51 protein-coding genes and 1 pseudogene (1 of these 52 cut by a window edge) are annotated in these 56,287 nt (G+C 59.1%); 37 read left to right on the top strand and 15 right to left on the bottom strand.

From position 1 onward, the window contains the following. The first annotated feature begins 128 nt into the window (after nucleotides 1-128). Together ACVWXZ_RS01620 and ACVWXZ_RS01625 are read left to right on the top strand one after the other, a co-directional pair. Nucleotides 129-2,060, top strand: a complete 1,932-nt coding sequence (locus ACVWXZ_RS01620) for a BamA/TamA family outer membrane protein (RefSeq protein ID WP_457482062.1) — start codon at nucleotides 129-131, stop codon at nucleotides 2,058-2,060. Between the two features lie 65 nt (nucleotides 2,061-2,125). Next, nucleotides 2,126-2,494: a hypothetical protein gene (locus ACVWXZ_RS01625; RefSeq protein ID WP_457402393.1), complete on the top strand. Its 369-nt coding sequence runs from the start codon at nucleotides 2,126-2,128 to the stop codon at nucleotides 2,492-2,494. Here the strand turns inward: ACVWXZ_RS01625 and ACVWXZ_RS01630 are convergent. Then, nucleotides 2,491-3,573 (bottom strand): Mrp/NBP35 family ATP-binding protein, encoded by a 1,083-nt coding sequence (locus ACVWXZ_RS01630; protein WP_011432409.1) that lies wholly within the window; start codon nucleotides 3,571-3,573, stop codon nucleotides 2,491-2,493. The two genes, ACVWXZ_RS01625 and ACVWXZ_RS01630, sit on opposite strands and share 4 nt — an antisense overlap. 296 nt (nucleotides 3,574-3,869) lie before the next feature. On the opposite strand from ACVWXZ_RS01630, the gene ACVWXZ_RS01635 reads away from it, so the two are divergent. From ACVWXZ_RS01635 to ACVWXZ_RS01675, 9 genes are all read left to right on the top strand, one after another. Next, nucleotides 3,870-4,034 carry a DUF6464 family protein gene (locus ACVWXZ_RS01635; protein WP_238376969.1) on the top strand — a complete coding sequence of 55 codons (165 nt, stop codon included), beginning with the start codon at nucleotides 3,870-3,872 and terminating at the stop codon, nucleotides 4,032-4,034. A 68-nt stretch (nucleotides 4,035-4,102) separates the two neighbouring features. Beyond that, nucleotides 4,103-4,597: a GNAT family N-acetyltransferase gene (locus tag ACVWXZ_RS01640; protein ID WP_041436262.1), complete on the top strand. Its 495-nt coding sequence runs from the start codon at nucleotides 4,103-4,105 to the stop codon at nucleotides 4,595-4,597. A gap of 349 nt (nucleotides 4,598-4,946) precedes the next feature. Next, nucleotides 4,947-7,712 carry a cation-transporting P-type ATPase gene (locus ACVWXZ_RS01645; RefSeq protein ID WP_457482063.1) on the top strand — a complete coding sequence of 922 codons (2,766 nt, stop codon included), beginning with the start codon at nucleotides 4,947-4,949 and terminating at the stop codon, nucleotides 7,710-7,712. 565 nt (nucleotides 7,713-8,277) lie between these two features. Further along, entirely contained in the window at nucleotides 8,278-8,730 is a 453-nt protein-coding gene (locus ACVWXZ_RS01650; RefSeq protein ID WP_011432404.1) for an AbrB family transcriptional regulator, read from the top strand. Nucleotides 8,731-8,870: 140 nt separating this feature from the next. Next, on the top strand, nucleotides 8,871-10,274 hold the full coding sequence (locus ACVWXZ_RS01655; RefSeq protein WP_457402389.1) for a 1-acyl-sn-glycerol-3-phosphate acyltransferase: 1,404 nt from the start codon (nucleotides 8,871-8,873) through the stop codon (nucleotides 10,272-10,274). 178 nt (nucleotides 10,275-10,452) lie between these two features. Beyond that, nucleotides 10,453-10,656, top strand: coding sequence for a hypothetical protein (locus tag ACVWXZ_RS01660; protein ID WP_041436260.1), 204 nt, complete (start codon nucleotides 10,453-10,455; stop codon nucleotides 10,654-10,656). A gap of 116 nt (nucleotides 10,657-10,772) precedes the next feature. Beyond that, complete coding sequence (locus ACVWXZ_RS01665) at nucleotides 10,773-11,168, top strand: OmpA family protein (RefSeq protein ID WP_457402387.1); 396 nt, start codon at nucleotides 10,773-10,775, stop codon at nucleotides 11,166-11,168. 119 nt (nucleotides 11,169-11,287) lie between these two features. Next, nucleotides 11,288-12,400 carry a hypothetical protein gene (locus ACVWXZ_RS01670; protein WP_457441383.1) on the top strand — a complete coding sequence of 371 codons (1,113 nt, stop codon included), beginning with the start codon at nucleotides 11,288-11,290 and terminating at the stop codon, nucleotides 12,398-12,400. 168 nt (nucleotides 12,401-12,568) lie between these two features. Next, nucleotides 12,569-13,822, top strand: coding sequence for an AI-2E family transporter (locus ACVWXZ_RS01675; protein WP_457441418.1), 1,254 nt, complete (start codon nucleotides 12,569-12,571; stop codon nucleotides 13,820-13,822). Between the two features lie 72 nt (nucleotides 13,823-13,894). Here the strand turns inward: ACVWXZ_RS01675 and ACVWXZ_RS01680 are convergent, their stop codons facing one another. Both ACVWXZ_RS01680 and rnc read right to left on the bottom strand, forming a co-directional pair. Then, the gene (locus tag ACVWXZ_RS01680; RefSeq protein ID WP_457441385.1) at nucleotides 13,895-14,122 is read right to left on the bottom strand and encodes a hypothetical protein; all 228 of its coding nucleotides are present in this window, start codon (nucleotides 14,120-14,122) and stop codon (nucleotides 13,895-13,897) included. Beyond that, complete coding sequence (gene rnc, locus ACVWXZ_RS01685; RefSeq protein ID WP_011432396.1) at nucleotides 14,119-14,841, bottom strand: ribonuclease III; 723 nt, start codon at nucleotides 14,839-14,841, stop codon at nucleotides 14,119-14,121. Before rnc ends, ACVWXZ_RS01680 begins: the two co-directional genes overlap by 4 nt. 153 nt (nucleotides 14,842-14,994) lie before the next feature. Between rnc and ACVWXZ_RS01690 the strand changes: the two genes are divergently transcribed. Beyond that, the gene (locus ACVWXZ_RS01690) at nucleotides 14,995-15,327 is read left to right on the top strand and encodes a ribbon-helix-helix domain-containing protein (protein WP_011432395.1); all 333 of its coding nucleotides are present in this window, start codon (nucleotides 14,995-14,997) and stop codon (nucleotides 15,325-15,327) included. 63 nt (nucleotides 15,328-15,390) lie between these two features. Here the strand turns inward: ACVWXZ_RS01690 and ACVWXZ_RS01695 are convergent, their stop codons facing one another. The 5 genes from ACVWXZ_RS01695 to lpdA all read right to left on the bottom strand — a co-directional run bounded on the left by ACVWXZ_RS01695 (nucleotide 15,391) and on the right by lpdA (nucleotide 20,171). After that, nucleotides 15,391-15,666 carry a hypothetical protein gene (locus ACVWXZ_RS01695; protein ID WP_011432394.1) on the bottom strand — a complete coding sequence of 92 codons (276 nt, stop codon included), beginning with the start codon at nucleotides 15,664-15,666 and terminating at the stop codon, nucleotides 15,391-15,393. A 100-nt stretch (nucleotides 15,667-15,766) separates the two neighbouring features. Then, complete coding sequence (mutY, locus tag ACVWXZ_RS01700; RefSeq protein WP_457482064.1) at nucleotides 15,767-16,831, bottom strand: A/G-specific adenine glycosylase; 1,065 nt, start codon at nucleotides 16,829-16,831, stop codon at nucleotides 15,767-15,769. 94 nt (nucleotides 16,832-16,925) lie between these two features. Next, on the bottom strand, nucleotides 16,926-17,063 hold the full coding sequence (locus ACVWXZ_RS01705; protein WP_011432392.1) for a hypothetical protein: 138 nt from the start codon (nucleotides 17,061-17,063) through the stop codon (nucleotides 16,926-16,928). A 233-nt stretch (nucleotides 17,064-17,296) separates the two neighbouring features. After that, nucleotides 17,297-18,625 (bottom strand): class I SAM-dependent methyltransferase, encoded by a 1,329-nt coding sequence (locus ACVWXZ_RS01710; RefSeq protein ID WP_457482065.1) that lies wholly within the window; start codon nucleotides 18,623-18,625, stop codon nucleotides 17,297-17,299. A 163-nt stretch (nucleotides 18,626-18,788) separates the two neighbouring features. Then, nucleotides 18,789-20,171, bottom strand: coding sequence for a dihydrolipoyl dehydrogenase (gene lpdA, locus ACVWXZ_RS01715; protein ID WP_457402466.1), 1,383 nt, complete (start codon nucleotides 20,169-20,171; stop codon nucleotides 18,789-18,791). Nucleotides 20,172-20,290: 119 nt separating this feature from the next. On the opposite strand from lpdA, the gene ACVWXZ_RS01720 reads away from it, so the two are divergent. The 14 genes and pseudogenes from ACVWXZ_RS01720 (at nucleotide 20,291) to ACVWXZ_RS01785 (ending at nucleotide 32,267) form a co-directional block, all read left to right on the top strand. After that, the gene (locus tag ACVWXZ_RS01720; RefSeq protein ID WP_414399981.1) at nucleotides 20,291-21,073 is read left to right on the top strand and encodes an HAD family hydrolase; all 783 of its coding nucleotides are present in this window, start codon (nucleotides 20,291-20,293) and stop codon (nucleotides 21,071-21,073) included. After that, complete coding sequence (locus ACVWXZ_RS01725) at nucleotides 21,070-21,924, top strand: M28 family peptidase (RefSeq protein ID WP_457402379.1); 855 nt, start codon at nucleotides 21,070-21,072, stop codon at nucleotides 21,922-21,924. Before ACVWXZ_RS01720 ends, ACVWXZ_RS01725 begins: the two co-directional genes overlap by 4 nt. A 258-nt stretch (nucleotides 21,925-22,182) precedes the next feature. Then, on the top strand, nucleotides 22,183-22,944 hold the full coding sequence (locus ACVWXZ_RS01730; protein ID WP_457411046.1) for a ChaB family protein: 762 nt from the start codon (nucleotides 22,183-22,185) through the stop codon (nucleotides 22,942-22,944). 153 nt (nucleotides 22,945-23,097) lie between these two features. Continuing rightward, entirely contained in the window at nucleotides 23,098-24,033 is a 936-nt protein-coding gene (locus ACVWXZ_RS01735; protein WP_457444316.1) for a DnaJ C-terminal domain-containing protein, read from the top strand. Then, nucleotides 24,030-24,311, top strand: a complete 282-nt coding sequence (locus tag ACVWXZ_RS01740) for a chaperone modulator CbpM (RefSeq protein ID WP_011432385.1) — start codon at nucleotides 24,030-24,032, stop codon at nucleotides 24,309-24,311. Before ACVWXZ_RS01735 ends, ACVWXZ_RS01740 begins: the two co-directional genes overlap by 4 nt. Before the next feature lie 45 nt (nucleotides 24,312-24,356). Continuing rightward, nucleotides 24,357-25,106 (top strand): PRC-barrel domain-containing protein, encoded by a 750-nt coding sequence (locus tag ACVWXZ_RS01745; protein WP_457384160.1) that lies wholly within the window; start codon nucleotides 24,357-24,359, stop codon nucleotides 25,104-25,106. A 285-nt stretch (nucleotides 25,107-25,391) separates the two neighbouring features. Further along, complete coding sequence (rplU, locus tag ACVWXZ_RS01750; protein WP_011432383.1) at nucleotides 25,392-25,817, top strand: 50S ribosomal protein L21; 426 nt, start codon at nucleotides 25,392-25,394, stop codon at nucleotides 25,815-25,817. 76 nt (nucleotides 25,818-25,893) lie between these two features. Next, nucleotides 25,894-26,163 (top strand): 50S ribosomal protein L27, encoded by a 270-nt coding sequence (gene rpmA, locus ACVWXZ_RS01755; RefSeq protein WP_011432382.1) that lies wholly within the window; start codon nucleotides 25,894-25,896, stop codon nucleotides 26,161-26,163. Between the two features lie 86 nt (nucleotides 26,164-26,249). After that, nucleotides 26,250-26,433 (top strand): annotated as a pseudogene (locus tag ACVWXZ_RS01760) (hypothetical protein); the annotation flags it as partial. Between the two features lie 235 nt (nucleotides 26,434-26,668). Next, nucleotides 26,669-28,159, top strand: a complete 1,491-nt coding sequence (locus ACVWXZ_RS01765; RefSeq protein WP_457482066.1) for a cellulose synthase — start codon at nucleotides 26,669-26,671, stop codon at nucleotides 28,157-28,159. Nucleotides 28,160-28,415: 256 nt separating this feature from the next. Beyond that, nucleotides 28,416-30,191 carry an MBL fold metallo-hydrolase gene (locus tag ACVWXZ_RS01770; RefSeq protein WP_457444310.1) on the top strand — a complete coding sequence of 592 codons (1,776 nt, stop codon included), beginning with the start codon at nucleotides 28,416-28,418 and terminating at the stop codon, nucleotides 30,189-30,191. A gap of 54 nt (nucleotides 30,192-30,245) precedes the next feature. Further along, on the top strand, nucleotides 30,246-31,001 hold the full coding sequence (locus tag ACVWXZ_RS01775) for an ABC transporter ATP-binding protein (RefSeq protein ID WP_011432379.1): 756 nt from the start codon (nucleotides 30,246-30,248) through the stop codon (nucleotides 30,999-31,001). A 202-nt stretch (nucleotides 31,002-31,203) separates the two neighbouring features. After that, nucleotides 31,204-31,779, top strand: a complete 576-nt coding sequence (locus ACVWXZ_RS01780) for a TIGR04376 family protein (protein WP_457482067.1) — start codon at nucleotides 31,204-31,206, stop codon at nucleotides 31,777-31,779. Nucleotides 31,780-31,970: 191 nt separating this feature from the next. After that, complete coding sequence (locus ACVWXZ_RS01785) at nucleotides 31,971-32,267, top strand: PipX family protein (protein WP_011432377.1); 297 nt, start codon at nucleotides 31,971-31,973, stop codon at nucleotides 32,265-32,267. A gap of 67 nt (nucleotides 32,268-32,334) precedes the next feature. Here the strand turns inward: ACVWXZ_RS01785 and pheS are convergent, their stop codons facing one another. Continuing rightward, entirely contained in the window at nucleotides 32,335-33,336 is a 1,002-nt protein-coding gene (gene pheS / locus ACVWXZ_RS01790; protein WP_457402369.1) for a phenylalanine--tRNA ligase subunit alpha, read from the bottom strand. 133 nt (nucleotides 33,337-33,469) lie between these two features. Next, nucleotides 33,470-36,943, bottom strand: coding sequence for a ribonucleoside-triphosphate reductase, adenosylcobalamin-dependent (gene nrdJ / locus ACVWXZ_RS01795; protein ID WP_457482068.1), 3,474 nt, complete (start codon nucleotides 36,941-36,943; stop codon nucleotides 33,470-33,472). Nucleotides 36,944-37,265: 322 nt separating this feature from the next. Here nrdJ and ACVWXZ_RS01800 point away from each other — a divergent pair, with 322 nt between their 5' ends. From ACVWXZ_RS01800 to ACVWXZ_RS01815, 4 genes are all read left to right on the top strand, one after another. Further along, the gene (locus tag ACVWXZ_RS01800; protein WP_457482069.1) at nucleotides 37,266-38,480 is read left to right on the top strand and encodes a site-2 protease family protein; all 1,215 of its coding nucleotides are present in this window, start codon (nucleotides 37,266-37,268) and stop codon (nucleotides 38,478-38,480) included. A 170-nt stretch (nucleotides 38,481-38,650) separates the two neighbouring features. Further along, complete coding sequence (locus ACVWXZ_RS01805; protein ID WP_457482070.1) at nucleotides 38,651-39,955, top strand: M16 family metallopeptidase; 1,305 nt, start codon at nucleotides 38,651-38,653, stop codon at nucleotides 39,953-39,955. Nucleotides 39,956-40,015: 60 nt separating this feature from the next. Beyond that, a complete protein-coding gene (locus tag ACVWXZ_RS01810; RefSeq protein ID WP_414418682.1) occupies nucleotides 40,016-41,305 on the top strand; it encodes a M16 family metallopeptidase in 1,290 nt (429 codons plus the stop codon). Nucleotides 41,306-41,615: 310 nt separating this feature from the next. Further along, nucleotides 41,616-42,734, top strand: coding sequence for an o-succinylbenzoate synthase (locus ACVWXZ_RS01815; protein ID WP_457482071.1), 1,119 nt, complete (start codon nucleotides 41,616-41,618; stop codon nucleotides 42,732-42,734). Here the strand turns inward: ACVWXZ_RS01815 and prfB are convergent. After that, a protein-coding gene (gene prfB, locus ACVWXZ_RS01820; protein ID WP_457482072.1) for a peptide chain release factor 2 occupies nucleotides 42,731-43,859 on the bottom strand; the annotation gives its coding sequence in 2 pieces (ribosomal slippage) (nucleotides 42,731-43,786 and nucleotides 43,788-43,859; 1,128 coding nt in all). The genes ACVWXZ_RS01815 and prfB overlap by 4 nt on opposite strands. Nucleotides 43,860-44,181: 322 nt before the next feature. Here prfB and ACVWXZ_RS01825 point away from each other — a divergent pair. Continuing rightward, nucleotides 44,182-44,583 carry a DUF4359 domain-containing protein gene (locus ACVWXZ_RS01825; RefSeq protein ID WP_414406723.1) on the top strand — a complete coding sequence of 134 codons (402 nt, stop codon included), beginning with the start codon at nucleotides 44,182-44,184 and terminating at the stop codon, nucleotides 44,581-44,583. Between the two features lie 60 nt (nucleotides 44,584-44,643). Here ACVWXZ_RS01825 and ACVWXZ_RS01830 read toward each other — a convergent pair whose 3' ends face one another. Both ACVWXZ_RS01830 and ACVWXZ_RS01835 read right to left on the bottom strand, forming a co-directional pair. Continuing rightward, entirely contained in the window at nucleotides 44,644-45,765 is a 1,122-nt protein-coding gene (locus ACVWXZ_RS01830) for a methyl-accepting chemotaxis protein (RefSeq protein WP_457482073.1), read from the bottom strand. A gap of 237 nt (nucleotides 45,766-46,002) precedes the next feature. Continuing rightward, complete coding sequence (locus ACVWXZ_RS01835) at nucleotides 46,003-47,220, bottom strand: HD domain-containing phosphohydrolase (RefSeq protein ID WP_457482074.1); 1,218 nt, start codon at nucleotides 47,218-47,220, stop codon at nucleotides 46,003-46,005. Between the two features lie 187 nt (nucleotides 47,221-47,407). On the opposite strand from ACVWXZ_RS01835, the gene pth reads away from it, so the two are divergent. Continuing rightward, the gene (gene pth, locus ACVWXZ_RS01840) at nucleotides 47,408-48,082 is read left to right on the top strand and encodes an aminoacyl-tRNA hydrolase (protein ID WP_457482075.1); all 675 of its coding nucleotides are present in this window, start codon (nucleotides 47,408-47,410) and stop codon (nucleotides 48,080-48,082) included. 302 nt (nucleotides 48,083-48,384) lie between these two features. Next, nucleotides 48,385-49,854, top strand: a complete 1,470-nt coding sequence (locus ACVWXZ_RS01845; RefSeq protein WP_457482076.1) for a cation:proton antiporter — start codon at nucleotides 48,385-48,387, stop codon at nucleotides 49,852-49,854. A gap of 1 nt (nucleotide 49,855) precedes the next feature. Here the strand turns inward: ACVWXZ_RS01845 and ACVWXZ_RS01850 are convergent, their stop codons facing one another. Next, on the bottom strand, nucleotides 49,856-50,443 hold the full coding sequence (locus ACVWXZ_RS01850; RefSeq protein ID WP_414350303.1) for an FHA domain-containing protein: 588 nt from the start codon (nucleotides 50,441-50,443) through the stop codon (nucleotides 49,856-49,858). A gap of 213 nt (nucleotides 50,444-50,656) precedes the next feature. Here ACVWXZ_RS01850 and ACVWXZ_RS01855 point away from each other — a divergent pair, with 213 nt between their 5' ends. From ACVWXZ_RS01855 to ACVWXZ_RS01870, 4 genes are all read left to right on the top strand, one after another. After that, nucleotides 50,657-50,881 (top strand): NAD(P)H dehydrogenase subunit NdhS, encoded by a 225-nt coding sequence (locus ACVWXZ_RS01855; protein ID WP_011432364.1) that lies wholly within the window; start codon nucleotides 50,657-50,659, stop codon nucleotides 50,879-50,881. A 34-nt stretch (nucleotides 50,882-50,915) separates the two neighbouring features. Beyond that, nucleotides 50,916-51,659, top strand: coding sequence for a low-complexity tail membrane protein (locus ACVWXZ_RS01860; protein WP_457402350.1), 744 nt, complete (start codon nucleotides 50,916-50,918; stop codon nucleotides 51,657-51,659). Between the two features lie 128 nt (nucleotides 51,660-51,787). After that, nucleotides 51,788-52,582 carry a hypothetical protein gene (locus ACVWXZ_RS01865; protein WP_457402349.1) on the top strand — a complete coding sequence of 265 codons (795 nt, stop codon included), beginning with the start codon at nucleotides 51,788-51,790 and terminating at the stop codon, nucleotides 52,580-52,582. 190 nt (nucleotides 52,583-52,772) lie between these two features. After that, on the top strand, nucleotides 52,773-53,030 hold the full coding sequence (locus ACVWXZ_RS01870; protein ID WP_011432361.1) for a DUF2949 domain-containing protein: 258 nt from the start codon (nucleotides 52,773-52,775) through the stop codon (nucleotides 53,028-53,030). A 63-nt stretch (nucleotides 53,031-53,093) separates the two neighbouring features. Here the strand turns inward: ACVWXZ_RS01870 and ACVWXZ_RS01875 are convergent, their stop codons facing one another. After that, nucleotides 53,094-56,287, bottom strand: partial view of an efflux RND transporter permease subunit gene (locus tag ACVWXZ_RS01875; RefSeq protein ID WP_457402346.1) — the 3' portion only. The gene runs 16 nt beyond the window's last position; 3,194 of the gene's 3,210 nt are visible here — the last part of the coding sequence; the start codon falls outside the window, past its right edge — the gene reads right to left on this strand; its stop codon occupies nucleotides 53,094-53,096.

Here is a 56,287-nt window from a genome sequence, read left to right on the forward strand (position 1 = left end):
GTAAACAGAAAGATCAACTGGTAGTAATCCGTACTGAACATATTATACATTATTTTCAGTATAGTTGAGCTTATTATTGACTAGAGTCATGCTCTGCAATCTTGCTTTTTGGTGTGCGAGGGATCCCCATGAATCGTTCCAGGCAACTTCGCCCTTGGCTAACTTCAGCGCTCACCCGCGGGATGGTGCTCAGCACCGCTTTTGCGTTTGCTGAAGCGTCCCGTAGCGCTCTGCTGATGGGATCCCCGGCTTGGGCGCAATCGGTTCCTCAGCCCGGCACCCTCGACCTGCGCACCGGTGGCGACACCCCCGCCCAGCCCTCCCCCACCCCACCCCCCACTGCCGGCGAGCCAGAAGTGTTGGTAGCGGAGGTAGTGGTTGAGGGCACTGAAGATCCGGAGCTGATCAACCGGGTTTACAGCGTCATCCGCACCCGCGCCGGCGAGGTTTCCACCCGATCCCAGTTGCGGGAAGACATCAATGCCGTGTTTGCCACCGGATTGTTTGCCGATGTGCGGGCAGTGCCTTCCGATACACCCTTGGGAGTGCGGGTCACCTTTGAGGTCAAGCCCAACCCAATCCTGAAAGCCGTGCGCACGGAAGGGGCGAAAGTTCTGGATCCGGAAGTGCTGCGGGCCGCCTTTGCCGACCAGGAAGGGCGGGTGCTCAACTTCGGCGAGCTGCAATCGGCGGTGGCCGAGATCGAGCAGTGGTACGCCGATAAGGGTTACGTGCTGGCCAAGGTTACGGATGTGCGCTCCTCCGAAGATGGCACCATCGTCCTGGAAATTGCCGAGGGGGTGATCGAGGATATTCGCGTTCAGGGCAACACCAAAACCCGTGACTTCATCATCACCCGCGAGTTGAAGTCCAAGCCGGGGGATGTGTTTAACCGCAACCAAATCCAGGAAGACCTGCAGGCGGTTTTTAATCTCAACCTGTTTCAAGATGTGAATGTGGGGCTCAACCCCGGCCAGGATCCCGACAAGGTGGTGGTGGTGGTGAACGTGGAAGAACGTCGCACCGGTACCTTGGGCGGCACCATCGGCGTTAGCTCCGCCACAGGGGTCTTCGCCGGCCTCAACGTCTCCGAACAAAACTTGGGCGGCAACAACCAGAGTGCCAGCTTCAACGTGCAGGTGGGCACCAACGAAACCCTCTTCGACTTAAACTTCACCGACCCGCGGATTGCCACGCTGGACATTCCCACCTCCTACAACGTCAACATCTCCAACCAGCAAAGTTCTAGCTTTGTCTTCAATGAGGGATTCACCCTGCCCAATGGGGATCCCGTGCGCATCAACCGTCTTGGTGGCGGGGTGACTTTCTCTCGCCCGATTGGGGGCAATTGGCGGGCTAGCTTGGGCACCCGCATCCAATTTGTAGAAGCTCGCAACAGCAACGGGGAGCAGCAGCGCTTCGATGTGCTGGGCAACCCGATTACCTTCAGCGAGAGCGGCCAAGACAGCTACACCACCCTGCGCCTCGGCCTTGTCAACGACGCCCGCGACAACCCCAACAGCCCCAGCCAGGGCTCGGTCTTTCGCATCTCCACAGAACAGTCGGTACGTCTGTTTCAAAATGGCTTGAATGCCAACCGCCTCGAGGCCGGCTACAGCCAGTTCATTCCCGTCAACCTGTTTGAAACCCGCAGCGAGCGACCGCAGGTATTGGCCTTTGATGTGCGAGCAGGCACGACCATCGGCGACTTGGCTCCCTACGATGCTTTCCCCATCGGTGGGGGCAGCTCGGTGCGGGGCTTTTTTGAGGGGGGTATCGGTTCCGGTCGCAGCTTTGCTACGGCAACCGCCGAGTTGCGTTTCCCCCTTTTTGACCCGGTGGGAGCCGTGGTTTTCGCCGACTACGGCACTGATCTGGGCAGTGGAGCTGCCGTGGCCGGCAATCCCGCAGCGGTGCGCAACAAGCCGGGCAGTGGTTTGGGGCTGGGGGTCGGCATTCGCATCCAATCTCCCTTGGGGCCGTTGCGCATCGACTACGCGGTTGGGCAAGGCGGAGCCGGCCAAGGCCAACTGCACTTCGGCATTGGCGAGAAGTTCTGACTTGGCCGTGGATTTCCCTGCCGGCTTGCTATCTTGGGAGCAGGTGCTCGTAATGGAAGCAACCCATGAAACAGCGACTCGGCCTACCTTTCCCCAAGGGATCCCTGGTGTTCTTGCTGTGTTTGAGCCTGGCCCTAGCTGGGTGTGGGCCACTGGCGCGTCTGGGCATCGGCACAACTCCCATCGCCACCGTAGAGCAAAATCCCTCCCGCTACACCGATGTGTATGTCCGCGGTCGCGTGGTGAACCAGATAGGGGTGTTCGGCCAGGGCGTGTATGAGATCCAAGACAACAGCGGCTCCCTCTGGGTCATCACCGACAAGGGGCTGCCGGCCATGAACAGCACAGTGACCGTGCGCGGTAAAGCCCAAGAGGGGATTGTGGTGGGGGGACGCAGCTTCGGGGTCTCGTTGGTGGAAGCCGAGCGCTTCTAGCCTGCCCCCAAAGCCAGCATCGAAACACGGCCTGCCAAGGTTTTGGCAATTTGCCGCAGCGCCTGGGCCGAGGCTGACTCAGGCTGGCTGATGACGATGGGCTGGCCCGCATCCCCCCCTTGGCGCAGGGCAATCTCCAACGGGATCCGCCCCAGCAGCGGGACACCAAGCTCGCGGGCCGTGGTCTCTCCCCCTTCCGAGCCGAAAATATCGTACTGGCGATCCGGCAGGTCGGGCGGGATGAAGTAGCTCATGTTTTCCACAATACCCAGGATGGGCACCCCCAACTGCCGAAACATGTTCAAGCCCTTGCGACTGTCCAGCAGGGCCACCGATTGGGGCGTGGTGACGATCACAGCTCCTGCAAGCGGCACTGCCTGCACTAGGGTCAATTGGGCATCGCCGGTGCCGGGGGGCATATCTACAATCAAGTAGTCCAACTCTCCCCACTGCACCTGATAGAGGAATTGCCGGATCACCCCGTTCAACATCGGCCCCCGCCAGATCACCGGCTGATCCCGCCCCACCAAAAGGCCCATCGACACCATCTTGACGCCGTAATTTTCCAAGGGGAAGATGTCTTCGCCGCCATCTTCCCGTTTTTGCACAACCAGAGACCGATCCTGCAGGCCCAGCATCAGCGGCACATTGGGGCCGTAAATGTCGGCATCCAGTAGCCCCACCCGGGCCCCGCTTTGGGCCAGCGCCACGGCCACATTTACCGACACCGAAGTTTTGCCCACTCCCCCCTTGCCGCTGGAAATGGCGATGATGTTGCGCACACCGGGGATGGACTGGCGATTCGGCAGGGAAGGGGAACGGGGGGTTTCTGCCGTTACCGTAACATCAATGGCTTCGATGGGGGCCAGCTGGCGGATGGCAGCTTTGCACTCCTCGACAATGAATTCTCGCAAAGGGCAGGCCGGCGTGGTCAGCACCAGGGTAAAGGCCACTCGCCCAGGCTCGACGCGAATATCCCGGATCATGTTCAGTTCCACCAGGCTGCGGCGCAGCTCCGGATCTTGAACAGGGCGCAACGCTTCAAGGATGGCAGCAGCATCAAGGGTGGAGGTGGTCATGGAATCGGAAGGCTCAGCGGGTCAGTCCATATTTCACTCTAATCGGTTTTTCTCGGGTTCTTGCCGGCAGGGAAGGACAGCTCCAAAACGGGCTGCCACGCTAGTCCTGGGCAAGCAGGCTGGCCGAGGCTGATTCTGGTTGGAAGACAACGCTGTTGGCCGACGGGGGAGGGCAATTGTGCAAGCGCTGAGTGGGAGTTGGCTTGTGGTTGGGGCTAACGTTCTGGGCTCAGTTGATCCCTCTGCTGGAAAAGAGGGGATCCCGCCGCCTCTCAATCGGGGACGAGCGCCGGGCCATGCCAACTCTCTTTTCTGACTCGGCCTGGGATCCCTTCTGCCGTTACTTTTCTCGGTCACCCTACCTGCCTTGTGCGGTGAGTCCTCTGGGCCCCTGCCGCTGCCCCCACCACGCTGCGCGTCCAAAAGATGCTGCCTGGGCGTTCTGTCCACAACAAGAATAAACTGTGGTCTGTTCTCGTGCCGGTATCTCAGGAAATTCAAGGAATTGGTTGTGAAGCCAGGCAAAAGTATGGAAATCCGTCCTGCCACCGCCTTAGATGTGCCCGTTTTGTTTGACCTCATCTGCGCCTTGGCCGAGTACGAGAAGCTGAGCCACCTGGTAACGGGATCCGCTGATCTGTTGCGCCACTATTTGTTTGGCCCAGAGGCTTTGGCCTCGGCGTTGTTGGCAGAAGTGGAGGGGCAAGCGGTGGGATTTGCCCTCTACTTCCGCAATTTTTCCACGTTCCTGACCCGACCAGGGATTTACCTTGAGGATCTGTTCGTGTTGCCGGAGTTTCGCGGCAGAGGCATTGGCAAAGCGCTCTTGGCGCGGGTGGCTCAGGAGGCGGTGGCCAAAGGATATGGGCGGCTGGAGTGGATGGTTTTGGATTGGAATCAGCCGGCGATAGAGTTCTATCGACGCATGGGTGCCCAGCAACATCCCGAATGGATTCTCAACCGCGTGGTGGGTGCTGATTTGGAGGCTCTGGCTCGGCTGGCCAAGGATCCCTGTCGATCTTGAGCAAGCTCCCCTCTGTTACAGACCCTAGCATTCGTGACATCCTCCCGGCGCTCGTCCTACGGACAGAGCGCGGGCTTCCCTTGGCGTCAGCGGGATGGAGTCTTTACCTCGCGGTTGGGTATTCCTACCCCACGCCACTTGTCTAGGTCTACGACCCCCGACAGAACAACTGGACAGGTGGTTTCCCTTCCCCAGCATTCCTGGGTACTAGGCTTTGTTGACGCTGGGGGGAACAGCGGCACTTTTGGGGGGTAGGCGGCGTCGGCTAGGCTGTGGACTGTACGAGGGATTTGCCGTTGAATTCACGGCTGGCTTTCAAGTTCTGTTGCGATTCAACTAGAGACCTGCGATGGCAAAATCCGTCTCCCCTGACTCATTGCCGGCAGCTCCCTGGCACGCCCTGCCCGAAGAGGAAGTTGCCCGCCAAATCGTTGCAGTGGATCTGCTTCTGGCGGCGCTTCTGGAACGGGGTCTGTCTCAAGCTGAGGTGATCCAGCGGCAGAAGCAATATGGCCCCAACGAGCTAAAGGCCAAGGCGGCTACCCCGGCCTGGGTGAAGTTTCTGCAGCAGTTCAACCAATCCTTGCTCTACATCTTGATGGTTGCCGGGGCGGTCAAGGCGTTTTTGGGATCCTGGCGCAATGCCATCGTGATCTGGGCGGTGGTGGTAATCAACGCTCTCATCGGCTACATCCAAGAGTCCAAAGCGGAGGAAGCGATCGCCGCCCTGGCCCAGTCGGTGGTGACGGAGGTCACGGTCATCCGGGATGGGCAAAAACTGCGGTTGCCCTCGCGGGAGCTGGTGCCGGGGGATGTGGTGCTGCTGAGTTCGGGAGATAAGGTGCCCGCCGACCTGCGCTTGCTGAGCGTGCGCAACTTGCAGGCGGATGAATCGGCCCTGACCGGAGAGTCGGTGCCGGTGGAAAAACGGCTGGGATCCCTGGCGGAAGACACACCCCTAGCCGACCGCCAGAACATGGCCTATGCCGGCAGCTTTGTTACCTTCGGCCAAGGAGCAGGGGTGGTGGTGGCCATCGGTAACCAGACCCAAACAGGCCGCATCTCCAAGCTGATCGAGGAAGGGGGATCCCTGCAAACTCCCCTGACACGTAAGTTTGAGGCGTTCAGCCTGACTTTGCTGAAAATTATCCTCACCTTGGCTGCGCTTACTTTTCTGGTGGGGCTGGTGCAGGGCCAAGCGGCAGCGACTGTCTTTGAGGCGGCAGTGGCGCTGGCGGTGAGTGCTATCCCCGAAGGCTTGCCGACGGTAGTCACTGTAACCTTGGCGATTGGGGTTTCCCGCATGGCAAAACGCCACGCCATTATCCGCAAGCTGCCGGCGGTGGAGACCCTGGGCAGCGCTACGGTAATTTGCTCTGACAAAACCGGCACCCTCACGGAAAACCAGATGACGGTGCAGGCCATCTACGCCGGATCCCAGCTCTACCGGGTTACCGGCAGCGGCTACAGCCCCCAGGGCCAGATCCTGTTCCAGGCGGCTGATTCCCCCATCGAAATCCATCAATTGCCTGCTCTTGAGGCTTGCCTCGTAGCTGGCTGCCTCTGCAACGACACCCGCCTCCAACCCAAGGACAAGGGCCAGTGGGAAGTTGTAGGGGATCCGACCGAGGCGGCTCTGCTTGTGGCGGCTCAGAAAGGGGGCTTGGATCGAGAAGATCTGCAGCGCCGCCGCCCTCGCCTGGACAGCATCCCCTTTGAATCCGAGTTTCAGTACATGGCCACCTTGCACTGCCTGGGGCCAGAAGAGCACTGCATCTATGTCAAGGGATCCGTAGAGGCTCTCTTGTCCCGCTGCCATAGCCAGATGGGATCCCAGGGGGAGATCCAGCCTCTGGAAGAGGAGCGGATTCGCCAGCAGGTGGAGGCGTTGGCACGACAAGGGCTGCGAGTTCTGGCCTTTGCCCAAAAAACCGTCCCCAGCAGCCAAACTCGGGTGGATCACCCAGATCTGCAGGAGGGTTTAATCTTCCTCGGTTTGCAGGGAATGATTGACCCGCCGCGGCCGGAGGCCATTGCCGCCGTGCGTTCCTGTCAAACGGCTGGGATCCAGGTGAAGATGATCACCGGCGACCACGTGCTCACGGCTCAAGCCATTGCCGAGCAGATGGGCCTGGGGGGTGGAAAACCTGTGCAAGCCTACAGCGGTCGAGATCTGGAGCAGCTCAGCCCGGAGGAATTTGTGGAAGCTGCCAATCGGGGATCCGTCTTCGCACGGGTGGTGCCAGAGCAAAAGCTGCGCCTGGTGGAAGCTCTGCAAGCGCGGGGGCAGATCGTGGCCATGACCGGCGATGGGGTGAACGACGCTCCGGCCTTGAAGCAAGCAGATGTGGGGATTGCCATGGGGCGAGGCGGCACCGAAGTGGCCAAAGCTGCTGCCGACATGATCCTGACCGATGACAACTTCGCCTCCATTGAGGCAGCCGTTGAGGAGGGGCGCACGGTTTACAACAACCTGCTCAAAGCCATTGCCTTCATCCTGCCGGTGAACGGGGGGGAATCGATGACGATTCTCCTCAGCGTGCTGCTCAACCGCGAGCTCCCCATTCTGGCCATTCAAGTGCTGTGGCTAAACATGATCAACTCCATCACCATGACGGTGCCTCTTGCCTTTGAGCCGAGCACAGGCCGAGAGATGACTCGCCCACCGCGGGATCCGGAGGCCAACTTGCTCTCTCCTAGGCTGCTGCAGCGCATCCTGCTGGTGTCCGTGTTCAACTGGATCTTGATCTTCGGGGTTTTTGAATACATTGAACAAACCACCGGCAACCTTAACCTGGCCCGCACCATGGCCATCCAAGCGTTGGTGATCGGGCGCATCTTCTACTTGCTCAGCCTCAGCCAGGCCATTCCTACCCTGTTGGGCCGTGGACGTGCCAGCCAATTGGAGCGCCATGAGCGCCTCATGGATACAGCAGCCATTGCCATCGGCATTGGGGCGGCCATCCTGCTGCAGATCCTCTTCAGCCAGTGGAGCCTGTTCAACATTATCTTCGACACAGCACCCCTGTCTTGGGAGCAATGGGGCTTTTGTTTGCTGGTGAGCTTGCCACTCATCGTTGTCTCAGCGGCAGCCAATCGAGTGGATCCTGAATGAATAACTTGCTTTGGGCAACTCGCGCTCACTGCGCTCCCATCTGAAGAAGTGCCGAAGAGGGGATCCCTCAGCCACTACTCAGATGTAGCCGGCCTCTGCCAAGAGATAAAAATGCCTGCTGGCCTAGGTCTGATGGCATCCAGCTTCACACCGCTCTGGCTGTCTTTTCGACCGATTTGCGCAAGGCAATCACCATCTCAGCGGCGGTTTTTTGGAAAGTCGAGCCTGTTTTCTGGCTGTGATCAGAGTTTGGGGCAGCCGACGAGTGGGGATGAGGCTGTAGAAAGCGGTGAGTCGGATCTACACCGCGGTACTACCCCCAAGGCGATCTTTTGTCAGCTCCATCCACAAAAGCCCCAGCACTCTTCAGGGCTTGAGTTCTTTTTGCCCCCATCACCTTTTGGCAAGGGCAGGAACACCTCTTGAGGGAGACGAGGTTTTTCCTTCGGAGCTGCTGGCTCAAGGAACAAGAGAAAAACCTGTCTTCAAAAAAGTCTCAGACTTTCGGTTGCAGGAGTACATCACAAGGGTATGATCTTAAGAGAAGGATGTAGGACATTAAAAAATGTCAGATATACCACCACAACCTTTAACCGGGAAGGCTCTGCTCCAGAAGGTCGAAGCGTTGGGGCATCTTCCACGCCGAGAAACGGCAAAGCGATGTGGCTATGTAACCATGACCAAGACCAACAAGCCTCGCGTCAACTTGAATGAGTTCTATGACGCGGTGCTGGCGGCAAAAGGTCTGAGTCTCAGCCCAAGTTCCAGCCGAGACAAGCGCGGTCGTGAACCAACCTTTCGGGTCAGCGTTCACAAAAATGGGCAGTTGATCATTGGGTCGGCCTACACCGAAAAAATGAATCTCAAACCCGGGGATGAGTTCGAGATTCAGCTAGGTTACAAGCACATTCACCTCAAGCAAGTGCTAAACGGCCAGGTGGTGGAGGAGTCAACCCCAAGTAAAGAAGCTTCCCCCAAAGCGACTCGCGGTCGCCGGAAAAAAACTGCTGGGGCTTGAGCCGCTGCCGGGCCGGGAGTGAGGAGAAGGGATCCAGTTGACGAACTGTCACTGCGCAGCTTTCTTCCCGCTTTGCCCTCTTTAAGATGGGATCCAAAGCCTAGGTTCACCGATCTTGCTGACCCTAGATAAGGATCCCTATGCAACAGAAGGTTCAGCCACCCCTCAAGTTTTTGCCACCGCGATTGACGCCTTGGGTCGTTCGTTTTGCTCAAGCAGGCTTGCCCTTTTGGTTGCGATGGACCAAAGGGATCCCTCGCGTTGAAGTAGAGGGGGGAGAGCGTTTGGCTCAGCTTTATCAGCAGTTTGAGGCGGGCAAGATTCGCCTGTTGGTGGCGTTTCGACACCCGACCCTCGATGATCCCCCCTGCTTGATGTACTTGTTCGCCCATCTCCTGCCGCAGGTGGCCCAACGCCAGGGGATCCGCTTTCGGGGCCGGCCCCACGTTTTGTTTGTCTACGACCGCGGCCTACCTCTGTGGCTGGGATCCGTTGCCCGTTGGGGCTTGCCGCGCTTGGGCGGGATCCCGATTTTGCGAGGCCGTCTGGATCGGGCAGGGCTAAAAAGTTCTCGTGAGCAGTTTGTATCGGGCCGATATCCGCTGGCGGTAGCTCCAGAAGGAACGATCAACGGTATGAGCAGTCTTCTCAACCCGTTGGAGCCGGGGGTAGCCCAGATGAGCTTTTGGGCGGTGGAGGATCTGCACAAGGCGGGACGGCCAGAGCAGGTGCTGATCTTGCCGGTAGGCCTTCGCTATTCCTACCTGCGGGATCCCAGTGCCGCTCTGAATAGATTGCTCAGCCGCATGGAGGCCGATTGCAAGCTGCCACCCCCGCGCTCAACCCATGCCAGTCAGGCCTTTTTGCTGGCCCGTATCCTTCGCTTGGGAGAACACCTGCTGCAAGTCGTGCAGACCTTCTATGAGCGCTTTTATGCCCCTGCCCTTCCTGCTGCAGATAGAGCCCAAGTTAAAGAGGGGGATCTGTTGGCGCGTCTTCAAAGCTTATCGGATCTGGCCCTGCGCGTGGCCGAGCAGCATTTTGGTCTGGAGCCCCAGGGAGACTTAATCGAGCGGCGGCACCGCATCGAACAGGCGGGCTGGGCCTGGATCTACCGCGAAGATATTGCCGATATTGCTGGTCTCTCGGCTCTGGAGAGGGGGCTGGCCAATCGAGTGGCTGCTGAGGCCAGTTTTCACCTCTGGCACATGCGCTTGGCGGAAACCTTGATGGTGTTTGCGGTGCGCCCCATGCCCGAGCAGCCCAGTCTAAGTCTAGACGAGTTGGCGGAAACCGCCCTGCGCCTCTGGAGTCTGCTGGCTTGGATCAAAGGAGAAAATCCCGTCGGAACTGCTCCCCCCCGCTTGGGCCCCCGCCTGGCCCGTTTCAGCATTGGGGATCCCCTCTCGGTTTCCGAACGCTGGCCCGCCTACCAGGCCAACCGCCGACAAGCCGTACAAGCCCTCACCCAAGATTTGCAAGCGGAAATGGAGCGGCTTATCCAAGGGATCCCGTGCTCCCCTGCGGTCCTCCCTGCTGTCTGACATGCCTAGTCGGCTCAGGGGCAAAAAGTGTAACAATTCCTGAGACATCTTGTGAGATATTTCGTGAAAGTAAGACGAACTTTTGCATTATCTGACAAGCAGGTGAAGGAAAGGGGAAGTTTCTGGCTCTTGGGGTAGAAAGGGGGCAGAAAGGAAGTGAGGCTCGTTGGCTTGGTCTATGTCTGATGAGCTGCTCCGCGCCATCCGCAGACGCGACCTAGAGGCCGCCACTTCAGCCGTGCAGCACTTGCGTTCTCGCCATTTAAGTGAAGCTGTGATCACCTCGATGGTGATGGTGGCCGTGGAGCGGTTGGCATGGGATGAAGGCGACCGGGCCGCCGCCAGTTGGTTACTGCGTCGCTGCTCCAGACGACGGCGCTGAAGGGATCCCCCCTGGCCCAGAGGTCATTGCGATACTTCCCCTTTCCCTGGATCCGAGGGGCTTCCCGTGTCAACCTGCCCACAAAGCCCTATCCGCAGAGGGATTAGCTTTCTTCCTTGCCCTTGTTCGGATCGTCGGGATGCTGTCGGTCTTCATCAAGCAAGGTAAGGGTCTACGGCATTCTCTTTGCCTATGACTCGGATCAAATCGAAGCGGCTGCCGAGCCCACCCTTGCCGAGATCGCCAAGCTGATGCGCGAGCGCACCGACCTCAGCATCCTCGTGGTCGGTCATACCGATGCAACCGGTAGCTTCGACTACAACCTAGGTCTCTCGCGGCGCCGGGCCGAGGCGGTTGTCAACCGGTTGGTTCAGCTGGGTATCGAGCAACGTCGACTCTATCCGGTTGGTGTGGGGTTCTCTGCTCCTGTGGCCAGCAACACCACTGAGGAAGGCCGGGCGAAGAATCGCCGCGTGGAGTTGGTGGATCTGGCGGGTGGCAGAATCCCCTAGGGGAGAGTTTCTGAGTTTTGGCTCAGGGCAAGCATCGCCGAAACTCTGGACACTGCGGCTGCGGCGAACTAGTTTAGAGGCAACTCTTTACTTCTAAGCTATTTCAAGGGGTGGGATCCATGCTTAGGCCCAGTCTTTTGTTCTCCGGCTCGGCGCTGTTGGGTTTGCTGTCCTTGCCGTTTTTGATCGGCGAAGGTGGCTGGTTGACCTCATCTCGTAAGAGCCAGAGTCCTGTCACTGAGGTTTCTCTACAAGCTTGGGAGCACTCCCTGCCCTCATCCCAAACCTTGTTTGAAGATGAAGCAGGTTCTGGATCTTGGCTCAGGCGGCAAGCCCAGCTGCAAGAACGGGTACAGCAGCTTGAGCAGCGCTCTCTCGCTCACCAGCAGCAGGCTCATCAGTTGCTGGTACAGCAGGCAGCTCCCCAGCCCGCCGGGGTTGTTGGCCGTTCCAGCTCAAGCCCTGCCCTGTCGGCACGGCCTCGGCGTCAGGATCCTACCCTTTCTCCATTCTCTGCTCAGGCGGATGTTCCCAATGAGCTGGCGCTGCTAACCCAATTCATCCAGCAGGAGCCGGGAAATGCGCAACTTTATCTGCAACGGGCGCAATACTTCTGGCGTCAGTCTCAGGAGGATCCTGCTGCTTTACCGCAGCCTGAGCATGCTTCTGCCATTGCTTACCTGATGCGCTCCGCTCTGCGGGATCTGGATATTGCCATTGCTTTGGATCCCTATCTGGCTGAAGCCTATTTGCTCAAGGCCAAAATCCAACACGAGCGTTTGCAAGAACCTGAGCAGGCTCTGGCAACCTTGTCTCCTCTGGATCGGATTGCCTATCACAACCCGCAACTGCACTTGATCCGCTCCCGCATCTGGGCCGAACAAGGCCATCTGGAATCGGCGTTTGATGTGTCGCATCTGGCGATTGAGCTGGCCAAGCAAAATCAAAGTGCTGCCGATCTTTTCGAGGCCTATGTCCATCGCGGCCTGATGTGGGCCAGCATCTGCGACTTCAATTTGGCCGTTCAAGATTTCAGCCGAGCTCTTGAGTTGCAGCCTTACCAAGGTGATGTGTACTACTACCGGGGTATGGCGCGCGCTTACCAGGGAGAGGATAGGGCTGGTGCCGCTTCCGATTTGGGTAGCGCTTTGATGTTGTGGCGGGCTTCCGGCACGGGATCCCCGGAGCTGCTGGAATATGCAGAAGCGGTACGGATGGAACTGTTGCGGTAGCTGCAATTCTGGCTGGGTTTTTGCTGCGGATCTTTGGTCTGGCCGACTGGGCAGGGAAGTTCTGGGTCTAGGGTCTTTGCCCAAGAGCGTTTGGCAAGTCCAGCTAGGGCAAGCCAGGATGGTAGAACCGTCTGTTACCTAGCCCCCTGAAGAGAACCCAGCCAGATGATGAGCCGAAGACAATTGACCATCTCCGTATCCTCCGTAGCCCTGGTGGTGGCCACAGGGATGCTGTTGTTGCTGCTGTGGCAACTGCGCAGCTTGGTGCTGACGGTGATGATCGCGGTGGTGGTGGCGGCAGCGCTGGCTCCCCTGGTGGATCTGGCCGAGCGATTACGCATCCCCCGCTGGCTGGGGGTTGTGCTGGTGTATTTGAGCTTAATTGCCGGGATTGCCGGCTTGGCTCTGCTCATTGGCCCAACGGTGGTAACTCAGACCCAGCGGTTGCTAGCGAGGTTGCCTTTCTATCTGGAGCAGTTGCAACTGCTGGTGGATACCTGGATTGCCGATCTGGCGGGGGTGGATCCGGCGGCGCTGGACTACCTAAACCAGTTGCTCGACCCTCAGTCGTTGATGAGCTGGGCGGTTCGCTCGGGACAACGGGTGCTGGTGCAGTCTTTCGACTTCACCCGCGGTTTGCTGGGCGGTCTGCTGACCATGGTGCTGACCCTCTTCATTTCCGGCTACATGCTGGTGAGCGGCTCTGACTTGGTGCGGGGCTTGGTGGAGTTGTTTCCCTATCCCTGGAATGAGCGGCTTGCTGAGCAGGTACACCCGATGGCTCAGCGCATGGGGGGCTACATCCAGGGGCGGGTGCTGGTCTCTGCCATTTTGGGTGTGATGATCACCGTCTCGCTTCGCTTTCTGGGCCTGTCGGAGTTTGCTCTGGCGCTGGGGGTGATCGCCGGGTTTACCAACTTGATTCCCTTTATCGGGCCAGTACTGGGATCCCTGCCCGCCTTGGTGGTGGCGATTGTGCAGGGGGGCTGGACTTTTTTGTGGGTGCTGATCCTATATGTTGCCGTTCAAAACCTGGAAACTTATGTGTTGGATCCTCTGTTGGTGGGATCCTCGGTGCGGGTGAAGCCCTTGTATCAGTTGCTGGCGGTGCTGGGGGGCACCCAGTTGTTGGGTATTGTTGGGGCGGTGATCGTCCCCCCGTGGGTGGCGGGTATGGCGGTGCTGCTGGAGAACCTCTATCTGAAGCCCAAGCAGGAGGCAGAGGTTCGAGCCAGGCTGTATGCTCGGGCCACCGAGGCTGCTGGTTCTTTGGCTTTGCCGGGGATGGATTCTGCCGACGCGAGCAACCCAGAGCCATCTTTTTCCTCTGGTCCGAATGGCTCTTCAAATGAGCCGGAAGAGTTGCCACAGGAAGAAAGTCTCTCGCCTGCGGATCCCGTAGCCGGAAGAAGTCCTTATTAGCAAGCTTCTCATCTATTCGCCTCTCTCCGCTCTCGGAGAAGGGCTGCTGTGGTTTTGGGTAGGGTGCACATCTCAGCGGTGACGGGCATCGAGGATGAACAGAGCACTACCTACGACGAACAGGAGGCTGGCTCCTATCCCGAGCAGGGTTTGGACAACCTTGAGATTGAGAAAGGCTGGAGCTGCTGGATCCCACAGAGAGGGTTCACTACCCAAGGTCATCACCTCGCTCGCCGCAAACAGGCTGCTCCCCAGCAAAAACAACCAACTGGCCAACTCGTAGCGGTGGTTGCCTCTCATGTCTTCTCCGACTGCAAGTGTTCGTAGGCTTGAGCAGCGGCGGCCATTTCCGCAGCCTTTTTCGAGCGACCTTCACCGCGGCCCCAGCACCGCCCTTGCCCCCAAACTTCCATGGTGAAATGAGGGGGATGCTCCTGGGCGGCCACCAGGCGGTATTCGGGCAGGCTACCCCAAAGGCGTTGGGTGAGTTCTTGCAAGGCTGCTTTGGGGTTGCGCCGAGTGGGGTCTTGGAACCATTGCTCCACTCGTCGGTGTAAGTAGGGATCCAGCCAGGGATGCAGCCTGGGCAGCGTGTAAATACCCCAACTGAGATAAAAGGCTCCCAGGAGAGCCTCGAAAGCATCCGCCAGCCGCCGACCCCGTCCGGCCAAGTCGTTTTGAGAGCTGGATCCCACCTCCAGGTAGCGATCCAAGCCGTGCAGATCCGCCAGTTCTGCCAGGTAAGCATCGCTGGTCAGGTCGGAGCGAATCGCGGTCAGCTCTCCCACCGACAGATGGGGATAGGACTGAAACAAGAATTCCGTAACCAAAATTCGCAGGACAGAATCCCCCAACAACTCCAGCCGATCGTTGTTCCGTCGGCCATCCAGAGAAGGGTGAATCAGAGCCTGATCCAGCAGATCCCAACGCAGTTGTTCCAGCAAAGCCGGATCCCTGAATCCAAGGCGGGCCAGCAAATGCTCCAAGGCACGGCGACGGGGCGGGATCAACTCAACCATACACTCAGGTGCTGACGTTGCCTTAGCGGTCAGAACTGCACAGCTTGCAACCATTTTGACCTGAGCCATCTCACCCAGGCCGGGATCCCCGCTCAGGCGGTAAGCCAGCTATGCTACAGGAGTAGTATAGGCTTTTCGAGGGAGGATCCCTGCATGCCCATTCGCGCCAATTCCCCCATTCCCACGACCCAGATGGAAGTGACCAGCATTCGGCTGGAACGTGAGCTGAAGCAGCGACTGAAGGCGTTGGCCGGAAATCAGGGTTACCAGGCCCTCATACGGGAAATTCTTTGGAGTTATGTCCTGCGTCACTCTCAAGGGGCTGCCACCCTCAGTCCTGAGGATATTCGGGCCAGCTTCCCGGCCACGGCCCACCAAGCCCAATGCTGTGCTCTCACCGGACGGGCCATTCAACCGCAGGAGCCAATGTTGCTGGGGTGGACCACCGATGGAAAGTTCGTCGCCCTTAGCTCCTCCTGCTTTTAATCTTTGTTTTGGGGTCTCTCTCCAGTTTGCGAAGGGATCCAACCGGCACGAGTGCCCATCCGTTTAGATGCCACGAAGTTCTCGATATTTTCTGGCCCGTTCCTCGGCTGGATCGGGGGCTTGAGCTTTGGCAACTGCCTCCTCCAGTTGGGCCATCACCGTCTCTGCCGGTTCAGCGGAGCGGACGACGTAAAACATTAGGTTAATGGCTTCGTTGGCCGTCAGTTTGAGGGTTTCTTTTCCCTTGGGCACCAGCGCGATCTTGCCATCTGTGGTTGTGATGGCTGTGTGGGATCCCTTAGCCAGAATCTCCCCCGCTTTTTCCAGAGTGACAAGCATATCCGTAGCTCACAGCAGCAGGACATCTACTATCCTATCGAATGTCTTGGGGCAAACGTTCCAGAAGGGTCTAAGCCATTTGGCGGATTGGGTGGGTTCATCATGGGTTGCCATGCTCTGCCAGCCAAGCATACAAGTGGGGAAACAACTTTTGATTGGCCCCTGGGAAGGGAAATTCCGACAGTTCCGCCGGGCTGACCCAGCGCACCTCGCTACATTGCAGGGCTTGGGCTTCTCCGCCCAGGTAGCGGCAGATAAAAGCGATAAGAGTAACGGTGAAATGGGTGTAGGCATGTTCGATGGTGGCCAGCGGTGCGACCACCTCGATATCGATGCCGATTTCTTCTTTTACCTCCCGTACTACACACTCGGCAGCCGTTTCTCCCGGCTCGATTTTGCCTCCGGGAAACTCCCACAGCCCGCTGAGCATTGAGCTTTCCAGTCGTCGATCGATAAGGATTTCTTTTCCCCGCAGAACAATGGCAACCGCGATTTGCTTGTGAGGACGGGAGGCACGGGGTGCAGACATAGGCAATTGTTGGTGTTGACCTCGATTGTAGGCGCTGCAATCCGCTTGCCAAGGGCACCGGCCACAGTGAGGCTTTTTGGGACGACAGACGGTAGCCCCCAAATCCATCAGGGCTTGGTTAAAAGCCCGCGGCTGCACGGGATCCAACAATTGCTGGGAAAGCTGCCACAACAGGGGCAGACACTGGGCCGGAGGCTGTTGCAAAGCCACCAAGCGAGCCAACACCCGCTTAACGTTGCCATCCAAAATGGGCAAAGGCTGATCGAAGGCAGCGCTGAGAATGCCGCCGGCTGTGGTGCGCCCGATCCCCGGCAGAGCCAACACCTGCTCCAGATCCCTGGGGAACTCACCGTTTCGCTCCCGCATCAAAATTTGGGCAGCTTTGTGCAAGTTCAGGGCCCGCCGATAGTAGCCCAGGCCCTCCCACAGTTTCAGCACCTGCTGCTGGGGGGCTGCCGCCAGTGCTGGGATCCCGGGCAGGGTCTGCATCCAGCGCTGAAAGTAGGGAATGACCGTTGCCACCTGGGTCTGCTGTAACATCACTTCCGAAACCCAAATGGCGTAGGGATCCCGGGTGCGGCGCCAGGGCAGATCCCGCCCGTGTTCACGGTACCAACGCTGAAGAGACTGCCGCAAGCGTTGCAAAGAAGCCTCGTCCCAATTCCCTACCTTGTCCGGGAGGCTTGCAGCGCAGGAAAAGCTGCCCTTAGCTTCTGGAAGAGGCTGAGACTCAAGCTGCGTAAGCAAAGTGCAAAGCCCACCAGATCAGGGCCGAAACCACACCGGCCACAATTCCTGCCGAGATCAAAACGACAATTGGGCTATCTGCCCCCTTGAACTTCATAATGCCGCGATTGTAGTCAGCCATCCTTGCCTCCTACCAGCTCTGGCGTTGGGGTTGTCAGGGATGTTGATCGGGATCCAGATCTGCCAGCTCTATTCACAGGGAAAGCTGTGGAGAAGATGTCCCAGTAGAGGTGCTCCGCACCGCCGGCGCAAACATGCCTGGGGAGAAGCACCGTCCTCGGTCATGCATGATACAACCTTAGCATGGAACAGACTTTGACCCTGGCGATTTGGACTGTTTGGAATAACCAGAAGCTAGACAACCCGCAGGACTAACCGGTCTGCTTCCCACTGTCGAAATAGGTTGAGAAGGTGGTCGGGTCTCTCTTCATGGGCAGCCAGGATCTCAGCGCCAGAACGGGCTTGATTGGCCAGGGGCAGCAGCAGCTCCACCACCTGGTAGCGGGTAGAGGCTATCATCTTGCCAGGGATGCGGGCGATAGGCCAGAAAATATCCATCTTCTGGGTCAGGATCTGGGCCGGATCCAGCTTGCCCAACAGATCTGAAAAGGGGATTTTTTGATCCCAGTAGCGCACGCTGCCATAGTGGACAAACAAGGGGTTGAGCTGCCAGCGGGAGCTCTTAAAAAATTCGACTGTAAAGGGATCCCAGTGGTCCACCTTTTTCCCTTGATGGCAACACCAGAAGAGATTTTGCGTGTGATACAGAGGCTCCAGATACTCCATGACCCGCAGTTGGTCGATGCGAGCAAGGGCCTCGTAGCGGCGATGGAACTCCGGGTGGGTGGCGGCAATCAACGGCCTGGCGTTCCAATAGTCCAAGTAGGGGGCTACATCGATAAACTCCAGCCCGGCTTGGGCAAGCAAGTCGGGAATCTCGCCGATGTCGAAAGGAATATCATTGGCATGGAAGAAATTATCGACAATGTTTTCATCTTGTCCATAGTATTCTTGGTGAGCCTTGGCGTGCTTGGCCAAAAGGGAATTGGGGCTGGCTCCCTTCAGCAGTTGCCGCACAAATTCGATCTTTTCTGGGGTTGCAGGTGGGGTGATGCCCAACAACTCCAAGGCTCGCCGAATGCGGTACAGATGCCAACGGCCGGAACGGTTGTAGAGCATCAGCGCCATCACCCCATCGGGAGCCAACCGCGATGCCAGATTGCTCAAAGCCTTCACCGGATCTGCAGTGTGGTGAATCACGCCGTAGGAGCTGATCATGTCGAAGCTGCCTTCGGGCCAAGTAGAGGGATCCAGCAGATCCCCGTACTGCACAGAGCAGTTGCGTAGGCCGTGGTGCTTAATTCGCTTTTGGGCAATCTCTAGGGCCGGGCGGCTGATGTCGATCCCGACCACCGACCCATAGCCGGGGTTGCTGGCGGCAATGCCATGCACCTCCCAGCCGGTGCCACACCCGGCCACCAAAAACCTGGCTCCTGCGGGCTCTTGCAGCCTACGGGTGCGGGCGTACTGCGCCAAGGTATAGCTGCCCAGACTGGAGAAGCCCTCAAAGGGCCGGTCGTAAGGAATAGGAGGATAGGGGAAAGTCTCGTACTGGGCCTGCACCGCCCGGGTAATCTCGGCTTCGCTCACCAAAAGCACTTCCTCCCACGCGTTCTCCCCCATCCTAAGGTCTTCTTGACGCTTTGAGCCGGGAGATCTTGCTGGGTTGCCCGTCTGAGAACCTGGCCCTTCACAGCCTGGTTGTAAACCCCGCCGGAGGCAGAGCGGGCGGGACGGAGTCCTCACAAAACCGAGTGAGGCAGGCGACCCTCTGCCGAGCCGTTGGCTAAGGCCCTGCCAGAGCGTGAGTTGCCCGCTTGTAGGCTTCCTCCAGCGTCTCTGCCAAGGTGGGGTGAACGTGCACCAAGCCGGCCAGTTCTCGCACCGTGGCCCGGCGAGCAATGGCCTGAGCTGCCTCGTGAATCAAATCCGCCGCATGGGGCCCGAAGATATGGGATCCCAGCAATAGGCCGGTACTCTTGTCGAAGACCAGCTTGACCATGCCCTCCGTCTCTCCCGAAGCAATAGCCTTGGAGTTGCCGCCAAAGTAGGTGCGCACCGTGCCTACGCTGTAGCCTTCTTCCTTGGCCTGAGGCTCGGTCAGCCCTACAAAACCCATTTCCGGGTGAGTGAACACCGCTGCCGGGATGCTGAGGTAGTCCATGTAGGCAGTACGGCCACAGATGTTTTCCACGGCCACTCTCCCCTGGGCTGCCGCTGCGTGGGCCAACATCATTTTGCCTGTCACATCCCCAATGGCCCAGAGGTGAGGCAAATCGGTGGCCATGCGGCTATCGACGGGGATGAACCCCCGTTTGCCGGTGTCGATGCCCAGCTCGGCCAAGCCCAGCCCCTCTGAGACCGGGATCCGACCGGCAGCCACCAAGCAGCCATCCACCTGCAGCGTCTCGCCGTTGGAGAGGTGAATCGTTACTGGCTGGCCAGGGATCACCTGCTTGGCCGTGATCCCCACGTAGGTCTGGATTTGCCTGGGCTTAATCAGCACCCGCTGGGCCAGGCGGGCAATATCGGGGTCAAAGGCCGGCATCAGGGTCTCCAGGGCTTCGATGAGGATGACCTGGGATCCCAGGGCGGTGTAGATGTCGGCAAACTCCTGGCCGATGTAGCCGCTGCCGATAATGGCCAGCCGCTCCGGGATCCACTCCAGCCGCACCGCCTCGTCGCTGGTAAACACCGTCCGCCCATCCACCTCGATGCCAGGGGGCACAAAGGGGCGGGAGCCCGTAGCAAGAATAACATCCTGCGCCGTGTAGGTATAGGATCCCTTCTCTTCCTGGACTTCCACCTGCTGGGGTGCCACCAACTTGCCTCGCCCTCTCAGGATTGTTACCCCCAGCTTCTCCAGCGAGCGAGTCATGTCGGCGCGGATCTTCTCCACCACTTGGGCAGCATGATTGGCAATAGCCTCTCGGTTCACCTGAAGGGATCCCACTTGGATGCCCAGCCCAGAGCTATGTTGCAGTTCCCGCAGGCGTCCTGAGGCGGCCAGCAGAGCCTTGGAGGGGATGCAGCCGCGGTTGATGCAGGTGCCGCCCATTTCTGCACCTTCAACGATGGCGGTCTTCAGGCCAGATTCGACCGCATGTAAAGCAGCGCCGTGGCCGCCGACGCCGGCACCGATGATGATTACGTCAAAATCGAAGCTCATGGCGAGATTGGATAACCAGTGCCTCATTTTCTCACCTTGTTGGCCTTCCCAGAAACCTGGCTAGGGGCACCCAAGCCATGCAGTAGCATAGAGTCGCTTGTAGGCGGGTGGGGGTACACATGACACTCCAAGCTTTGATCTTCGATGTGGACGGCACGCTGGCGGACACGGAGCGGGATGGTCATCGCGTGGCCTTTAACGCTGCCTTTGCCGAGGCAGGGCTGGACTGGCACTGGTCGGTGGAGCTCTACGGCCAACTCCTGGCCATTACGGGGGGCAAAGAGCGCATTCGCCATTTCGTTGCAACCTGCCAGCCGCCGCTACCCCCTGGTGAAGATTTAAATGCCCTCATTGCCCGGCTGCACCAGGCCAAAACCCGCCACTACACTGCCCTATTGGCCCAAGGGGGGATCCCACTCCGCCCAGGGGTGAAGCGCCTCCTGCAGGAGGCCAGAGCTGCTGGGATCCGCTTGGCCATTGCCACCACCACCACGCCGGAAAATGTAACAGCCCTTTTGGAGCACACACTGCCGGAGAGCCTAAGCTGGTTTGAAGTGATCGCTGCCGGCGATATTGTCCCCGCCAAAAAGCCCGCCCCCGACATCTACTTCTACACCCTGGAACAGATGGGGCTGCCCCCCCAGGCCTGCCTGGCCTTTGAAGACTCGGAGAATGGGCTGCGCTCGGCCCAGCAGGCCGGTATTCCCACTGTGGTGACGGTAAACGACTATACCCGGGATCAGGATTTTTCCGGGGCGGCTCTGGTGCTGGATCACCTGGGGGAGCCTGAGGATCCGTTTCGGGTGTTGGCGGGAACGGTGGGATCCCACCGCTACTTCACCCTGGAGTTGGCCCGACAGATCCATGCTCAAGTTGCCCGGTCTGGAGTGGGAAGCTCATGATGGCGTCAGATCTCCAAGACCTGCAGCAGCGCCTAGAGGCCCATCTGCGCCAGGTGGCCCAGCCGCGGGATCCCGACTGGTCGCCCTTGGGCCATCAGCAGGTGGAGCGCTACATCCAAGAGCAGCTCTCTGGCTGGGGATCCCTGGAGTCCTTCCCCTTTGAGGCCGGTGGCCGCCTGCACCGCAACTGGATCTTGAAATTGCCGGGATCCCGTTCTGGCCGCCAACCCATCCTCATCGGAGCCCACTTTGACGCTGCCCCGGCAACCCCTGGAGCAGACGACAACGCCAGCGGCATAGCGGTGTTGCTGGAATTGGCCCGCCATTTTGCCGCCAACCCTGCCCCTTCCCCCCTGTGGCTGGTGGCTTTTGACCTGGAGGAGCGGGGGATGGTGGGCAGTGGGGCTTACGCCCAGTTTCTTCAACGTCAGAGGCAATCCCTACGGCTGATGCTGTCTTTGGAAATGCTGGGCTACCGGGATCCCGCCCCCGGATCCCAGGACTATCCCGCCGGCCTTGAGAAGCTTTACCCCAACCGGGGAGATTACATTGGCCTTATTGGCAACTGGCCCACCTGGGGGGATCTGCTCAAGCTGCAGCATGATTTTCAGAAAGCGGGGATCCCTTGTTGCTGGCTGCTGGCCGGGCAGCGAGGCTTGATCCTACCTGCCACTCGCCTGAGCGACCACTCCCCCTTTTGGGATGCGGGCTACGCCGCCGTTATGGTTACCGACACCGCCTTCTTGCGCAACCCCCACTACCACAAGCTGAGCGATACCTTGGAAACCCTAGATCCAGATTTCCTGACGGGGGTCTGCCAGGGCTTGATGGCCGGGATCCGCTCGCTGTAGCTCTTCCAAACACCACAGTCGTTCAACAACAAGTAGCGTGCGTTAAGTCCTAACTCCCCTCTCTCTGGAAGGAGGCTGGGGGTAAGGGTAGAGTTGGCATCCTCAGTACGGAGATTTCTCCAGGGGGTTCGCGATTCTTCGACTGGATCCTTTGTTGATGAGGGGAGACAATGGATGAGAGTAGTAAGACGAGAGTAGTAGCAGGGAAAAGGTTAAAAAACCTGCCTTGGCACTGTAAAACTCAGCAGGAGATTGCGTATGAGCGCTTTTGCCCAAGCTCCCAAAAAGTGTGTTTCCGCCGCTTTCAAAGAAGAGGTCAAGCTGCAAGAGTGTATCCAGCGGCTTTTGAACCGTGGCATTCCCAACGATTGCATCTCCATTATTGGCCGCAACTTTCAAACCGAAGCCAAAATTACCGGGTTTATCACCCGCAAAGAGGTGGTTCTGGACGGTCTGACCAATGGGGCCATCTATGGATCCCTGTTCGGATCCCTGCTGGGGCTGCTCACTGGCGTGGGGGTGCTGTTCATTCCCTTTTTGGGGGCAGTGGTGGCCGCTGGGCCTCTGGGAGCCGCTTTGTTGGGGGCAACGGGCGGCGCTTTGTACGGAGCACTGGGAGCGGGCCTGGGATCCGCCCTGATTGCCTTGGGTATGCCGCAGGAGAAAGCCGCCATCTACCAAACCCGGGTACAGGCGGGCGAGTTCTTGTTGGTGGTGCAAGTACCGGAAGAGAAGTCGGGCGAAATTTACTTGCTGCTGCAGAGTGCTGGCGGAGAGGAAGTTTCCATTGCCGACTTGAACTTGCCCGGTGAGCCAGAGGGAGACTTAACCCCAGAGAGCATCTCGCCGGAAATCCGCGCTGACCTCTCGGAAGAAGCGCAGCAAACCTTTGTGGAAGCCTACAACCAAGCCAAACAAGAGAGCAATAACTCCACCCATGCACTCCTCAAAGCTTGGGAAAAGGTCAAGCAAATTTTCACACGAGATGAGAAAGGGATCTTCTCCAAACGCAAGCCCTAGCCCAAAAAGTTTCCGAAGTAGCGAGAGCACAGTAAAGCGCCATCTCGCCGCTCTGCCTGTACGTGTTCTGGGTCTGCTCCAATTTTTTAGCTGCAACCTTATATCCTGAGAATAGCCCGAAAAACTCTAACCTAACCTTGCAGGGGTGAGCCTATGGCTGCGAGTGACTTCAAGGATTATTACAAGATCCTGGGCGTCAGCAGAGATGCCTCTGCCGAGGAAATCAAGCGCGTCTATCGCAAGCTGGCCCGCCAGTATCACCCCGATGTCAACCCTGGGAATAAGGCGGCAGAGGAGCGCTTCAAGGAGATCAACGAAGCCTACGAGGTGCTCTCAGATCCGGAAAAGCGGCGGCGCTACGACCAGTTTGGGCAGTACTGGCAGCGGGTGGGTACTGGTTCTGCTGCTGGAATGCCTGGCATGGAGGGCTTCGCCCAGTACACCAGCTTCGAGGAGTTTATCAACGAGCTGTTGGGCCGTATGGGATCCCGCCGCAGCGGGTTCCAGGGCTTCGCCGGCGGCTTTGGGCCGTTTGTTTCGGTGGATTTGCCGGGGCAGGATGTGGAGGGCACTCTGGGTCTCAGCTGGGCAGAAGCTTTCCACGGCACCCAGAAACGGCTGAACCTAGATGGAGAAACGCTAACTATCCGCATTCCCCCCGGCGCTAAGCCGGGCAGTCGCATCCGCGTCAAGGGCAAAGGCCAGGTCAGCCCCTTTGGCGGGCCAAGAGGGGATCTCTACCTCACTTTGGAGCTGCCCCCCCATCCCTTCTTCCGCTTTGACGGAGACAACCTGCTCTGCGAGCTGCCCATTACTCCTGACGAGGCGGCTTTGGGAGGGACGGCGGAAGTTCCCACCCCTACGGGTCGCGTGCAACTGAAGATCCCTGCCGGGGTAGACAGCGGCCAAACCCTGCGGCTGCGGGGCCAAGGCTGGCGGGATCCCCAAGGCCAGCGGAGCGACCTGCTGGTGCGGCTGAAGGTGGTGGCGCCCAAATCCCTTTCCCAGACCGAGCGGGATCTCTACGAAAAGCTGCGCCAAAGCCGTAGCTGGGATCCCCGCGCCCACTTGCAGGAGGTGAGTCTATGAGTTTGGCCATTGTGCGGGTAGAAGAACGGCTCTATACCTTCGAGCAGGCCACGGAACTGCTGGGGATCCCTCCCCACCTGCTGGAATGGCTGCTGGCCCAAGGCTTAGTGGAGGCCGAGAGCAGCTACCTGACCCCCCAACAGCTCAGGCGGTTGTTGCAAATGAGCCGCCTACACCGAGACTTAGGCCTCAACTGGACGGGGGCAGCGATGGTCTTGGACATGGCTCAGGAAATTGCCCGGCTCAGGGGGCAACTGCGCCACTACCGCGGATTTTGAGGCTGCCCAGCTAACCCATCAAGGAGATAAACTTCGATGAACCCTATGGAACAGATCATCCGACGTAGCCAGGTGGTGGGCCTGCTGGCCCTCGATGGCAGCACTGCTACCGCATTGGGTACCGTAGAAGAAATCTGGGTTGACCCAACAGGGCGGGTATGCTACTTCACCAGCCAGCAGGGGTACACCCCCCTGGAGCAGATTTCTCTCATCGGGCCAGACGCGCTGCTGACCTACTCTACCGTTTTTGCTACCCCCCTAACCCCCATCAGCTCTCTTTACCGCCGCACAGTGCGCATTGGGAATCGAGAGGTCGGCTGGATTGAGGATTTTCTCTTCGACTGGGAGACCGGATCCATTGCCGCTTATATTCTGGGTGGCAGCATTGCCGAGCCTTGGGGGGGGCGTGCCGTTCTCCTACCTGAGGATGTGGAAGCCATTGATGTGGACGCGGTGGTGGTTAAGGAGGATGCTCCGCAGCGGCTGAAATCGGAAGCGGAAGGCTTAAAGAACTTTTGGAGCGAAAAATCTCGGCAGGTGAAACAGCTTATCCAGCGCATGGGGGATCGCCTCAAGGCGTTGGTTGGCCCACAGGATCCGCCGGAGGTGGTGCGCGTTAAGGTGAAGCAGGTGCGGGACGAGCTGGCCAAAGGGGGCAAGTTCGATCTCTCCCTACTGGACGAGGCGGCAGAGTTTCTGCAACACAAGTGGGAAACCTGGCAACATCGCCTCAGCCGCGCCGCTCAGCGCATGCAGGCTGCCCTTCAGGCTGCTTGGGAGAAGCTGACCGAATAGCAAAGAATGACTCTGCAACCTCTGGCCTGCGGTCGCCTCAGATGCTGCACATTTGCTTCCCAACTGCTTCCCAACTCCCCTCTTCCTCTGGGAAAGGGGCTGGGGGGCAACAGCATGAGGTGCTTGGGGAGTCCGTCCCACTGCTCGACCGGAACTGTTGCAAGCCAGTCCTCGACCAAACCCAGCTGACGGACGGCGGCTTTTTCGGCTACGATCTAAGATCGCTGTCAATGCTCGGATCAGGTTTCAAGACCCCCGCAGGGCACCTGTACGGCAGGGAGAAAGATGACTTACGCAATTGTGGAAACCGGCGGTAAGCAGCTTTGGGTGGAGCCGGGGCGTTTTTACGAGGTCGATCGCCTGGCGGAAGTGGAGGAGAACAGCCCCTTCGATTTGTCTCGTGTGCTGTTGATCAACCACGAGGGACAAATCACGTTGGGGCATCCCTACGTTTCGGAGGCGGTCGTCAGGGCACGGGTTTTGCAGCATCGGCGCGGCGATAAAATCATCGTTTACAAGATGAGGCCAAAGAAAAAGACCCGCAAAAAGAGGGGCCATCGGCAACCGCTGACCCGTCTGCTGATCGAGTCTATTGAACTCAATGGGGTGCCCCTAGCCACGGCACCATCCCGTACGGAAGCGGCTCCAGAGTCTAACCCAGAGGCAGCCCCTTCGGCAGCGGCGACAGGGATCCCTGCGGATGAGGAATAAACTCTGAACTCAGGTGTCCTGAATCCCGATTTTTTTATCTCGTTTCTGTTGATCACGCAGTTGCATAGGAGGCGTTATGGCTCATAAGAAGGGAACGGGCAGCACTCGCAACGGTCGAGATTCCAATGCCAAGCGGCTGGGGGTGAAGCGCTATGGGGGCGAGCTGGTGCATCCCGGCCACATTCTGGTCAGGCAGCGGGGCACCAAGTTTCACCCAGGGGTGAACGTGCGCATCGGCGGCGACGACACCTTGTATTCTGTGGTCACCGGCATTGTGACCTTTGAGCGCTATGGCAAGTGGCGGCAAAAGGTGAGTGTCTACCCAGCTGAGGTGGCTGCCCAGTAGGGAAAGGCCCAGCTTTGAAACTGCCTGGGAGAGCATGACTCTAGTCAATAATAAGCTCAACTATACTGAAAATAATGTATAATATGTTCAGTACGGATTACTACCAGTTGATCTTTCTGTTTACTTTCGAGTCTGCCAACATGGTAGCCAAAGCAAAGCAGAAAATTGGTAGTAAGACGACACGGAAACTGCGCTTTGGGTATTCTACTCAAAGCTTTGCGGGATACCGCCATTCTGGTTGGAAACAAACAGAATGCTATCGCTGCATAGTTGAACAGTGATGTTCAGCAGTGCTCAGCGTAAATGTATCAGTTTCTTCCGCAAGAGAAGATTCTCGCTTCTGTCGACCAAGCTGCTTGCCGGGCTGAAAACTGTCTGCTCCAGAGCAGACAGGGTTTTGCTGTTGCTGATTCCTGAACTTTTTTCGTTCTTGAGGATTGGGGCCAGCCGGAAGAGAAGAGGAGCTAGGGATCCCTGACCCTTCAAGGGCGAAAATGGCAAAAGCGTGGAAGGCAGAAAGCTGATGCGGGTGTATCTGTTTCGCTGGGCAGGGTTGCTTCACCTCATTGCCGGGGTGATGTACCTCTACTGGCGACTGACAGCCGGGTTGATGGATTTGGGATCCCTTTTGTTTTGGGGGGCAGAGCTGTATGTTTGGCTGGCGGCGGTGGGCTTTACCCTCAGCCGCTATCCCCAAGTGCCGAGAGAGACGATCCCATCCCCAGAGGTCCTGCGGCGGTCGTTTTTCCAATTGCCGCGGGTGGATGTACTGGTGCTGCGCCAGTGGGATTCTCTGGAGGCAACCCGGCAGACGGTGCTCTCGGCTCTGCACCTCGACTACCCGTGGGAGCGGTTGTTTGTCCACATTGTGGATCGGGTAGAAGATGAGGAGATGGCCAAGGCGGCGCGGGCCATTCCCTGCGAATACTGGGCCTGCCCTAGCCCCACAGCCGACCCCCTGGCTTACGCGATGGGATCCCCTCATATCCAAGGGGAGTATCTGCTCCTAGTACAGCCGGGCCATTTTCTCGAGCGGGACTTCCTGTGGCAGACCTTGCCCCACTTTTACGACTCGCCGGAGCGGGCTCCAATTGTCAACCGAACTGGCTTTGTGCAGGCAATGCTGCGCACCCTAGGCCAGTCCAGAGCCGTTCACCCCCTGCAGCAGCTCTTGGCGGTGGGATCCCAGGGCTACCAGGCGGCACCCCTGTTGGGTTCTGGCTGTCTCATCCGGCGCAAGGCTTTGGAAGGGATCCCGCGGATCGACATTCGCCGCCCTGTGCAGTTGGGGTGTCAGATGCACTGCCGCGGCTGGCAGTCTCAATTGGTTCGCCAAACCCAGGTTACGGGTGTTTTGTTGCCCTTGCGCAACCGCCGCGTTGCTTTGCTGGCTTTGTTTTCGGCCTTGAGGGAAAACCCCTTTTGGGGCAAGCCGACCACGCAGCAGCAGCGCTTTCAATACCTGTGGCTGGCCCTCTGGGCTGCCGGTGGGATGGCGGAGCTGGTCTACTTGGCGGTGCCGATGGTCTTTCTCTGCACAGGGTGGATGCCGGTGCCGGCCTTTGACCGGGTCTTCTTCGCGTGGTTTTTGCCTTATGCTCTCCTAGGGCGCATCAGTTGGCTCTTGGCCTTTCCCCCGCATTTGTGGGGGGCAGCTTGGCAGTCGGAACGGCAGACGGGCAGCCAGTTTTTTCAGTCCATCCAGGCGCTGGTGCAAAGTCTGCAGGGAGTGCCCCCCTATCCCGAGCAGCCTTCCCAGCTCTCCTTAGGACCTCAGGCTCTGGCTATTGTGCTGACTTTTCTGGCTATGGGGGTGGGATCCCTGCGTTCTGCCGGCAGTTGGGATCCCTCTTGGCCTGAGCTGCTGTTTGGCTTGGTCTGGGCCTTCTACAACCTGATGATCCTGACGGTGCGCCCCGACGATCACGATTTTGCCGGCTTTGCTTTTCCCAGCAGCAGCGCCGCTGCGGCGACAGAAGAGAGCGCCGACCCATAGGCTGCCAAGCCAAGACAAGTTCATCGCAAAACCAAATCTCCACATCCATTCAGCTGCTGCATGGATGAAATGGCAGGCTGCCGCGGCAGATGGTGGGCAAACGCTATGCTGTGAGAAGTGTAGGATAAGTGGATCGGCACAGGTTGTCTCCAACTCTCCGGGGAGGTGTACCGGTGGAGAGGGGGGATCCCTGGCCAAGTCGCCCCTCCTGTTTGCAGGATTGAACGCGGTCTTCTAGGTTCAGAACGACACACCTGTGGAGTCAGAGAGACCCCCCCTTCGACTGCTCCCCCTGGGTACGGATCCCCGTCAACAGGGCTGTGCCTATTGGGTGGAGATGGGATCCCACCGTTTGCTTCTCGATTGCGGGTTGCCCGCTCCTGCCCTCTTTAAGGCTCTGCCAGGGATCCCGGATGCGGTAATCTGCAGCCATGCTCACTTTGACCATGTGCAAGGGCTACCTGCTTTTCATCGTCGTTACCCTCAGGTACCTCTCTACGCCACGCCGGTGACTGCTCATTTGGCCGCTGGTCTGTGGGAGTGTGGCGTTTGGCCAGGCTACGACCGGGACATTCGCTTTCCCCCCTTTCGGGCGCTGCCTTTGGGCCGGGCGCGAGAGATTTTGCCCCATCTGATGCTCACTTTCTTTGCGGCTGGGCATCTGCTGGGAGCGGCGGCAACCCTGCTGCAAAATACCCAAACCACTCCGGCCCAAGCCTGCGTGTACACGGGCGACTGTTCCCTGGCCTCAACTCGCTTTGCCCCCGGCTTGGATCTCATTGCTTTGCGCCACTGGCAGCCGGACGTGTTGCTCATCGAGGCTTCGCTGGGATCCACCCGCCATCCACCCCGTCGTCACCTGGAAAATCGCCTGGTGGAGCGGTTGCTCAGCGCCTTGGAAGCGGGGCAAACGGTGCTGTTTCCCCTGCCAGTGTTGGGGTTGGGGCAGGAGCTGATCTTTCTCCTCAAAGCCCACCACCGCTTTACCCAAGCCCCCCAAGAGCTCAAGATATGGGTGGCGCCGGGGCTGGCGGCAGGCTGCAATCTCTACGAGCGCTTGCTCACCTACCTGCCGGAGCCGGTGCGCAATTTCGCCACCTACCAGCCCTTGTTCTGGGAAGACCGCCTGCAGCCGCGGGTTCAGCCCCTTACCGAAGCGGATCCTCTGCCCCAAGGCTTGCTGCTGTGCGACGCCGATGCCGGGCCTGAGGCTTGGGATCCCATCTGGTCGAGATTGCTGGCCCAACCGCAGCGCTCCTGTCTGCTGGTGCGGCTGCCGGAAGTGGAGCTGGCCACCCCATTTGAGCGTTGGCCGGCGCCGCTGCGCTCCCGCATTGCCGTTGAATGGATAACCTGGCACAGCCACAACGATGTCGGGCATCTCACCCAGATCATCCACACCTTTCGCCCCCAGCATTTGGTCTTGGTTCACGCCGACCCCAAGCAGGCTCAGGATCTGGCGGATCTGCCGGAGCTGTGCAATCGCTACCATGTCCACTGCCCTCAGCCTGGGCATTGGCTGGAGTTGCCCGATGGCCGCCTGCAAACCCCGGTCAAGCTCCCGGATTCTCCTGCCGAGGTCACGGATCCCGCTGTGCGCTACGAGGGGGAGGTGGAAGAAGTTTGGCAGGAGCAGGGCTCGCCGCGGACTTTGGCGGGGGTACAGGTGCGTCTGCCGCCCCAGATCACCCAGGATCCCCGTTGGCCGGCCTGGGCCGATACCGGCCTGGTGGAAGCCCGCTGGCAGGGATCCGAACTGGTGCTGCGCGGCCTTTCTCCACGGGAGCTGATCCGCCCGGCAGAGGCTGCCCCTTCTCCAGCAGGGATCGTGCCGCGTCCAAAACAGCCTTCTGTATCCAGTCATCACGGTGGCAAAAAGTGCCAAAATTGTCGCTTTGCCCGCCAGATCTTGACTTCCCAAGCCCAAGCCTTTCGCTGCGATCAGGAACGCTCTCCCCTCTACCGCCTCAGGGTGGATCCCCAGGGGAGCTGCCCCTACCATCAGCCGCAGGAGATCCGCTCTTCCGGTTAGCCGTCAAGCCAGGGAAGCCCAAAGGCTAGAATGGGGCAAGTCGCGGTGCCAACCATGCTTGAGCAAGATTCCTGGGCAAATCATCGCCGTGGGCCGGTCGGATCCCTGGAGCGCCCAGCCGAGGCCTTGGCTGCGGCCAGCCCGCCCGTAGTGCAGATGGTTGGGGTGAACAAAGTCTATCCACTGCCGGAGGGCAGTTTTCAGGCCCTCTACGATATCGACTTGGCGATCCAGCCGGGAGAGTATTGCGCCATTATGGGGCCCTCTGGATCCGGCAAATCCACCCTGATGAACCTCATCGGCTGCTTGGATCGGCCCAGCTCAGGGCGCTACTGGCTGGATGGGGTGGAAGTTTCCACCCTGACCGATCGCGATTTGGCCCACATTCGCAACCAAAAAATCGGCTTTGTCTTCCAGCAGTTCCATCTCCTGCCCGTCCTGACAGCGCTGGAGAACGTCATGCTGCCCTTGGCCTATGCTGGGATCCCGGAGCCGGAGCAACGCCGGCGGGCCAAGCAAGCCCTAGAACAAGTGGGCTTGGGGAGCAAACTGCAGCAGCGTCCGGCCCAACTCTCCGGCGGCCAGCAGCAGCGGGTGGCGATTGCTCGTGCCATTGTCAACCGACCCCAACTGTTGCTGGCTGATGAGCCGACTGGGGCTCTGGATAGCCATACCGGCCAGGAAGTGCTGAACCTTTTTGCGGAGCTCCACCGGCAGGGCATCACCCTGGTCGTGGTCACCCATGACCTTGAAGTAGCCCAGGCCGCCCAGCGCATTATCCGGGTTGGGGATGGCCGTCTGCTGGATTGAGGAAGACAGGGATCCGCCTGGGGGCAGTTGGGTTCAGGAGAGTTCCCAGTTGCGGTGAACTGGCGTGCCGGATGGATCCCTGGCCTCACTTTGGGTGAAGGTCGAAGGGAATGTCTTAAACGGGCATGGGATAACCCTATCTAGGATGGCCCAGCTTGGGCTACTCTAAACGCAACTGAGGGCTTGGGAAGAGGATCCGTCCATGAAACTGATCGAAGATATCATCCGATTTTTGGAAACCCGCCTGGAGGAATTTCTCAGGGCCCACCCCGAGATCGAGCTGCAAGCCCTCGATGAGCAGTTGCGCCAGCAGGAATCGGATACCCTGCAGCTGTTGCAGGAAAGCCGCGTCCAAGAGGAGGCTCTCCAAAAAAGCATTCTCAACTTAGCCGAGGAGATTAAAACCTGGCACTTTCGCATTGAGAAGGCGCAGCGGGCCAATCGTCCCGATCTGGCCGAAGGAGCGGGACGCCGGGAGGCTGAGCTGTTGGAGAGGGGCAGCCAGCTATGGGGTCAAATGAAAGCCCAAAAGGAGAAAATCCAACAAATGGAAGCCCTGCTGCCGCAGATTCGCCAGCGCCGCCAAGAAGTGAAGGCTAAGCTGCAGGAGGTAAGAGCCGCGCAAGCCAAAGGCATCGACAACCCGGACCGGAATTTCAGCCCTTGGGGAAAACCTTTCGAGGCTTGGGATGAATTGGAAGAGCAATTTCGTCAGCTAGAGGTGGAAAACGAATTGAATGACACGAAGAGGAAGGTGCGGGAACAGCAGCGGCGGTAACAGCCTGACCCAAAATCTTGTTAGTTTGCTAATGTTGAATCCAGTCGCAACAGCCAAAATCGAGCTGGGCGGAACTTGTGATTTAAGCCCTTGGTCTCAAGAGCCATAGCCACATCATTTCCAGAACTTTCTCTGGCACCGACCGGGAAGAAAAGTCTCTCCTCTCCCCCAAGAGTGATACGCTATTGGGCATGAATGAGTTGTATCTGAATCACCCCACATTTGGTCTGCTCTACAGCCTGTGTCAGGTCGACGAAAATCAGGCTCTCTTCACCACTCTCTACGCCCAAAGGCTCTTTTTTCGGGTTTACTTCAGGCCGCCGGATAACAGCGGGGATCCTGCTGCCATGGAGGAGTTGGTCTTCGATCCGATTAGCCGTAATGAGGCTCGCCAGCTCATCGAAGAGCAAATGCGCCTGCTGCGCCGTGCTGCCCGCCAAGATGAGCTAGAACAATTGCAGTTGATCTACAAGCAAACCTTTTCCTGAAAGAGGGTTTTCTGAAGGTCTTGCAGGGCTCAGGACGAGGGTTTTGTTCCTCAGATAAGATAGCCACCTAAAACTGAGACAGAAAGCGCAGGTCGCTGGTATAAAACAGGCGGATATCCTGAATGCCGTGGAGGAGCATGGCCATCCGCTCAATGCCGATCCCTGCCGCAAATCCGGTGTAGCGCTCCGGGTCGTAGCCCACCGCTTGAAATACATTGGGATCCACCATGCCGCAGCCGAAGATTTCCAGCCATTTCGAGCCAAAGCGCACGTCCATCTCAGCAGAAGGCTCGGTAAAGGGAAAATAGCTGGGCCGAAAGCGGGTTTCTCGCTTGCCCAATAGGCGGGTGATGAAAGTGTTGAGGGTGCCCTTCAGGTCGGAAAAGGTGAGGTTCTCGCCCACCGCCAAAATTTCCATCTGGTGAAACACAGCGGAGTGGGTGGCATCCACGGTATCGCGGCGCATCACCCGACCGGCATGCACAATGCGCAGCGGCGGCTGGTGTTGCTCCATGTAGCGCACCTGCACCGAGGAGGTTTGGGTACGCATCAGGTAGCCATTGGCCAGGTAGAGGGTATCCTGCATATCCCGCGCCGGATGGTCGGCAGGGGTGTTGAGGGCCTCGAAGTTGTAGTACTCCGTCTCGAGCTCAGGCCCATGCACCACGGTGTAGCCCATTCCCACAAAGATATCGAGCATGCGGTCGATGGTGGCCTGCAGCGGATGGATCCGCCCCAGAGGCCGACGGGGCCCGGGCATGGTGACATCTAGGCGCTCTGCTTCTAGGCGGGCCAGCAGTTGAGCTTCGCCAAGGGCCTGTTTGCGCTGCTCCAGACTGGATTGGAGGGCCTCTTTAAAGGTGTTGGCCAAAGCGCCAATGGCAGGCCGTTCTTCTGGGGGCAGCTTCCCCATCCCCCCCAAGATTTTGGAGAGCTTGCCTTTCTTACCCAGGTAGTCGATGCGGATCTGCTCCAAAGCATCCAGATCGGCAGCTTGTTCCACTTGGGCGAGGGCCTCGCTTTGCAGGGTGAGAAGCTGTTGGCAAAGCGTGTCTTTTTCGTCTTGCATGGGGCCGATTCCAAGGGCAGAAGGGATCCCTGGGGTTGTGAGGAGTCCCTACAAAGGTATCACAGGAGGGAGCTCGGTCGCGCCTTTGCATCCGATGGGGTTGGTCAGCAGCAGGGGGAACCCTTTTGGGGAACTAGCTCTGAGGCGCCGAATCTGGCAACAGACACCCCAAAGCATCACACCCCGCCGGCCCCTCTGCTGTCAGGGTCAGGTTGCGGTCGTAGCGGGCCAGGGCCGCGAAGAAGTTATCTGTCCGCCGTCTCTGCTTGACCTCGGCCACCAGCCGCTCATAGGTGGGCTTGTCGATTTTCTCAAAAGGCAGGCGGGGGAAGGGGGCATCGAAGCGGGCCAGCAGCGCTGCGCTGATGTAGCCCTCGTCGTCGCGGATGGCTTCGTAGATACGGGATCCCAGAGCTTCCACCTCGTCCTCCCGCAGCTCGATGGTGGCGGAGGTGTTGTGGGTGGTGTAGTACTTCTGAACCTGCATATAGAAGTCAAACTGGGCCAGGGCCGAGAATTGCTCGATCTCGATCTGGCCAGCACCGGGCAGGTTGGCCCATTCTACTTCCACAGGCAGTTCCACCAGCCATTCGGTACAGCGGGGATCAAAGGGGTCGTTGAGCAAGTTCCCGTTTTCATCTTTGTCCGCCTGAGCAGGTACCACCGAGTAGCCATAGTCCAGACAGGCCAGCGCCACCGGGTCATTTTTGGCAAAGGTGATGCGGCGGATGTAGCGTTGGGCTTTGGGCGGGTGCCAGCCGGGAGAGGCGTTGGTGAGCAGCGACTTGGTGCCGGCGGGCTGAACCGTGGTGCAGCGGTTGGGGCGGCGCAGGCTGTGGCGGTCGCAGTAGTCCCAGACCACGCGGTGGACGATCTCCTTCCAGCGGCTGAGGTATTCCCGCTCCTGCTGCTTGAATTCCTTCCCGATGGGGGTATCGGGTCTCCCTTCCTGCCACCAGCGCAGCCATTCAACCCCAAAGGCTTTGACGCAAAAGTCGAACAGGCCTGTGAACGAGACGCCGACGATGGGATCCCATTCCCGCGAGCGCTGGAAGCGAGGTTCCACAAAGTGGTGGTGGAGCAGAGCTGCCACCGTGAGGGCTCCCGCCGTGAAGGCGTCTTCCTGCTCCTGCCAGTTCTGGGGATCCAGCCGGTTGAGGTGGATCTCGGCCAGATTGCAGTGGAAGTCGAATCCGATGATCTCGCCGCAGTTGTGGACGACTAGCCCGTTTGCATCAAAGCAGCTGGGGCCGGGCACGGTGCAGTCATAGACCGGTTCCACCCCGTCAGGCTCCAGCGCTGCAACCGTGACGGCAAACCGCTCTCGGTTAAGCCGGGGCTGATAGCTGCCCAGCAGTTCGCCTAGCTTCTGGGCTTTGCGGGGTTCGCGGAAGCCCACTACTGCTTGAAACTGGTGCAGGTTGTCCTTAGTGATAACCAGCTCGTGAGCGATAACCAGCTCGTGAGCGATAACCAGCTCGTGCTGCGCGGCTGGCTGGCGCTGGCTGGCGGGCAGCAGGTGATATCCAGCGGGACGGATGGCCGAGACAATCCCCAGGCGGGCAAGCATGCGCTGCACGGCTTTGAGGGTGTCCAGGTTGCTTTGGGAGAGCCGCACGCTAAGCCCCTGCACGCTGCCATCGGCATCAAACAGGCCGCACAAGAAGCCGCGGTGGAAATCGCAGCTGGTGGCCTCGACTGCCGCAGTCATTTCTTTCTGTCCTGGAGCTATGCCGAACTTGGCCGCCAGTCTTGCCAAGCCGGTGGAATGGATAACCCGACACTTCAGCTCAGGGTGATACCAGGTCTCTGGCCGGCGAGGTTCGCACCCCACCGCAGTTTGCAACCGCTGAACCGCATATGGGTTCATCTCGTCTTGGGTATCCTGCCAGTGGCGCAATACAGCTGTGTCGTTCCACTGGGTCGTCGCAAGGCTGCCGTTGCCCAACCAATTCCCCAGGAGCCAGCCTTCCTCCCAGGTTCCCTCACCATCCCACGGGGTTAGATGGCGATGGTTGTGCAGCAGGATGCGGTCGCCCGGGCGCAGGTCTTCTGCCGGCACCCATTCGGTGTACTGTGCTTTTGGGGTCTGGGCGATGACCTTGAGAACCCGATGGTTGCCTGTCAGCCGCAGAGAAAACCCCTCCTCGGTCAACAGCTTGAGCACGGGCTTGGTGCCAGAGTAGAAGAACCCGGCTGGCGTGGTGCTGAATAGCTCGCCGTTGACATAGGTGCTGTGCTGCTTGCCGATAAGGTCTTTCACCTGGCGCGGGCCGTCGCCGGTATGGATCCAGGTGTCGGCCGTAACGCAGGGGTTCAGCCCGTACCGTTGTACCCTATGCCATGCCGGGGGTTGGAGGAACGGAGAGTCGGTAGCTGCCTGCCGCTCTTCTATCCAGCGTCCGGCTCCCTCTGGCCCCTGCGAGGCATAGACGTCGAGGAACTCCCGCTTGAGCTCTGGGGTGTTGAGCAGGTCGGCGTTGGCCCGTGCTACGGCTTCCCCGGCCCACTGGATGGCGCCCTCACCGGAGTAAAACTGCTTCCGCACGGCCTCAACACATTCTTCCCGCGTCGGCTTGCGGTGAAACACCCGCGTGTGGTTGGCCATGCGCAGGGCATCTCGCTCGGGATCAATTCTCCAGTTGCCGTTTTCGTCCTGCTGCCAGAGGTTGTCTTTGGCGGTGGATCCCAGCTGGTCGTCGGCAGCAAACTGACGAATGCCAGCGCTACGACGAATGTTTCCCGCCACCACCACCACCGCCGCCTCGTCGATGAGCAAACAGCACTCCACCGAGTTCAGTTGCCGACCTACCGCCCTGTTGAGGATGGCGGCACAGCGCTCGTACAAGCCGGGCAGCTTAATGGGGTTGGCTACGCCCCCAAACCCTTTCAGCCGCTCCCCAGCCGGGCGGACATCGCTCAAGTCCACTGTCACTTCCACCTGGCCCCCAAAGCTGGGATCCGACGCCAGCTCCAGCAGCGCTTGGTAGGACTCCACCCAGCCGCGGCGGCTGTCCCCCACCTGGATGTGCACCTGGGATCCCTGCCGTTGGATGCGGGTGTGCTCCTGCCGCTCTTCGGGAGGGGTGGTGCCGATGGATCCCTTCACGTGAACCCGCAGGCGGTTGACAATGGGGGGCAACTGGCGGATGAACTGGGGTTCCAGCACCGCTCCTGTGCCGCAGCCCATCATGGCCAAATCCATCATCAGGCCAAAGGCCCGCCAGTCCACCACCGCCAAACTGGTGCAGTTGTAGGCGCCGGAGAAGTTTTCCGGCTTCTGGATCCAGTCGGTGCCCATCACCCACAAGGCTCGACCGGAGATCAACGCCTTCAACTGCCGCTGCAGACGTTCTACCAACTGCCGCTCCTGAGGGGTGAAGCGCCCCAACCGGGCAATATCGGCCAAGGTGCGATCGCAAACCTCGCTCCAAGTCTCGCGGCTGCCATCTGGGCGGCGACGGCTGTAGGTGCGGTAGAACACCGGGCTGGCCGCCGGGGCTGTGGCCGGAAACTCGCCCAGAGGCAGGGATCCCGTCGTTTCAGCGGGATCAAGTCCCTGTACTTCTTTGCTCTGTTCGCCTGAGCGGGACGAAGTCCACACCATAGCCACACCTCTTCTGCAAAGCTCGGTAGTTCCGACTCTTGAGCGACGGTTGGCAACCCCGCCGACCCAACGCCCAACCACGTTATCACAATCTTCAGGGATCCGGTGTTGTAGGTAGTGTTGTGCTCTGAGAAGATCTTTAAGAGCCTCTAGGGATAGGGCAGGCCCGCTGTCTGCTGGGGGAGCCGCAAGGGAACGGAAGGCCCGGCAGAAGGGCTACAGTGGAGGAGAGGGATCCCAAGTTAAGGGGCTGCTTGTCGTCTTCAACGGCACCTTCCTGGGCCTTCTCCCCAGTGAGAGCTGTGTAAGGAGTTGTATCGTCATGACCAGTCGCCTGCGCATCGGTAGCTTGTGGGGGATCCCCTTTTTCATCGACTACACCTGGTTCCCGGCGGCCCTCCTGCTGGTGCTCTCCTACGGGGTGTTGACGGCGATGGGGTTGTTTCTTTCTCTGCTGGCCCATGAGTTGGCCCACAGCTTGGTGGCCCGCGCCTATGGGGTACGGGTTAACTCGATAACCCTGTTTATTTTTGGGGGTATGGCGGCGATTGAGCGGGAAGTTCCCCGCCCCCTTGGGGCTTTTTGCGTGGCGGTGGCAGGCCCTCTCCTCAGCTTGGGTCTGTTTGTTTTCTTCAGCGTGGCCCGGGCTTGGGCTGTGCCGGAGTCGATGCTGGCCTCAACCCTTGCCAGCTTGGCTGCCATCAACCTGACGATTGCCCTGTTTAACCTGCTGCCGGGCTTGCCTCTGGATGGGGGGCAAATGCTCAAGGCGGCCATCTGGGGTTGGACAGGGGATCGGCAAAAGGGTATGCTGTGGGCGGCCCGAGCCGGCCAGGGGGTGGGCTGGGGTTTGGTGGGGCTAGGTCTGCTGGTGGTATTTTGGGGGAGCCTCAACGGCCTCTGGGTGGGGTTGATCGGCCTGTTTATTTTGAACACCGCCCGCCGCTACAGCCAGTACGCGCAACTGCAGCAGGTGCTGGCCCGCCTGAAAGCTGCAGATGTGATGACCCGCCAGTTTCGGGTTTTGGACGCGAACATGAGCCTGCGGGAGTTTGTGGATCGCTATCTGGTGCCTTCTTCTCTCAGGCCGGAAGCTCCAACTCAGCCAGCGGAGGTTTATTTTGCCGAGGAAGATGGCCGTTATCGCGGGTTGGTCAGGCCAGAACTGCTCAACGACATCGAGCGCAGCCAGTGGGATCGCCTCACCCTCAAGGCTATTCTCAAGCCGATGGAGCAACTGCAGGGGGTACGAGAAGAGACCCCCATTCCCCAGGTGATTCAGATGATGCGCCAGGCGGAACCGCGCCGCATTTTGGTTTTCACGCCCACCGGCGCCATTGCTGGCTTGATCGACCGGGGGGATGTGGTGGCCATGGCTGCCCGGCAGTTGGGGGTCGTGCTGCCCCAAGAGGTGGTGCAGCGGGTGCGCGATAGCGAAGAATGGCCCCCTGGATTTCAGGTGGAGGACAATCTGGCCGGAGAGGGATCCCCCAGTCTGGCTTGGCAGGGATCCCCGGATCTGCGCAATGAGCCTTAGGGGGATGTCTGGACAGGGAGCAGCCCAAGGTACCTAGGTTCTCCCTCTACCACAAAAGGGGTTGGGATCTGCAAGGTGGGGAGAGAAGGCCGAGAAAAGTAGTCTCAGATACTATTTCCCGGAGCCCTTCTCCATCTACAATTAAGACTGTTCTCCATCAGTTAAGAATTTTGAACCGCTTTCCTCGTCTCTTGCCCGCCTACACCCACCGACTGAGCAACGGGCTAGGCGTTATCGTTCATCCCATCCCCATTGCCGATTCTGTAACCGTTGATGTCTGGGTACGGACAGGTGGACGCCATGAGCCGCCGGAGTGGCTGGGCCTATCCCATTTTTTGGAACACATGGTGTTTAAGGGTAGCGAGCGGCTGGCTCCTGGTGAGCTGGATTGGGCCGTGGAAGGACGGGGCGGAGTTACCAATGCTGCCACCGGCCAAGACTACACCCATTACTACATTACGGTGGCTGCTGCTGACCTAGCGGATACCTTGCCCTACTTGGCAGAGGTGGTTTTGCGGGCCGGGATCCCGGATCCAGAGTTTGAGCGGGAGCGGCAGGTGGTTCTGGAGGAAATTCGCCGCGCCGCCGACAACCCTGATTACACGGCCTATCAGCTCTTGATGGAGACCGCCTATGGGGAGCATCCCTATGGACGACCGGTGTTGGGCACACCGGAAAGCTTGATGCAACTGACCCCTGAGGTGATGCGCGCTTACCACCGCGCTTGGTATCGGCCTGAATCCATGACGGTGGTGGTGACGGGTGGCATCGATCCCGAGCGGGCGTTGGCCTTGGTGGAGGAGCAGTTTGGCAGCTCTGCTGCTGGGCCAGCACCGGCCAGCCCCCCCATCCCGCCCCAGCCTCGTCCCCAAGGGATCCTGCGCCGGGAGAGCGACCATGCCCGCTTGGAGCAAGCCCGTCTGAAATTGGCCTGGCCTACCGTTGGCATTGACGATTGGCAACAAGCCTGTGGCCTGGAGATGTTGGCTTCTCTGCTGGGAGATGGCCGTACTTCGCGGCTGGTGCATCTGCTGCGGGAACAGCGGGGCTGGGTGAGGGCCATTGGCTGTTCTTCGCTGGTGTTGAAGGAGGGGGGACTGTTTTGTATTGGGGCTCAACTGGAGCCGGAGGATGTGGCGCGGGTGGAGGCGACGATTCTGCACGAGATCGAAAAGCTGCAGCAGGATGGCATTGGTCAAGCGGAGTTGGATCGCACCCGGCGTATGCTCACCCATGAGTTCCTGTTCTCCGCCGAGTCTCCCAGTCAATTGGCGGGCATCTATGGCTACTACGAGACGCTGGGCGGGGTGCAGCGCATTCAAGAGTACCTGGAGCTGTTGCAATCTTTTACCCCGGCTCAGATCCGGGAATTGGCCCAGCAGTACTTGTCTTTGGAGGCCTATGTGGTCACCGTTCTCAAGCCGACTGCCCTGGGTACAGCGGCGGCTTCGGAGCTGCAACTGGCTTGCCGTTAAGCGCCGCCTTGGCGCTCCGGACTCTTGATTTTCGGATTTTGGACGGGATCCCTTGCCTGCATGAACTCTGCTCTGCTTGCCACCCAACGTGGCCGTTTACAGCGCGTCCTTTTGGCCAATGGCATCACGCTGTTGCTGGGCCAGAACCCAACGGTGGAGATCTTGGCTGCCCACTGTTTTTTCCGCGGTGGTAGCCGGGCAGAGCGGCCGCAACAGGCGGGGGTGAGCCACTTGATGGCGGCTGTCCTCACCAAAGGCACGCATCGGCGCAACTCCCAGGCCATTGCTGCTGCGGTGGAATCGCTGGGAGCCTCGCTATCGGTGGACAGTTCTGCCGACTATTTCGAGGTGAGCCTGCGCTGTGTGGCTGCCGATTTCCCGGAGTTGCTGGATTTGCTTGCGGAGACGCTGCGGGATCCCAGTTTTCCTGAAGAGGAGGTGGCGCGAGAGCAGGCGTTGATGCTGCAGGCCATCCGCGCCCAACAGGAACGGCCCTTCAGCTTGGCTTTCGAGCAGGTGCAACAAGCCCTCTATGGGGATCATCCCTACGCTCTGCCGGGGTTGGGACGGCTGGAAACGGTGGGATCCCTGACCCGCGAGGATTTGGTAGCCTATCACGCGGCCTACTGTCGTCCCAATGGAATGGTGATGGTGGTGATCGGCCCAGAGCCGCCGGAGCAAATGGCTGCCCAGGTGGAAGCGGCTTTGGGGGACTGGGTTGTTCCCGGCCCCTCTCCAGAGGATCGGGATGTTCCCCTGCCCCCTCTGAGGGATCCCCAACTGCTGAGGTTGCCCCAGCCCACTCAGCAGACAACAATCTTGATTGGGTTTCGCGGATCCCCTGCTGCTTCTGCGGATTATCCGGCCCTGAAGTTGCTGGCCACCTACTTGGGGAGCGGTCTATCCAGCCGTCTGTTTGTGGAACTGCGGGAGCGCTGTGGCCTGGCCTATGAGGTCTCGGCTTTTTTTGCCACCCGCCGGGATCCCGCCCCTTTTGGGGTTTACATGGGCACTGCAGCAGAGAACACCCAGGTGGCTCTGGAACGCCTACAAGCAGAAATCCACCGTCTGCAGGCCAATCCGCTCGACCTGGCAGAGGTGGAAATGGCGCAGCGCAAACTTCTGGGCCAGTATGCCCTCAGCAAACAAACCAATGCCCAGGTGGCTCAACTGGCGGGCTGGTACGAGATTTTGGGCTTGGGCATGGAGTTTGACCGGCAGTATTTGCAGGGGGTCAGGCAGCTCACCCCAGAGCAGCTCCATCAAGCCGCAAAGACCTACCTGACCCCCCCGGCCATTGCTCTGGTGGGGCCGGAAGCCGCCTTGGCAGAGGTTGAGCTGGTGTTTTAAGCTGAGCAAACCATGAGGAAAACTAAGATCTGGCAAACATGGCCATTTCGATTCAAACGGGGACATTGCGCCCACACCTCAATAAAACACCTAAATAAAAAATGTTGAAAATGTTGAATGCGCAGTGCCGGAAAGCTTTTTTTAGGAGCCCATGTGTCTCACCCTGGCCTGAAGTAACCATAACTCTGGATTGAGGTCACGATTGTGGGTCAATCTCGAGATGTCCAAGAAAACGATGGGGATCGTTTCTGAATAGCAGCCCTCTGAGAAAACTGGCGTTTTTCCTTTCTTTATCTTGCTTGAGCTTTTTGTGGCTGGTAGGCACAGCAGATCATCTGCAGGGGATACCCAAAAAGAGGGATCCGTGCCGCTTGGGCGGCTGGAAAAGCGGTTTTCCTTTGCGTTTTGCTCCTATCGGCGTCCCTTTCGGCAGCCCCTGCGCACCCACCACGGCCTGTGGTCTATCCGGGAAGGGATCCTGATCCGGCTTACGGATCGGGAGACAGGCTGTCAAGGATATGGGGAAATTGCTCCCATCCCTTGGTTTGGCAGCGAAACCCTGGAGCAGGCTCTGGAGTTTTGTCGGCAGTTGCCCCCTCTTTTGTCGGAGGCGCATATTTTGGGGATCCCAGAAGCACTGCCAACCTGCCGGTTTGGGTTTGAATGCGCTTGGCTGGCCTGTCGGGATCCCGATTGGTTGAACAAGGATCTCTCTCTACTCTCTTTCTGTGAACTTTTGGGGGAGACCCTGCCGCCGGAATCTTACAAGGACTCCTACAAGGACTCCGTCCCATTCACGCGGTCGGTGTACAAGCTCAAGGTGGGGAGGGATCCCATGCAGCAGGAGTTGAAGAAGCTGGAGCAATGGCTGGAGCGGTTGCCACCAGGATCCCATCTGCGTTTGGATGCCAATGGGGGGTTAACGCTTGCGGAGGCCCACCGGTGGCTGATGGTTTGTGATCGGCTCAACCAGGCCTCGCCGGTCAAGATTGAGTTTTTGGAGCAGCCTCTGCCGCCGGATCAGCACGCCCATTTGGTGGAGCTCAGCCGCCAGTACCAAACCCCCGTTGCTTTGGATGAATCGGTGGCCTGCCTGGAGCAGTTGCAAGCGATCCATCGGTCAGGATGGAAAGGGATCCTGGTGGTGAAGCCGTCTCTGGTGGGCTCCTGCATCGCGCTGCGAGAGTATCTCAGCCGCCATCCCGGCCTGGATCTGGTCTTTTCTTCGGCGCTGGAGACTCCCATCGGCGCCTGGCACGGGTTGGCTTGGGCGGGATCCCTGCAAGCCAAAACCGCCTCTCCCCGGGCCGTGGGATGGGGGGTAGGGGAGTTTTTCCAGGAAGGGGATCCCGTTCAGCTCCAAATGGCCTCACCGGAGGAGCGGCTTGCTCTGATGCAGGCAGTGTGGGAGCGCTGGAGCCGACTCTAAACGGCAGCGGCTTGCTTGGCATTTTCCTGCCGCAAGTAGGCTTGAATAAAGTGCATCAGCTCGCTCGGCTCACCGTTCATAAAGGCCTCGACATTGTAGGTTTCGGCGTTGGTGCGGTGATCCTTGATCAACTTGTAAGGATCGAAGGTGTAGGTGCGAATACGCCCCCCAAAGCCCTGAGTCACCATCTCGCCGCGAATCTCGGCCAGCTTTTGTCTGCGTTTTTCTTCTTCCATCTCGATCAGCTTGGCCTTCAAGATCTGGATGGCCCGCTCTTTGTTTTGCAGTTGGGAGCGCTCTTCGGTACAGCGCACAGCAATGCCGGTGGGCTTGTGGATCACCCGCACTGCTGTTTCCACTTTGTTCACGTTTTGGCCACCTGCTCCACCCGAGCGGGAGGTCTCGAACTCCAGATCTTCCATCTTCAGCTCATACTCGCTTTCCTCTTCCAGGATCGGCATCACCTCTACGCCGGCGAAGCTGGTTTGCCGTTTGCCGTTGGCGTTGAAGGGGCTGATGCGCTCCATCCGGTGGTTACCCTTCTCGGCAGAGAGATAACCATAGGCGTAGGGGCCTTCGATCAGCAGGGTGGCGGACTTGATGCCGGCTTCGGCACCTTCGGAGTATTCCGAGAGGCTGACCTTGTAGCCCTGGTTTTCGGCCCAGCGGGTGTACATTTTCAGGAGCATTTCCGCCCAGTCCTGGGCGTCGGTTCCCCCTGCGCCGGCGGTGATGGTGAGGATGGCACCGTTTTTGTCGTAGGGGCCGGAGAGCAGTTGCTGTAGCTCCCACTGGCCCAACTCCCGCTCCACCACTGCCAGGGATCCCGCTGTCTCGGCTAGGAGTTCTGGATCGGGCTCTTCTTGGAGCAGCTCGAGGGCGCTGGCGGCATCTTCTAGGCGATCCTTCCAGCGGTGCACCTGATCCCAGGAGGCCTTGAGGCTGTTGAGCTTTTGCAGGTGGCGGCGGGCTGCCTCTACATCATTCCAAAACTGCGGCTGCGAGGCTTCTTGCTCTAGGATGGCAATCTGTTGCTCCAAGTGGGGCAGGTCAAAGATAGTCCTGAGCGTTGCTCAGGCGCAAGGTGAGCGATTCTAGGGTGCGTCTTAGATCGGCAAGTTCCATAGAGAGCAGCAAGCTGTTTGCGCGTCGGATCCCATCCTAACCTGTGGGCCGGCAACTCAATCAAGGGATATAGCCCTTCTGCGGGCTTGCCGGAACACTGTTGCCGTGCAGCGCCGGTGAACCGGGTTCCTAGGAGTCCTTTCGGGGTAGAGCGTTTGGCTGTTGATCCCGCGCAGGCGGCTGGCGAAAGGGCTACGGGATCGACGGGTCGGCTTTGGTCGATTGCGTCAGCGGGACAGAACCCTTTGGCTTCTGCCGGAAGATCCCTGTTGAGGTGGCTCAAGCCTGTAGCAGAATGGAAAATCTGGTTTCGGAGGCTGCGATGCTAAAGGTCTTTTCCTTGCTTTCCGGGCTGGTTTTGGCGGGAGGAGTGGCTGCTTTAGCCATCACCAATCCCACCTTAGAAGAGTACAGAACCCATGCAGGGCAACAACTGGCCGCCTACGCTACGCGAGAATACTGCGCTCAGATCCCGTCTTTCTTGGTCACTTTGATTGAGGAATGTCATGCCCTTGTCCGAGAGCTCCAGCCCGAACTAGAAGCTCTGTTCATGCGCCAAACCCGCCGGCAGAATTTTATCCTTTTCAGCCTCTACACCACCGATTTGTCGTTGCTCAACTTTGGCCCACTGGGGATCTCCTTGCCCACCTACCACTTTGAAACCCTTGCCGTGGCTGGGCAATTTTATACTTATGAGATTCGAGAGGGGAAAGTTGACCCCTAGCCACCATGGCAACCTTAGGGATCAGACAGATCCAAAAGAATCTCAAACCCAAAAGGGAGGCTAGATCTGGGCCTGTTCCAACAGGGTTTGCAGCTCTTCCAGGGCCAACTGGGCCGACTGGGCCTGCTGGTAAAGGGATTGCACCACCTCAGCGCTGCTCTGGGCCGATTGCAGTGTGGATTGGCTCTGGCGCTGGATACGCTCTGCCAAGCTGCGAATACGGTTGCTGGCCTCAGTGGTTCGCCCGGCCAATTTGCGGATCTCCTGGGCAATGGCTCCAAAGCCACCGGCACCACCGCTGCGGTTGGCCTCTACAGCCGCATTGAAAGAGAGCAGGCGAATGTATCCTGCCACCTCTACGATCAAATCCACGATGGTGTTGATCTCCTTGAGTTCGCGGGATAGCTCCTGGTTGTTGTCGGCAATTTCCTGGAAGAGGGTGCGCACCGCTTCTACCCCAGCAAAGGTGGCGGCAAAGGTGGATTTGCCCTTCTCCGAGAGGATCGAGCTAATCTCGATGATGCGGGCGTTAAGGCAAGCCAACTCCTCAGAGCGCTGTTGGGCCCGGCGACGTTCCATATCTAGGGCCAGGTTTTGGCTGAGGATCTCGGCTTTTTGTCGCTCCAGATCCCGGGCATACTGGAGGCTGCGGTTTTTTTCCTGCTCCAGCTCTGCCAAGATCCTTTTCATCTCTTCCTGCTGCTCCTGTAGCTTGCGCTGGGTGGCCAGATGCACCTGGGCCTGGGCCACCAACAACACCGGCACATCGAGAAGGCGGTAGTCCTGGGATCCCAGTTGAACCACCACGGGGTCATAGATGGTCTCTTCGGGCCGTTGGAAAGCTCGGTCGGCTGCTTGGATGACATCGCAGTCGCCGGGGAGCAAGAGAAAATCCCGGCTATGGAACTCTACCATGGAGCTGATGGGCCGCTTCAAAAACACATCCAGGCCGTAGGGCTTGCTGAGCATCCACTCCAGAATGGCGCGGCGGGTCAACATTCCCCGCACCTGTGACCGCTCGTCCAGCACGATGACTCCTGAAAGGCTGCTGTCATCTTCTAGGCGGCGCACCACGTTCTCACAAGGGGTGGACTCGCTCACCTGAAACTCCACCAAGGCCAAATCGCGCAGCTTGGTGTTGATCGATAGGGTGGGAGTGGGTGGATTTGTCAGGGGAGCCATCACAGGGATCCTCGGCACACGTTGGGTACAGATGGGTTGGATGCTAATGTGTAGAGCAACACAAAAAGTCGGCCCTAAATCGGCCTTTGATGGGGTGATTCCTGCAGAAAATCGACCACCTTCAGTTTGCCCTGGGATCCCACCTTTTGCCCATAAGATTCTGCGGGATTGTACGGGAAGGATGGCCTGGGATCCCTTCTTTGCGGTTTGCTGGGACGGATCCCTTTGAAGCTGGATTTAGCGGGTTTCTGGATAGCGGTGGTAGATTTCCAGAATTTCGCTGCGTCCTCGGTTAAAGGCGGCCACCACTTGCGGGTCGAAATGGCTGCCGCTGTTGTCTTCTACAAACTGAAAGACCTCATTCAAAGCCCAGGCTTCTTTGTAGGGGCGACGGCTGGCCAAGGCATCGAATACATCGGCCAAGGCCACAATCCGTCCCTCTAGAGGGATCCCTTCTCCTTTGAGGCCGCGCGGATACCCACTGCCGTCGAACTTCTCGTGGTGGGTCAGAGCGATGATGGCGCTCTTTTTCATCAGCTCGGAGTCGGACTTGCTGAGGATCTCATAACCAATCTCAGGGTGACGGTTCATGATCTGCCGTTCTTCTGGGGTCAGGCGCCCCGGCTTTTGCAAGATGGCATCGGGGATCCCGATTTTGCCCACATCGTGCATGGGACTGGCGTAGAAGATCAGCTCTTGCTCATGGCTGGAGAGGCCCAAGTGCTTGGCGATGATGCGAGAGTAGTTGCTCATCCGCTTCAGGTGAAAGGAGGTATCTTGATCCCGGTATTCTGCGGCCACAGACAGACAGAAGATGGTCTCGAAGTGGGCAGATTTGAGCTCTTCCCGCAATTGGACGTTTTGATAGGCAACCGCCGCCTGGGAGGCTAGGGCTTTTGCCACGCTGACTTCCAGCTCAGAAAAAGGTTGGCTCCACTCAGCCACCTGGTCAGGAGCTAGGGGGGTGGGGTGATCCGGCTTTAGGCGGTTCAACAGTTGTAGGGCGCCGAGGATCTTTCCTGAGGGATCCCGCATGGGCACAGTGAGCAAGGAGCGGGTGCGATAGCCGGTTTGCCGATCCACCTGTGGGTTAAAGGCATAGGGCCGGTCGGCGGGCAGGTGGTAGACATCTGGCAGATTCAGGCTCTCCCCGGTGAGCACCACATAGCCCACAATGCTGGAAGGGCTGAGGGGCAGGCGCAGATCCCGCAGCTCCTCATGGCGGTTGACCACGAAAAAGCGCAGTTCCTCCCCCTCTCGGACAAAAAGGCTGGCCCCATCACAGTGGGTCAGTTCTCGGGCTTGAGCAACAATCAACTCCAGCAGCCGCTGCAGATCCGTTTCTGAGGAGAGGGCAATCCCCACCTGAATCAGACGCTGGCTGAGGTGCAGGGCATCCGAGGCATCGAATTCGGTTGTGCTGGGGTGAAGACCGAAGGGGGTGGGCAGGCTCATAGCAGGGTTGGTCAGAAGCGTTCACATTAAGCGTTCACAATAAACAATGGCGGAGTCATTCGCCCCCAAGAGTTCTCCTGCCGCCGGCTGGGTATCCGAACCTCCGGGGCGACCAGCAGCCCAAAAACACGCCAACACCACTCAAAGCAGCGATGCCTTACTTTAGCTCGAGGAGGCGAGAAACGTTGTGACCCAGGTCAAGCCCAAGGGAACCGATGAGATTTCCCTGCAGCTCGTTGTGGGCCTGGGCAATCCCGGCCCTCAATACGCCAATACCCGCCACAATTGCGGCTTTATGGTGGTGGATCGGCTGGCGCAGCGCTGGGGGATCCCGTTGGTTTTGGAGAAGCGATTCCAAGGTAGCTACGGAGAGGGTTTGGCTCTGGGGGGGAAGCGGCGCTTGCTCAAGCCGGAAACTTATATGAACTGTTCCGGCCAATCGGTGCGGGCGGTGCTGGATTGGTACAAGTTAGATCTCGCCTCTGTGCTGGTGGTGTACGACGACATGGACTTGCCGCTGGGTCGTCTGCGCCTGCGGGGATCCGGTTCTGCCGGTGGGCACAACGGCATGAAGTCCATCATTCAGCACTTGGGGAGCGAAGGGTTTCCGCGGCTGCGTTTGGGGGTGGGCAAACCCAGGGGCAGCCAAGATGTGGTCGGGCATGTGTTGGGGGGATTTGCGCCTGCAGAACAAGAGGTGCTGGAGCGGGTGTTGAATACGGCGGTAGAGGCCGTGGAGTGCTGCTTGCAAGAGGGACTGAGGACAGCCATGAACCGCTTTAATCCTCTGGATCTGTCTGGGCCATCGTCCGATTTGGATGGATCCAACCCTGCACCGGGCCAAGGCGAGGCTTCCTCCTGAGGAGCAGCTTGTCCTGGATTGCCGGTTCTGAGGGGTTTTCCAGGAGCGGGGTGATAAGGGCTTCGTCCCCCTGATGCAAAGGGATGAAGGGCAATACTCCAGATAAGTATCAATTATCTGGAGTATAAGAGTGCCTACCTGGGCGTTGCCAACAGTTCCCAAGGGAGGTTAGCTTCTATAACGGTCTTCCAGCAGGAGGGCGAAAGGAATGGGAACGGCAGCGTTCCCACCAGGGCCGGCCCGAGACAAAAAGCTGTTCATCATTTGAGGGTGAGATCTTGCTGTTGAACAACCTAGATTCAGTGTTGCTTGCCGTCGAAGCCGCTGCCCCCCTTGAACCGGAAGGGGCTGCCAATCTTTTACCCCTGATCCTGGTAGCGGTGCTGATGGCTCTGGTGGTCATCTATCTGGCCAGCCGTATTGCCGGAGAAATCGCCGTTCGCCTGAGTTTTCCCCCCGTGTTGGGAGAACTGCTGGGGGGCGTCGCGGTAGGGGCCTCCGCTCTGGGGTTGCTTGTCTTCCCAGAAGGACAAGTTTCCGGCCAAGAGCTGCACACCTTGGCTCAATCCTCAGCACTGATGCAATTTCTGCAAGCCACTGCCGGACTCGACGAGGGATCCCTGGTACAGGTGTTCTCCTCCCAAAGCCAGATCATCGACATCCTCTCCGAGATCGGGGTGATCGTCCTTTTGTTTGAAATCGGCCTCGAGTCGGATCTGGCCGAGCTGTTGCGGGTCGGCCCTCAAGCCGCAGCCGTAGCCGTCATCGGGGTCGCTGTGCCTTTCCTGGCCGGAACCCTGGGCTTGCTCTACCTGTTTCATGTGCCCGTTATCCCCGCCATATTTGCCGGCGCTGCCCTCACAGCAACCAGCATCGGCATTACCGCCCGCGTCTTGGCCGAGCTGCAAAAACTCACCTCCCCAGAGGGGCAAGTGATCATTGGTGCCGCCGTCTTGGATGACGTGTTGGGCATCATCATCTTGGCCGTAGTGGCGGGCTTGGCCAAAAACGGAGAAGTCAACCTTTCCGATATTGGCATCATCATCCTCAGTGCCATCCTCTTCTTGGTCGGCTCTATTGTTCTGGGGCGCCTTCTCAGCTCCTACTTTGTGGCCCTTCTCAACAGCCTGAAGACCCGAGGTAACCCCCTTCTGCCCGCCCTCGTGCTGGCCTTTCTGCTGGCTTATGTGGGGCAAATCATTCATCTAGAAGCGATTTTGGGCGCCTTTGCCGCTGGCTTAATCTTGGCCGAAACCGAGAAACGGCAAGAGCTGGAAGAACAGATCAAGCCCATTTCCGACCTACTGGTGCCCATCTTCTTCGTCTGCGTTGGGGCCAAAACCAACCTTGCCGTACTCAACCCCACCCTCCCCGTCAACCGAGAGGGGCTGATCATTGCCGTCTTCTTGATCGGAGTTGCCATTGTGGGCAAGCTAGCAGCGGGCTTGGGGGCCTTTGGCAAGCCGGGCATCAACCGCTACGCCATCGGAGTGGGCATGATTCCCCGGGGTGAGGTGGGCCTGGTGTTTGCCGGTGTGGGGGCCGCCAGTGGGGTTCTCTCCGATGCCCTCGATGTCAGCATTATCGTCATGGTGATTGCCACCACCTTTGTCGCTCCCCTCTGGCTGCGGGGAGTGTTGATTGGGGAAGCCAACTCCCCCTCCCTCCTGGACTTGCAGGCAGAAGCGTCAGAGCAAGAGCGCAAAGGCGGCGCCGACGAGACCGCGTCATCGCTCCCAGACTCAGAACGGGTGGGCATCCCCGAGGGTTAAGTTATCTCAGCTTCCCCCTCAAACGCCCCCAGAGCGTCTGCAACAGCAGCCGCAGCGGATTGCGGCGTTGAGGCTTCACGTCAATTCTCTCCGTCGTCTCCTCTTGGGGCAAAATTGCCTGCATCGAGGGCGGATCAAACCGCTGCATGGTTGTGGAGCGCCGATCCACCACCTCCGCCTTCACGCTGCGAAAGCTTACAGACTGGAGATACCGCTGAAAATCTTCGTCTGACAACTGGCGAATGCAGTACTGCATCCGCACCTGATTCCCCAACAGGATCTGATCCCCATCCTTGAGATCCCAGCTCAAACATCTCTGCCCATTCACCGAGACGCCGTTGGTGCTGCGCTTGCCCTCGATATTGCCGTCCAGCAGCCGGTAGGTATACTGGCCATCTTTTTGGGGTAGCCGCAGCAGCAGCGCGTGTTGCCGGGAAACCGCCGCCGAATCGATGACAATCGCATTGCTGGGATCCCTGCCGATGGAATAGGTGGCAGCACTGAGGGCCACAGCCCGCCGTCCTTGTTCATCATCGATCACCAACACATGCCAGATTTGGGAGGGGGAAGACTGTGCGCCGGTAGCCATGGTCTGGGGCCTTGAGGGGGAGCTGGGTTGACCGTCGAAGTTGCAGTACAGGCTCCTTTCCCGTTAGCGGGCTGGCAGCCACACCTCAGCCATTGCCCAACCCTCGGCGAACCGCTGTGGGAAGAAGCTCAACGAGGGGGAGACTCGGCAAGAGAGGGGCTTTCCCCCATAATAGTAAGGCAGAGCTTCTGCAAAAAAGAGGATAGCTGAAACGTGAACACGACTCCAACCCCAACTCTCCTCGAAGCCCTTCCCCCGATCTACCCCGGCGTTGCCGTGCGGGTCATCAACCCCAACGACACCTACTACTGCTTTGAGGGCCAGGTACAGCGGGTTACCGACAACCATGCCGCTGTCCTCTTTGAAGGCGGCAACTGGGATAAATTGGTCACCTTCCGCCTCACAGAATTGGAAGTGGTGGACAAATCCCGCCCCTAGCCCTGCTCTCCCCTGTCCCTTTTGGCATCTCCCCATGCGCAGCCATTGGCAGGAACCTTTCCTCTGGATCCATGCCGCCGGCATCCTCCTCTTCCCCTTGTGGGTGGGGCTGACCCTGATCGGGCTGGCCACAGGGGATCCCCTCCTGCCGGTGGGGGCGGAGCAGGCTTGGGTGGCCGTGGTGGGCATTGGGCCGGTCTTTGCCCTGCAGTGGCGCAAGCCATTGGATATCTTCAGCCTGTGGGTGGCCTCTGTCCCCCCGGAAGAACTCACCCTCGAGCAGCGCCGCATCTTGGCCGCCTTCCTCAGCCCCGAACATAAGATTTTGACGCTGTTGGCGGCAATCCTGATGCTGGAAGTCGGTGAGCGCCTCTACGACTTTGCCCCCCTCTTTGCCCCGCTCACCCCTGGCAACGGCACCCGCCTGGCCGGCCTGGCCATAGCCGCCTTCGGGTTTTGGGGATCCAACCTATTCTTGCAGATCCCCATTGCAACGATACGGGTACTCCTCCTCAGCGAGCCGGAGCTGGCTCAAATGGATCCCGTCCCCGTCGAAGAGATCGAAAGCCGCTTCTCCGTCCTCGGCGATCGCCGCAGCCCACTCCTGCAACGGCTGTTGCGCCGCATCTCCAGCCAGGATTCAGAAGGCACCTCGAAAGACCAAAAAGACAAGGTTAAAAACAGAGCGGCAGAAAACCCCCAGCCGGAATCCGAGAAGCGGGATCCCTCTGGGGAAGTTGCCATGCCGGCCCCTGAAACTCCCCCCGATCCCACCTAAGGCAAGCTTCCGCAAAAGCTGTAGCTCAATGTTAGATTGGAAGCAATCCAAGTAGATTGGAAGCAATCCAAGCCCTGTGAAATCCAACCATCGGCATTCCCCTGATCTTCGAGGCTACCGCACCGGCAATGGCGAGCAACTTTTCTTTCCGCTTCAAGCAATTTACCCAACGCCTCAGAGAAACCACCCAACTTCCCCAGTTTTTCACCGATCAAGCCACCAGTGAAACCCAAAACCTCGCTCGGGAGTTGGCTTTGGTTGGGGAATACGCCACTCAGCTTAGCCAAGTGGTGATGGAGGTGGACTTTCTCAACCAGCTCTACACCCGTCTTTTGAACGAGCGGGAAGTGTTGCAGCAGGAAAAAGATCACTTGGAAGCGCGGGTCTTTGAGTTGCAACAGGAACGCAACGAGACGGAGCCCCAGGTGATGTATTTGCGAGAGCAGCTCAGCCAGGCCAGCTTTCAACTGGAACAAACTCAAAACCGGGAACGCAGCCTTAGCGAGCGAGAACGACAGTTGTCGGAAATTGTAGCCCAACTGGAGCGACGGCGGGCTGTACTCAACCAAGCCATCGAAAACCTCACCAATCAAGAGGCCGATTACACCGTTCGCACCAAAGAACTGGAGGCGGTCGTCCAGGAAAACGAAAAGAAAGCCAAGCAGTACCTGGAAGCTGCCAACCACTACCGCGCCTACCTGGAAGAGCTCAATGCGCAAGTGCAAGAAACGCAAGCCAAGCTGAGAAGCCTTGGTGTCGAGCCCAAGCCCGCCGACCTGCCTCGACTTGAGGATCTGGAAAAACCCACCCCCATCCCAACGCCACCCCCTGCCTACACGCCTCCTCTCCCCCAACAGCCCCCTCCACCCCAGCAGAGTGGCTATTGGTCAGATAGTCCCTTCGACGACGACCCCTGGGGATAGACCGTCCTGCCAGGATCTATAAGCCAGCTTTGCGATAAAGCTCAGTCCTCTCTGCCCTAACCGGCCTTGGGAGGGCCTGGGTGGTCACATACCCTGGAAGAAACCTGTTGCAAGGGATCCGCAGGATCTCCAGAATCAGTACGAGGATCCCGATCCTCGACATTCAATCCTTTCCTGCCCGGCCAAACCTATGGAACCGACCCTGCCGGATTTACAGGCCCTCAGCCAATGGGATCGACAGTTCTGCCAGTTTGCTGAGCAGCAACAGCTCCTCAAGCCCAAACAACTGGCTCTGGCCCTGAAGATCCAACGGCAGCAGCACGGCCCTCTAGCCTTGATCCTCTGGCAGTTGGGCTTTGTGGGCCTGCAACACCTGGCTCAGTTCTGGGAAAAAATGCCCAGCGAAGCCGAGTCCGAACTGCTCGAGGACAGGGCCTGCGGTGGATGAAAGGTGCCCCCTTCCCCCACTCGCTTTTCCGCCAGAAGAGAAGAAGCAAGCAGATCCCTCTTGCTACCCAACGCTGTCGCCACCAGGCAGCAGATCCTTGGGATCCTCCGGCGGCGGCAAATGCGCCAGATCCACAGGTGAAGGGGATCCCCCCAAAATTCGCACCTGGATCCCCTTGATCACGACATAGAGCACCGGCACCACCAGCAAACTGAGCATTGTCGAGACGAACATGCCGCCGATCACCGCCGTGCCCAGCGACTGACGGCTGGCTGCCCCTGCGCCCGTGGCCACTGCCAGCGGGAAAATGCCAAGTATGGTGCTCAAGGCCGTCATGAGAATCGCGCGGAAGCGGGTCTCTGCCGCCTGCACTGCAGCCTTAACCAGTGGGATCCCTTGGGCAACCAACTGGTTGGCAAACTCCACAATCAAGATGGAGTTTTTGCTGGCCAGCCCGATCAACATCACCAACCCGACTTGGCAGAAGACGTCGTTGGTCAAGCCCCGCAGCAGTTGCGCCAAAAGAGCCCCAAGAACCGCCAGCGGCACCGCCAACAAAATGATCAAGGGATCCACATAGCTCTCAAATTGCGCCGCCAGCACCAGGAAGACGAACACCGAGCCCAAAGCAAAGATCAGCGGCGCCTGTCCTCCCGACTCGATTTCTTCCAGCGACAGGCCCGACCACTCGAAGCCAAACCCCTGCGGCAACAACTGGGCGGCTAGAGTTTCCATAGCCCGAATCGCTTGCCCTGAGCTAAAGCCCGGCAGGGCGCTGCCCTGAATTTCCACCGAGCGGAAGAGGTTGAAGTGGTTGATGATGGCCGGGCTGGTGGTCTCCTCCACCTGAACCAGGGTGCTCAACGGCAAGAGCTGCCCCTGCCCACCCCGCACGTAGAACTGGCCGATGCTTTCCGGGTTACCTCGGAATGCTTGATCCGCCTGCACATAGACCCGGTAGTTGCGGTTGAACAGGTCGAAATCATTGACGTAGGTGCCCCCCAGCAGCGTCTGCAGCGTGCCGAAGACATCCAACAGAGGGATCCCCAACAACTGGGCCATTTCCCGATCCACCTGTACTTCTAGCTGCGGCGAATTGGCGTTGAAGGTGGGCGGGTTAATCCGCAAGCCCAAGGGGGGTTGGCCCGGCGGGGGCGGCGAGTTGCCCACAAAAAACAGGGTGTTGGCCGTCTGCTCCAAGAGGTTGAAATCGTTCACCCCCCGATCCTGAAGCTGGAAAGTAAACCCGCCCGCAACCCCCAAATTGGGAATGGCCGGCGGCAGGATCGGGATCACCAATGCGCGGCTGATCCCGCCCAAAAAAGGCCCAAATAGCCGGTTGACAATCGCTTGCGCCGATTGCTCCGGTTGCCGCCGCTCTTCCCAGGGCTTGAGGGTGGCAAAGATCAGCCCATTCCCCGGCGAGGGCCCGGTAAAGCTGAACCCCCCCACGATCACCCGATTTTCGATCTCAGGGATCCCCTCCAAAATAGCGGCGGCCTGCCGGATCACCCTGTCGGTATAGTTGAGGGAAACCCCCGGCGGCCCCTGGACAATGGTGATGAAAAAGCCCTGATCCTCATCCGGCACAAACCCCGTCGGCACAATTTGGAACAGCCAGTAGGTGAGGCCCAAACAGGCAATAAACCCCGTCACCACCAACAGCCGCAGCTTCACCACCAGCTCCAGCAGGCGGCAGTAGGCCGCTCGGATCCCTTCCACGGCGCGGTCAAACCAGCGCAGCAGCCAAAACATCTGCTCTGAGCGGGGGCGAATTAGCAGCGCCGACAAAGCCGGAGCCAAGGTAATGGCATTAAACGTGGACAGCGAAACCGACACGGCAATGGTGACGGCAAACTGCTGGTAGATGCGACCGCTGGTGCCAGGAAAGAAAGCAACAGGCACAAATAGTCCCAGCAGCACCAGCGTCGTGGCGATCACCGCCCCCAACACCTCATTCATCCCCGCCGAGGCCCCCTGCAGAGGCCGCATGCCGCGGTCGCGGATGTAGCGGGAGATATTCTCCACCACCACAATGGTGTCGTCCACCACCAAGCCAGTGGCCAGGGTGAGGCCGAACAGAGTCAAAGTGTTGATGGAAAAGCCAAACAGGCGCACAAAGGCGAAGGTCCCCAGCAGCGCTACCGGGATGGTGATGGTGGGAATGAGGGTGATGCGCCAATCCTGCAAAAAGATAAACAGCACCAACACCACCAGGCCAATCGCCTGCAACAGAGTGAAAATCACCTCCTGCACCGACTCGGTAATGAACAGGGTGGCGTCGAAAGGGATCTCGTAGATCAAGCCGGGCGGAAAACTCTCCGCCAGCTGCGCTAACGTCTGCCGCACCTGCCGCGACACCTCTAGGGCGTTGGCATCCGGTTGTTGGGTGATGGCGATCCCCACCGCCTCCTGCCCTCCGATGCGGAAGAACGTATCGTAGCTTTGGGCCCCCAGCTCTACCCGGCCCACATCGGCAATGCGCACCAAGCTGCCATCGGCGTTGGCCTTGAGAACGATCTGGGCGAACTCCTCCGGCTGCGACAGCCGCCCCGTGGCCTGGACGCTGATCTGAAACTCCTGATCCGGGGGGCTGGGCTGGCCGCCAATTTGGCCGGCGGGCACCTGGATATTCTGCTGGCGCACTGCGTTTACCACATCCAGAGCTGTCAGACCATAGCTGGCCAGCCGCGTCGGATCCAGCCAGATGCGCATGGCATAGGTGCGCTCCCCGAAAATGATGACATCGCTGACGCCGCGGATGCGCCGCAAAGCATCCCGCACAAACAGCTCCGCGTAGTTGCTCAAAAACAGCTCGTCGTATTCCCCCGCCTCTGAGCGCAGCGCCAACACCAGCACAAAGGCGCTGTCGCCGGCCTTTTCCACGCTGATGCCGTTTTGGATCACCTCCGCCGGCAGCCGGCCCTGGGCCCGCGCCACCCGGTTCTGCACATCCACAGCCGCCGTGTCCAGATCCCGATCCGGGCTGAAGGTAACGGTGATCTGGCTGGTGCCGTTGCTGCTGCTCACCGAGGCGATAGACCGTATACCCTCGACGCCGTTGATCTCCTGCTCCAGCACATTGGTTACCGCCGTCTCCACCGTCTCGGCGTTGGCCCCAGGATAAACAGCAGTCACCCTCACCGCTGGCGGCGCCACCTGTGGGTAGTAGTCCACCGGCAGTAGGGGAATGCTCACCGCCCCCACCAGCACGATCAGGATGGAGCAGACGCTGGCAAAAACAGGGCGGCGAATGA

Source organism: Thermostichus sp. MS-CIW-38 (genome assembly GCF_054058415.1).

What these genes read in the sequence shown, in the direction of transcription:
- ACVWXZ_RS01660 (WP_041436260.1), top strand. Translation starts at nt 10,453, where the DNA reads ATGTCTGATGAGCTGCTCCGCGCCATCCGCAGACGCGACCTAGAGGCC.
- ACVWXZ_RS01670 (WP_457441383.1), top strand. Translation starts at nt 11,288, where the DNA reads ATGCTTAGGCCCAGTCTTTTGTTCTCCGGCTCGGCGCTGTTGGGTTTG.
- ACVWXZ_RS01720 (WP_414399981.1), top strand. Translation starts at nt 20,291, where the DNA reads ATGACACTCCAAGCTTTGATCTTCGATGTGGACGGCACGCTGGCGGAC.
- ACVWXZ_RS01810 (WP_414418682.1), top strand. Translation starts at nt 40,016, where the DNA reads ATGAACTCTGCTCTGCTTGCCACCCAACGTGGCCGTTTACAGCGCGTC.
- ACVWXZ_RS01630 (WP_011432409.1), bottom strand. Translation starts at nt 3,573, where the DNA reads ATGACCACCTCCACCCTTGATGCTGCTGCCATCCTTGAAGCGTTGCGC.
- lpdA (WP_457402466.1), bottom strand. Translation starts at nt 20,171, where the DNA reads ATGAGCTTCGATTTTGACGTAATCATCATCGGTGCCGGCGTCGGCGGC.
- nrdJ (WP_457482068.1), bottom strand. Translation starts at nt 36,943, where the DNA reads ATGGTGTGGACTTCGTCCCGCTCAGGCGAACAGAGCAAAGAAGTACAG.
- ACVWXZ_RS01640 (WP_041436262.1), top strand. Translation starts at nt 4,103, where the DNA reads ATGGAAATCCGTCCTGCCACCGCCTTAGATGTGCCCGTTTTGTTTGAC.
- ACVWXZ_RS01725 (WP_457402379.1), top strand. Translation starts at nt 21,070, where the DNA reads ATGATGGCGTCAGATCTCCAAGACCTGCAGCAGCGCCTAGAGGCCCAT.
- ACVWXZ_RS01635 (WP_238376969.1), top strand. Translation starts at nt 3,870, where the DNA reads ATGCCAACTCTCTTTTCTGACTCGGCCTGGGATCCCTTCTGCCGTTAC.
- pheS (WP_457402369.1), bottom strand. Translation starts at nt 33,336, where the DNA reads ATGCAAGACGAAAAAGACACGCTTTGCCAACAGCTTCTCACCCTGCAA.
- ACVWXZ_RS01645 (WP_457482063.1), top strand. Translation starts at nt 4,947, where the DNA reads ATGGCAAAATCCGTCTCCCCTGACTCATTGCCGGCAGCTCCCTGGCAC.
- ACVWXZ_RS01625 (WP_457402393.1), top strand. Translation starts at nt 2,126, where the DNA reads ATGAAACAGCGACTCGGCCTACCTTTCCCCAAGGGATCCCTGGTGTTC.
- rnc (WP_011432396.1), bottom strand. Translation starts at nt 14,841, where the DNA reads ATGGTTGAGTTGATCCCGCCCCGTCGCCGTGCCTTGGAGCATTTGCTG.
- ACVWXZ_RS01825 (WP_414406723.1), top strand. Translation starts at nt 44,182, where the DNA reads ATGCTAAAGGTCTTTTCCTTGCTTTCCGGGCTGGTTTTGGCGGGAGGA.
- ACVWXZ_RS01850 (WP_414350303.1), bottom strand. Translation starts at nt 50,443, where the DNA reads ATGGCTACCGGCGCACAGTCTTCCCCCTCCCAAATCTGGCATGTGTTG.
- ACVWXZ_RS01835 (WP_457482074.1), bottom strand. Translation starts at nt 47,220, where the DNA reads ATGAGCCTGCCCACCCCCTTCGGTCTTCACCCCAGCACAACCGAATTC.
- ACVWXZ_RS01710 (WP_457482065.1), bottom strand. Translation starts at nt 18,625, where the DNA reads ATGGGGGAGAACGCGTGGGAGGAAGTGCTTTTGGTGAGCGAAGCCGAG.
- ACVWXZ_RS01705 (WP_011432392.1), bottom strand. Translation starts at nt 17,063, where the DNA reads ATGGCTGACTACAATCGCGGCATTATGAAGTTCAAGGGGGCAGATAGC.
- ACVWXZ_RS01735 (WP_457444316.1), top strand. Translation starts at nt 23,098, where the DNA reads ATGGCTGCGAGTGACTTCAAGGATTATTACAAGATCCTGGGCGTCAGC.
- ACVWXZ_RS01655 (WP_457402389.1), top strand. Translation starts at nt 8,871, where the DNA reads ATGCAACAGAAGGTTCAGCCACCCCTCAAGTTTTTGCCACCGCGATTG.
- ACVWXZ_RS01745 (WP_457384160.1), top strand. Translation starts at nt 24,357, where the DNA reads ATGGAACAGATCATCCGACGTAGCCAGGTGGTGGGCCTGCTGGCCCTC.
- rplU (WP_011432383.1), top strand. Translation starts at nt 25,392, where the DNA reads ATGACTTACGCAATTGTGGAAACCGGCGGTAAGCAGCTTTGGGTGGAG.
- ACVWXZ_RS01775 (WP_011432379.1), top strand. Translation starts at nt 30,246, where the DNA reads ATGCTTGAGCAAGATTCCTGGGCAAATCATCGCCGTGGGCCGGTCGGA.
- ACVWXZ_RS01785 (WP_011432377.1), top strand. Translation starts at nt 31,971, where the DNA reads ATGAATGAGTTGTATCTGAATCACCCCACATTTGGTCTGCTCTACAGC.
- ACVWXZ_RS01650 (WP_011432404.1), top strand. Translation starts at nt 8,278, where the DNA reads ATGTCAGATATACCACCACAACCTTTAACCGGGAAGGCTCTGCTCCAG.
- ACVWXZ_RS01800 (WP_457482069.1), top strand. Translation starts at nt 37,266, where the DNA reads ATGACCAGTCGCCTGCGCATCGGTAGCTTGTGGGGGATCCCCTTTTTC.
- ACVWXZ_RS01870 (WP_011432361.1), top strand. Translation starts at nt 52,773, where the DNA reads ATGGAACCGACCCTGCCGGATTTACAGGCCCTCAGCCAATGGGATCGA.
- ACVWXZ_RS01620 (WP_457482062.1), top strand. Translation starts at nt 129, where the DNA reads ATGAATCGTTCCAGGCAACTTCGCCCTTGGCTAACTTCAGCGCTCACC.
- ACVWXZ_RS01690 (WP_011432395.1), top strand. Translation starts at nt 14,995, where the DNA reads ATGCCCATTCGCGCCAATTCCCCCATTCCCACGACCCAGATGGAAGTG.
- ACVWXZ_RS01675 (WP_457441418.1), top strand. Translation starts at nt 12,569, where the DNA reads ATGAGCCGAAGACAATTGACCATCTCCGTATCCTCCGTAGCCCTGGTG.
- ACVWXZ_RS01730 (WP_457411046.1), top strand. Translation starts at nt 22,183, where the DNA reads ATGAGCGCTTTTGCCCAAGCTCCCAAAAAGTGTGTTTCCGCCGCTTTC.
- ACVWXZ_RS01695 (WP_011432394.1), bottom strand. Translation starts at nt 15,666, where the DNA reads ATGCTTGTCACTCTGGAAAAAGCGGGGGAGATTCTGGCTAAGGGATCC.
- ACVWXZ_RS01780 (WP_457482067.1), top strand. Translation starts at nt 31,204, where the DNA reads ATGAAACTGATCGAAGATATCATCCGATTTTTGGAAACCCGCCTGGAG.
- ACVWXZ_RS01860 (WP_457402350.1), top strand. Translation starts at nt 50,916, where the DNA reads ATGCGCAGCCATTGGCAGGAACCTTTCCTCTGGATCCATGCCGCCGGC.
- ACVWXZ_RS01680 (WP_457441385.1), bottom strand. Translation starts at nt 14,122, where the DNA reads ATGAGAGGCAACCACCGCTACGAGTTGGCCAGTTGGTTGTTTTTGCTG.
- ACVWXZ_RS01865 (WP_457402349.1), top strand. Translation starts at nt 51,788, where the DNA reads ATGGCGAGCAACTTTTCTTTCCGCTTCAAGCAATTTACCCAACGCCTC.
- rpmA (WP_011432382.1), top strand. Translation starts at nt 25,894, where the DNA reads ATGGCTCATAAGAAGGGAACGGGCAGCACTCGCAACGGTCGAGATTCC.
- ACVWXZ_RS01830 (WP_457482073.1), bottom strand. Translation starts at nt 45,765, where the DNA reads ATGGCTCCCCTGACAAATCCACCCACTCCCACCCTATCGATCAACACC.
- ACVWXZ_RS01740 (WP_011432385.1), top strand. Translation starts at nt 24,030, where the DNA reads ATGAGTTTGGCCATTGTGCGGGTAGAAGAACGGCTCTATACCTTCGAG.